This is a genomic window from Fusibacter sp. 3D3, from assembly GCF_001748365.1.
Classification (GTDB): Bacteria; Bacillota; Clostridia; order Peptostreptococcales; family Acidaminobacteraceae; genus Fusibacter_A.
Genome location: NZ_BDHH01000006.1, coordinates 57,672 through 115,342 on the forward strand (window position 1 = coordinate 57,672; position 57,671 = coordinate 115,342).

Annotated in this window: 43 protein-coding genes (2 of these 43 cut by a window edge); 8 read left to right on the top strand and 35 right to left on the bottom strand. The window is 36.9% G+C overall.

The features are described from left to right. A protein-coding gene (locus tag F3D3_RS08710; RefSeq protein ID WP_069873071.1) for an AAA family ATPase crosses the window boundary here: on the bottom strand, positions 1-1,838 show its 5' portion. Its footprint begins 760 nt before the window's first position; only the first 1,838 of its 2,598 coding nucleotides appear in the window; its start codon is at positions 1,836-1,838; its stop codon lies off the left edge, out of view. Further along, positions 1,835-3,067 carry a metallophosphoesterase gene (locus F3D3_RS08715; protein ID WP_069873073.1) on the bottom strand — a complete coding sequence of 411 codons (1,233 nt, stop codon included), beginning with the start codon at positions 3,065-3,067 and terminating at the stop codon, positions 1,835-1,837. Before F3D3_RS08715 ends, F3D3_RS08710 begins: the two co-directional genes overlap by 4 nt. A 212-nt stretch (positions 3,068-3,279) precedes the next feature. Between F3D3_RS08715 and F3D3_RS08720 the strand changes: the two genes are divergently transcribed. Both F3D3_RS08720 and F3D3_RS08725 read left to right on the top strand, forming a co-directional pair. Then, entirely contained in the window at positions 3,280-4,743 is a 1,464-nt protein-coding gene (locus tag F3D3_RS08720; RefSeq protein ID WP_069873075.1) for a hypothetical protein, read from the top strand. 46 nt (positions 4,744-4,789) lie between these two features. Then, on the top strand, positions 4,790-5,500 hold the full coding sequence (locus tag F3D3_RS08725) for a tRNA 2-thiocytidine biosynthesis TtcA family protein (protein WP_242877114.1): 711 nt from the start codon (positions 4,790-4,792) through the stop codon (positions 5,498-5,500). A 170-nt stretch (positions 5,501-5,670) separates the two neighbouring features. Here F3D3_RS08725 and F3D3_RS08730 read toward each other — a convergent pair whose 3' ends face one another. The 11 genes from F3D3_RS08730 to F3D3_RS08780 form a co-directional block, all read right to left on the bottom strand. Next, positions 5,671-6,654 (bottom strand): ADP-ribosylglycohydrolase family protein, encoded by a 984-nt coding sequence (locus F3D3_RS08730; RefSeq protein ID WP_069873079.1) that lies wholly within the window; start codon positions 6,652-6,654, stop codon positions 5,671-5,673. A gap of 12 nt (positions 6,655-6,666) precedes the next feature. Further along, positions 6,667-8,763 carry an ADP-ribosylglycohydrolase family protein gene (locus F3D3_RS08735; RefSeq protein WP_175438329.1) on the bottom strand — a complete coding sequence of 699 codons (2,097 nt, stop codon included), beginning with the start codon at positions 8,761-8,763 and terminating at the stop codon, positions 6,667-6,669. A gap of 99 nt (positions 8,764-8,862) precedes the next feature. Continuing rightward, entirely contained in the window at positions 8,863-10,380 is a 1,518-nt protein-coding gene (locus F3D3_RS08740; RefSeq protein WP_069873080.1) for an extracellular solute-binding protein, read from the bottom strand. Positions 10,381-10,425: 45 nt separating this feature from the next. Continuing rightward, complete coding sequence (locus F3D3_RS08745) at positions 10,426-11,313, bottom strand: carbohydrate ABC transporter permease (RefSeq protein ID WP_242877115.1); 888 nt, start codon at positions 11,311-11,313, stop codon at positions 10,426-10,428. Between the two features lies 1 nt (position 11,314). Then, a complete protein-coding gene (locus tag F3D3_RS08750) occupies positions 11,315-12,238 on the bottom strand; it encodes a sugar ABC transporter permease (protein WP_207645360.1) in 924 nt (307 codons plus the stop codon). Between the two features lie 12 nt (positions 12,239-12,250). Further along, the gene (locus tag F3D3_RS08755; RefSeq protein ID WP_069873084.1) at positions 12,251-12,562 is read right to left on the bottom strand and encodes a DUF4387 domain-containing protein; all 312 of its coding nucleotides are present in this window, start codon (positions 12,560-12,562) and stop codon (positions 12,251-12,253) included. A gap of 2 nt (positions 12,563-12,564) precedes the next feature. Next, on the bottom strand, positions 12,565-13,938 hold the full coding sequence (locus tag F3D3_RS08760; RefSeq protein WP_069873086.1) for an acyclic terpene utilization AtuA family protein: 1,374 nt from the start codon (positions 13,936-13,938) through the stop codon (positions 12,565-12,567). Between the two features lies 1 nt (position 13,939). Next, positions 13,940-14,623, bottom strand: a complete 684-nt coding sequence (locus tag F3D3_RS08765; RefSeq protein WP_069873088.1) for a FadR/GntR family transcriptional regulator — start codon at positions 14,621-14,623, stop codon at positions 13,940-13,942. Positions 14,624-15,404: 781 nt separating this feature from the next. After that, positions 15,405-16,475 (bottom strand): flavodoxin family protein, encoded by a 1,071-nt coding sequence (locus F3D3_RS08770; RefSeq protein ID WP_139132055.1) that lies wholly within the window; start codon positions 16,473-16,475, stop codon positions 15,405-15,407. Continuing rightward, a complete protein-coding gene (locus F3D3_RS08775; RefSeq protein ID WP_069873089.1) occupies positions 16,454-17,737 on the bottom strand; it encodes a hypothetical protein in 1,284 nt (427 codons plus the stop codon). The genes F3D3_RS08770 and F3D3_RS08775 overlap by 22 nt, the downstream gene beginning before the upstream one ends. Before the next feature lie 25 nt (positions 17,738-17,762). Continuing rightward, positions 17,763-22,655, bottom strand: a complete 4,893-nt coding sequence (locus F3D3_RS08780) for a hypothetical protein (protein WP_069873092.1) — start codon at positions 22,653-22,655, stop codon at positions 17,763-17,765. A 134-nt stretch (positions 22,656-22,789) separates the two neighbouring features. On the opposite strand from F3D3_RS08780, the gene F3D3_RS08785 reads away from it, so the two are divergent. After that, positions 22,790-23,392 (top strand): hypothetical protein, encoded by a 603-nt coding sequence (locus F3D3_RS08785; RefSeq protein ID WP_069873094.1) that lies wholly within the window; start codon positions 22,790-22,792, stop codon positions 23,390-23,392. A 51-nt stretch (positions 23,393-23,443) separates the two neighbouring features. Beyond that, positions 23,444-23,704, top strand: coding sequence for a hypothetical protein (locus F3D3_RS08790; protein WP_069873096.1), 261 nt, complete (start codon positions 23,444-23,446; stop codon positions 23,702-23,704). A gap of 139 nt (positions 23,705-23,843) precedes the next feature. Here F3D3_RS08790 and F3D3_RS08795 read toward each other — a convergent pair whose 3' ends face one another. From F3D3_RS08795 to F3D3_RS08810, 4 genes are read right to left on the bottom strand one after another with little or no spacing between them, the layout of a single operon-like run. After that, on the bottom strand, positions 23,844-25,088 hold the full coding sequence (locus F3D3_RS08795; protein ID WP_069873098.1) for an efflux RND transporter periplasmic adaptor subunit: 1,245 nt from the start codon (positions 25,086-25,088) through the stop codon (positions 23,844-23,846). 16 nt (positions 25,089-25,104) lie between these two features. Then, a complete protein-coding gene (locus F3D3_RS08800; RefSeq protein WP_069873100.1) occupies positions 25,105-27,462 on the bottom strand; it encodes an ABC transporter permease in 2,358 nt (785 codons plus the stop codon). Beyond that, positions 27,462-28,166, bottom strand: coding sequence for an ABC transporter ATP-binding protein (locus F3D3_RS08805; RefSeq protein ID WP_069873101.1), 705 nt, complete (start codon positions 28,164-28,166; stop codon positions 27,462-27,464). Before F3D3_RS08805 ends, F3D3_RS08800 begins: the two co-directional genes overlap by 1 nt. A 16-nt stretch (positions 28,167-28,182) precedes the next feature. Further along, positions 28,183-29,013: a YihY/virulence factor BrkB family protein gene (locus F3D3_RS08810; protein ID WP_069873103.1), complete on the bottom strand. Its 831-nt coding sequence runs from the start codon at positions 29,011-29,013 to the stop codon at positions 28,183-28,185. Positions 29,014-29,280: 267 nt separating this feature from the next. Here F3D3_RS08810 and hflK point away from each other — a divergent pair, with 267 nt between their 5' ends. Together hflK and hflC are read left to right on the top strand one after the other, a co-directional pair. After that, positions 29,281-30,216: an FtsH protease activity modulator HflK gene (gene hflK, locus F3D3_RS08815; protein WP_069873105.1), complete on the top strand. Its 936-nt coding sequence runs from the start codon at positions 29,281-29,283 to the stop codon at positions 30,214-30,216. A gap of 1 nt (position 30,217) precedes the next feature. After that, positions 30,218-31,258, top strand: coding sequence for a protease modulator HflC (gene hflC, locus F3D3_RS08820; RefSeq protein ID WP_069873107.1), 1,041 nt, complete (start codon positions 30,218-30,220; stop codon positions 31,256-31,258). 103 nt (positions 31,259-31,361) lie between these two features. Here hflC and aroF read toward each other — a convergent pair whose 3' ends face one another. The 3 genes from aroF to F3D3_RS08835 are packed head-to-tail and all read right to left on the bottom strand — an operon-like array spanning position 31,362 to position 34,475. Beyond that, positions 31,362-32,132, bottom strand: coding sequence for a 3-deoxy-7-phosphoheptulonate synthase (gene aroF / locus F3D3_RS08825; protein WP_069873109.1), 771 nt, complete (start codon positions 32,130-32,132; stop codon positions 31,362-31,364). A gap of 29 nt (positions 32,133-32,161) precedes the next feature. Beyond that, on the bottom strand, positions 32,162-32,671 hold the full coding sequence (locus F3D3_RS08830; RefSeq protein WP_069873111.1) for a DUF2179 domain-containing protein: 510 nt from the start codon (positions 32,669-32,671) through the stop codon (positions 32,162-32,164). A 46-nt stretch (positions 32,672-32,717) separates the two neighbouring features. Further along, complete coding sequence (locus tag F3D3_RS08835) at positions 32,718-34,475, bottom strand: ABC transporter ATP-binding protein (protein ID WP_069873113.1); 1,758 nt, start codon at positions 34,473-34,475, stop codon at positions 32,718-32,720. A 178-nt stretch (positions 34,476-34,653) separates the two neighbouring features. On the opposite strand from F3D3_RS08835, the gene F3D3_RS08840 reads away from it, so the two are divergent. Both F3D3_RS08840 and F3D3_RS08845 read left to right on the top strand, forming a co-directional pair. Continuing rightward, positions 34,654-35,277, top strand: a complete 624-nt coding sequence (locus F3D3_RS08840) for a CoA pyrophosphatase (protein WP_069873115.1) — start codon at positions 34,654-34,656, stop codon at positions 35,275-35,277. Positions 35,278-35,628: 351 nt separating this feature from the next. Beyond that, positions 35,629-36,753, top strand: coding sequence for a PilZ domain-containing protein (locus tag F3D3_RS08845; protein ID WP_069873117.1), 1,125 nt, complete (start codon positions 35,629-35,631; stop codon positions 36,751-36,753). A 138-nt stretch (positions 36,754-36,891) separates the two neighbouring features. On the opposite strand, the gene F3D3_RS08850 is transcribed toward F3D3_RS08845, so the two are convergent. The 15 genes from F3D3_RS08850 to trpD form a co-directional block, all read right to left on the bottom strand. After that, entirely contained in the window at positions 36,892-37,827 is a 936-nt protein-coding gene (locus F3D3_RS08850; RefSeq protein WP_069873119.1) for a TIGR01212 family radical SAM protein, read from the bottom strand. 14 nt (positions 37,828-37,841) lie between these two features. Next, entirely contained in the window at positions 37,842-38,237 is a 396-nt protein-coding gene (locus F3D3_RS08855) for a response regulator (RefSeq protein WP_069873120.1), read from the bottom strand. Then, positions 38,234-41,251, bottom strand: a complete 3,018-nt coding sequence (locus F3D3_RS08860; RefSeq protein ID WP_069873122.1) for a PAS domain S-box protein — start codon at positions 41,249-41,251, stop codon at positions 38,234-38,236. Before F3D3_RS08860 ends, F3D3_RS08855 begins: the two co-directional genes overlap by 4 nt. A 196-nt stretch (positions 41,252-41,447) precedes the next feature. Continuing rightward, positions 41,448-42,638 carry a [FeFe] hydrogenase H-cluster maturation GTPase HydF gene (hydF, locus tag F3D3_RS08865; RefSeq protein WP_069873124.1) on the bottom strand — a complete coding sequence of 397 codons (1,191 nt, stop codon included), beginning with the start codon at positions 42,636-42,638 and terminating at the stop codon, positions 41,448-41,450. A 15-nt stretch (positions 42,639-42,653) separates the two neighbouring features. Continuing rightward, positions 42,654-44,066: a [FeFe] hydrogenase H-cluster radical SAM maturase HydG gene (gene hydG / locus F3D3_RS08870; protein WP_069873126.1), complete on the bottom strand. Its 1,413-nt coding sequence runs from the start codon at positions 44,064-44,066 to the stop codon at positions 42,654-42,656. A 26-nt stretch (positions 44,067-44,092) separates the two neighbouring features. Further along, entirely contained in the window at positions 44,093-44,353 is a 261-nt protein-coding gene (locus F3D3_RS08875) for a TM1266 family iron-only hydrogenase system putative regulator (RefSeq protein WP_069873128.1), read from the bottom strand. Between the two features lie 385 nt (positions 44,354-44,738). Continuing rightward, positions 44,739-46,823, bottom strand: a complete 2,085-nt coding sequence (locus F3D3_RS08880) for a GGDEF domain-containing protein (RefSeq protein ID WP_175438330.1) — start codon at positions 46,821-46,823, stop codon at positions 44,739-44,741. A gap of 100 nt (positions 46,824-46,923) precedes the next feature. Next, positions 46,924-49,272 (bottom strand): GGDEF domain-containing phosphodiesterase, encoded by a 2,349-nt coding sequence (locus F3D3_RS08885; protein ID WP_069873132.1) that lies wholly within the window; start codon positions 49,270-49,272, stop codon positions 46,924-46,926. A gap of 95 nt (positions 49,273-49,367) precedes the next feature. Continuing rightward, positions 49,368-51,299 (bottom strand): ribosomal protection-like ABC-F family protein, encoded by a 1,932-nt coding sequence (abc-f, locus tag F3D3_RS08890; protein WP_069873133.1) that lies wholly within the window; start codon positions 51,297-51,299, stop codon positions 49,368-49,370. 265 nt (positions 51,300-51,564) lie between these two features. Continuing rightward, the gene (locus F3D3_RS08895) at positions 51,565-52,374 is read right to left on the bottom strand and encodes a M55 family metallopeptidase (RefSeq protein WP_069873135.1); all 810 of its coding nucleotides are present in this window, start codon (positions 52,372-52,374) and stop codon (positions 51,565-51,567) included. A gap of 1 nt (position 52,375) precedes the next feature. Further along, the gene (locus F3D3_RS08900; RefSeq protein ID WP_069873138.1) at positions 52,376-53,575 is read right to left on the bottom strand and encodes a M20 family metallopeptidase; all 1,200 of its coding nucleotides are present in this window, start codon (positions 53,573-53,575) and stop codon (positions 52,376-52,378) included. Between the two features lie 367 nt (positions 53,576-53,942). Next, positions 53,943-55,109 (bottom strand): alanine racemase, encoded by a 1,167-nt coding sequence (alr, locus tag F3D3_RS08905; RefSeq protein ID WP_175438331.1) that lies wholly within the window; start codon positions 55,107-55,109, stop codon positions 53,943-53,945. Positions 55,110-55,508: 399 nt separating this feature from the next. Further along, positions 55,509-56,261, bottom strand: a complete 753-nt coding sequence (gene trpA, locus F3D3_RS08910; RefSeq protein ID WP_175438332.1) for a tryptophan synthase subunit alpha — start codon at positions 56,259-56,261, stop codon at positions 55,509-55,511. Then, positions 56,248-57,417, bottom strand: coding sequence for a tryptophan synthase subunit beta (gene trpB, locus F3D3_RS08915; protein ID WP_069873141.1), 1,170 nt, complete (start codon positions 57,415-57,417; stop codon positions 56,248-56,250). The genes trpA and trpB overlap by 14 nt, the downstream gene beginning before the upstream one ends. Continuing rightward, positions 57,414-57,671, bottom strand: the final stretch of a protein-coding gene (gene trpD / locus F3D3_RS08920; RefSeq protein ID WP_069873143.1) for an anthranilate phosphoribosyltransferase. The gene runs 2,181 nt beyond the window's last position; the window shows 258 of its 2,439 coding nt (coding positions 2,182-2,439); the start codon falls outside the window, past its right edge; its stop codon occupies positions 57,414-57,416. Before trpD ends, trpB begins: the two co-directional genes overlap by 4 nt.

Sequence of the window (57,671 nt, forward strand, 5' to 3'; positions counted from 1 at the left end):
AGTTCATTGTTATCGTGATAATTTTTAAAACCTTGCTCTAAATTGCCTTGACCCAAATTCAAAAAATTCATTTCGAGTTCAGATAGGCGATCATTTTTAGAACGCCTTTTAGTTGCTATAGATTCTAACTGCTTATTGAGTTCATTGAGTTCATGTCTTATGAGTTCTTGTTGTTTAGCTTTCTCCATCAATTTATCAAGTTTTAGGCTAATCATATGCACGGAAAGTTTAATATTTGGCACATGATCTAATACCACAAACGACAAAGCGTCTTTCAACTCTGCTTCAATTTGTCCCACTTCTTTTTTTAACGCCTTAATATGCAACTCAATTTGAGTGCGTTCAAAAATTAAAGCTAAAAGTTGTTCCAGCTTAGATACAAAACCAAGCGATACATCTTGCCAAACATATTCTGGCAAAGGCATGGGTTCAAACAAAGAAGTCAAGTACACTTTAATGTGCTCAAATTCATGGACTGTACCACTGACATTTCTATTGGTCATAAAACGATTCAATGTAAATCCCAACAGTGTCGTTCCCAAAAATCCAAGCATCCTTAGGCTTGGTAGAGCAAATGCGAATATCAACAGACCTACACCGATGACAATCAACAAATAATCCATTAATCGCTTTTTATCATGCGTTTGAAGAATCGGCCTTTTAGAAATCTCCATATACTTGTATAATTCTGTTTTAATTTCAAGCGGATTGAGCTTTATAAGCCGTGCTTCAAAGTTAAGTTCATAGGGTAAATCAAACATCATTTGGAACTGATAATGAATCAAATCGCTTTTTTTACTGAGCTCTGTGGTTAGAATTTGAAGTTGTCCTTCCAATTGTTCTAATTTTATGAGCTGACTTTTAGCGTAATGGACATGATCCCCATTTTCCAAGATTGCTAACGATTCCTCTGTGAGCACAATCTCAGACTTCTCCAACTGCTTTTTTTCATTTTCAAGTGCTAAAATTTCATCATCGAATTCAATGACATCTTTTTTTAACATGGTGCACAAATTATAAGCATTCTCATCAATGACTTTATACCATTCATAATTGATAAGTTGTGTCTTCAAAAATTGAATCTTTTCAATTTTTTCTTTGATGGGAATCAAACTTTGAACTGCCTTATACTCGCGTTCGATCTCTTTTTTTTGGAGTGTCGCACGCTGTATTTTATCCACATAATCTTCAATCTGTGTATTTAATTTTGAAATTTCATTATAGCGTGCATCAAGCTCAACGCGTTGTTTCATAAGCGCTCTAATTTCAGCCTGTTTTTGATTAATTAAAGGATTTCCTCTCTTATCTCTTCGCCAAATGCGGTTGATCTCACCCTCAAGTTCAGCTAAAATATCACTTGTTTTTCTAAGGTAATCCATCCCGTAATTAAAAATTAAATTTTCCTGAATGCTTTCCCACGTTTCATCTTCAAGATTTGAAAGATGATCTGAAGTAAAATGAAAAACAGATGCATATAAAGACTCACTAACGCCAGAAGTCATTTTAAGAGCATCATTTCTACTGGTTTCAATTAGATTTCTGGACAAGTTGGTGAGCGTCGTCTTTGGAGAACTCATAAGGCGCCTATTAATCAAATACGACTCAGCCTCAGTTTCAAACCAGACAGAAAAATCCAAATCATTGGTATCCCAATTGACATAGGGATGACGTTCCTTGGACTGTGGTGAAATACCATATAAAAGCGTTAATAAACTATTGAAAATGGTAGACTTTCCTGTCTCATTCTCGCCATAAATCAGATTTAAGCCTTCGTTTAAGCACACGACTTGATTTTTAAGTTTTCCATAGGCTTTATAATGTATTTTTTTTATAATCATATTTTGCCTCTTACAAAACAATCTATTAAATCCTCTTCAGTGACTTCCAAGATGCGCCTAATTTCAGCTATTTTTTCTGTGTAAGTCATCGTTGCCTTAAAAATTGGAAGTTCCAAAAGACGTTCTAACAATTCCTTGTTTTCATTTAAATGTTTTGAGATGCTAATCGCCTCAGACAAAACAGTCTTTTCATTTAACAGAAACTGTTTATCCACTAAAGTGCTCACTGAAAGTGGTTTTAAATCTACACTTAAAAGTCCAATTTTGCGTTTAATCACTGAGCTGAGATAATCCAAATTTTCAGTTTCTTTTAAACCATGTGCCAAAGATGTCCTGCCCTCAAGGTTTACTCTCAAGATCAAGCGATTAGAACTTCTATCAATATCCGAGATCTGTTCTGAAACAAATGTCAAAAGTGCGGTTTCAAGCTCGGATAAAGTTGTCAGTGCCTCTGTGAGTTCAAAATCAAATGCTTCCCACTGAATTTCATTAAAAACCTTTGGCGTTACTCTAATGTCATCATGCATAAGTTCAACGAGAAGCCCTCCCTTATCGCCGATTTCTTTATAATTAAGGCCTTGAAGATTGCCCGAATAAGCAATCCGATTAGACAGCAATTGCTGTATGTGAATATGTCCTAGAGCAAAGTAGTCGTATTTTAGGGATTCTATATCTTCAAGCGAAGCTGCCATATATTGTTCTTTTAACCCCACAGAAAAAGCAGATGGCACACTGGAATGACCTATTCCCAGCCATATGTGATCATTGATTTTCCGTGGAAATTGTTTAATCAAATTGCGTTTTTCGTTTTTAGATTTATGACCGCATCCAACGACTTCAAGAATATCCCCTGATGGCATTGTCAACTGAAGATGCTTAGGTTCATCACTATCAAAATAGTGAAAAAAAGGTTCTTCATCGAATTTTTTCAAGAAAAGGGTTGTATTCATGGGATCGTGATTCCCAGTTGCATAGAACAAATGTTTTTCCGCATAAAATAACTTTTCAAACAAAGCTAAAATGGTTTGCTCAAGTTTGAAGGGTATTTTATCATTGTCTAGAAAATCGCCCGCCAAAATAAGACCATCCAGATCTTCTTCAATGACATACCCAATGGCCCTTTCAAAAGATTTTACAAGACCTTCTTTAAGTTGCTCTCTGACAACATTTTCCTTGCTCGCAAATCCTGTATTTAAATGTATATCCGCAATATGAAGCAATCGAATCATTTTAGATCACTCACTTTCTTTCTATACTAAGATTATAATTCAATTCCTGCGAACAAGCCATAAGATTTAGCCTTCTTAAGAATATTTAGTGCTTTTTTATCATTTTTGCACTACATCTTGAGTATTTCTTCTTTTTTTATTGAAATGTTGTTGTTGTATGCCCCCATTATATTATATAATAAACTTGAGTTTACAATATTGGAGGCAAACCCATGAATCTATCGAATTTTAGAGTAGAAAAATTGATTCAAGAGGATTCATTCCAGCGATTTTCCACAGGCTATCTAGACGATGAGTCTGCTGAAATAAATCTTATCTCTATCAAAAATCCTGCAAGCATTTTAACCACTACGCGCTTATTAATTGCAGATCATTTATATAATGTGATCCATGTTTTTGAAGATCAAAACGAGCTCCACATCGTATTAAAGCAACCGCCGGGCATTCCGCTAGAATCGTATCTCTCTGAGCCAGAAGCATTGTATGATCATCGTATTTATCTTGGCCTTAGCTTACTCAAATCACTCAATAAATACGATACATTTTCAAATTCTATTAAATACCAGCTCCTTCAGGATAATCAACTTTTGATTCATGATGGGGTCATCTGTTTCAGAGAATTAATTGATTATACCACCATTACACATCACAGTTTTAAAGATGTCATCTTCAGAAGTGCTCGATTATTGGAGAGACTCGTCAAGCCTGAAACGGAGATTCATCAACAATTTATAGATAATCTCTTAATTGGAAATCATCATTATTACTCTATATCAGATCTATTGCAAGATTATAAGAATCTCTTTATCTATGAAAAATCTGAAACCCTTACTAAAATTGCTTATGAATACCATCTTGTTCTGTCGCAAAATGATCAAGGGCGTTCTCTCTCAAAGTCTTCTGAGACCACTTATGAAATACCTGAAATACAGACCGTATCTGATTTGAATTCGGACATAACGCCACCAAAAGCATCAGTTGATGTAAGCACCCCTTTTGATGTGCTCTCCGCCAAAGAAGATCCCTTTGCTGAAAGCGAACTTCTTAGAAGCGAACTTTCAAAATTGCTCTTTGCAGAAGAAATCATACTCACAACAGATACGCGAACACTTCATCCCATGGATGATATGGATGCTACTTTTGCTGAAATCAGACGTGCTCATAAGAGTACCTCACCTCAAGAAAGTCTAAAACAGACCTCTAAACTCCCTGTTTGGGATGATGAACAGACGAATATAGAAAGCGATACACTCTTAGAAAATATCTTTACTGAAGATGATTTGGAACCTAGAAATTGGAAAAAACTTATACTTCCAATTGCAGTAGCCTTAGCACTTTTATTGATGCTCTTTTTTGCCAATAAATTATTTTTTAGCAGTAATGCTGATCTGAAAGCAAGTTACAAAATTGACGTTTTAAAAGATAACCGCGTGGCCTTTGTCAATACCAGCTCAAACCTAAAAAATATGGATCTCTGTGAATGGACTGTTTATTATGATAATCAGCTCATAGAAACCTACGAATCAGAAAATTTCTATCCCGTCTTTGATACCGAAGGTAAATATGATGTTGTCCTTCGTGTTATGGATAAAGAAGGCAATTGGAGTAAAGCGTATAAAGAGGAATATGTATATTCATTGGATTCTGAAAGCAATTCAAACGCCAGTGGCAATTAAATATAATCAATGAGGTCAATTGAAAATGAAAAGTTTATCCGGTTTTATGAGAAAAACAATAGAAACCTATGGTTTAATCACTGAAGGGGATCGTGTGGCAGTGGGTTTATCCGGCGGGAAAGATAGTATGGCATTGCTGCTCCTTTTAAAAAGATACCAATGCTATAGTCCCTTTAAATTTCATTTGGAAGCACTCACAGTGGATATGGGATTCAACAATTTCGACTTAGAGGCCGCAAAATCCTTTTGCCTTAAAATAGAGGTGCCCTATACCATCATAAAGACGGATATTGCCAAGGTCGTCTTTGAAATTCGTGATGAAAAAAATCCCTGTGCACTTTGTGCAAATATGAGACGCGGCGCACTTGCTCAAGCTATGAATGAAAAAAATCTCAACCTTTTGGCATTGGGACACCATGCAGACGATGCGCTATCAACACTGTTTTTAAATATGCTCTATTCAGGAAAAATGAATACATTGGAATATAAATCTTATCTTTCGCGAACAAATATCCATGTGATCAGACCTTTTTTAGATGCATCTGAAGCACAAATTGTGGGCACTATCCACTCAGAGCACATTCCTGTATTAAAGAGTCCGTGCCCTATGGACAAGCACACTAAACGAGAAGATGTTGCTATAATGCTAAAAGATCTCTATAGAGAAGTACCTAACAGCCGTAAAAATCTTTTGACGGCTATGCGCAATGAAGATCAATGCAATTTATTTGTAACGCAAGCACTCATTAAGAAATAAGCTCAGTTTTGAACTGTCAATGACATTCACATTCACAGTTCTGCCTCATCCATAAAACAAAAAATAGAAGCTCTGTTAAAAACTTTTTTAAGAATAAAGCGACAATATGTACTCAATCGCCTCTATCCGTTTTTAACACAGCTCCCTTTTAAGATCTTTAAAATGCCCTTTTAAATGAGTTCCGCTAACGATTCGCCAATCTGAACAAGATCGACACCCTTCGTAAACGTCAGACAAGTTCCCGAAGGAAATCTCGTTTTTTCAACCCAATGCTCTGGAATGGCTTCCACACCATATTTAGCCCCTAAAATTGCACCCGCTACCGCACCAATGGTATCGGCATCTCTCGCAAAATTACCCGCCAAAATAACACCTGTTTTAAAATCTTTATGTGCCATCTTGAGACACGCAAATGCTGCTGGAATCGCTTCAGCCGTCGTTGCCCAAGTACTTGTTCTAAGTGCATCATGAAGTGGCATCCACGCATCAATAATCGAACCCTCTGCATTTTCCACAATCTCAAAAGCTGTATTCATCGCTGCATAAAGCCATGAATCTTTTGGAATAACCGCCATTGCCGCCGCTATAATCTCATCCATTGTACCATCGACCATCGCCACAGAAACCGCAGCTGCAACCGCTTGAGCACCCCAAATGCCGTCTGCATAATGGCTGATAGAAGCGTCAATTTCAGCCATTTCAGCGGCTTTTTTAGGATTCCCTGCGCAAATGACACCTACAGGTGCAATTCTCATAGCGGAACCATCACTCATATGGAATGTACTGTATTTACCCGACTCTGGAGGTCTTATTCCCCTTCTGAGGTTATTGGCAGCGGAGACTTCACTTGCCCCACCTCTTTTAAACTCATCTTGAACAACGACATCTTCAAACCATGCCTTAACCACATCCTCAGTGGTCAAATTGCCTTTGCAACCGATCAATGTCTTAGCTGTTAGTAGAGCAAATTCTGTATCATCAGTACTCCACGTTGCACCACTATTAAAATCAGTTGTAATGCCATAATTTTCTCTATTGCTTTGCATTCTAGAGGCATCTCCAAAAGAATCCCCAATGGCAAGACCACAAATACAACCAATTGCTTTGCTTTTCGCCAATGCTTTATTTTGTTTTATTTCAGTTATTGAAATCATATTTTATTCTCCTTAAAAAGTTTCCACTTCTAAATCGCCAAATCCACATCTGCCACACTCATAAAGTGCGTATCCTACCATGCCGTATTTCAATGCTTGATCTGCACAAATAAGCTTTTCCTTGCCATCGACTTTGAAGACAAGTTGATCCCCAATTGCACTAAATTCTAGCGTATACTGTTTTTCAAATTGCCACGCATAATCCATATAGGCAAGCACTTCTAATTCATGATTGTGTTTTAAAATAGCAATACCGTCTTTATAAAAGCCTGCATAATAGCCCTTTAACGCGCCTTGAACTCTTAAAGAAATGAAATGCATCTGACCTGTATGAGGTTTGACACTGCCTTTAACGCAAACATCTTGAGCATAATAGTTTCCCGTCATCGCCTCTGCATGATCCAGACACATGGCTTCCATGAGACCATCCTCTATCTGCCATGCGCCATGATTATGGGCAAACGGTGTAATGGATGCCAATTCTTCTGATTGCTTAGAGATGTCAATCGTATAATGCGCTTTACCTGAAACAGAAAATTCATCTATATAAAGACAACCAAAATCTTTGTTCTTTGCGGGTGAGTTCGCTTCAAATAACAGGCCGATCTCATCGAGCATTGCACCTCCTAAGTCTGGAATCACAAATTTTACTTCTTGCCATAATGCATCTTTTAAAACGATGCCGCCGAGCAAAATATCTACTTTGGTTTCAGTATTTCTAACATAAGGATTGATAATGACACTCTCGCCACCAAATTGTTTTAAACTCACCATCATAGAAACCGTTTGTCCTGTATATGCAGTTGGTGAAAATACAGGCATATATCTTTCATCATCAAAATCAGAACGTCTGTAAAAAGGTTTATAATAAATTTTAGAGCTTTGACCTCTCGACATTCTATCAAATAATATTTCTAACGAGCCTTTCCCTTTATAAGCAACCACGTCACTATGTCTTATACTGCAAAATGTTGGATTTGAAACTCTAAAATTATGAGTGGCACCACTGAGTTCAAAATCAAAGTAGATTTCGCCCTCTCTATAGCTCTCTAAAAGTGCTTCTGGTGCTTTTTCTCCTGACTGTTCATAGCCAATAAGTGCGATTTCCTTCACATATGTTGGTATGTCTAAAATATTCAAATAGCCCGAGATGCCCGATAATACCACAGCATCATTAATGGGTTTTCTATAGTGCATGCCCATTGGATCAAGGCCACCCGCAACACCTAAAATCGTGCCAACATTCCCTGCATTGCAGTCCGTATCCCAGCCACACATCGTGGCAATTTCCACAGTTCTATCAAATGTCTTACCATAGAGCATGGACAACACACACACGCCTGCATTTGGAATGATGTGACACACACCTGTGTATTTATCATAGCCCCAATTTTCTTGTAAGAATTTCAAACACAATCTAAAATTTTCTGGATGCACATTGTGAAATTGGATGACCGCATTGACCACCTGAGCATAAGTGGAATCTTCTGGGATTTGAGAAAGTCCTGCTTTTATAATCTCATGTACATCCGAAGTCACATAAGCTTTTGAAATACAAGCTGCAATAAAAGCTGCGCCATATATCCCATTGAAATCATGTGAAACACTGGCAGCGATACTGGCAAACTCAGCTGCTTTTTCAATTTGATTTGGGAAAACGAGACCCCATGTGTCAATAAAAATCTGTCCGCCAATTTGTTCTGACATAACGCGTCCATTTGTGCTTGCCGAGCCAGAAAGAGGTGCCTTAACGCCTCTCTTTAGGTTCAAATAAGCCGTATGTTCAGTACTGACGCCATAGCCACCCCACCAAAACATGCCCACATTTTCGCGTGTGTAATTAAGCCATGCATCTGCAACATCTTGGGGCGTTAATGCCCTTTTTTGATCACGATCTCTGAGAGCTCTTAAAAAGTAAACAGGACCGTTTACATCATCATCTGCCGCAAAATTTTTAAAAGGTTTAACATAGTCTACAATGTCACCATAAAAACGCTCAATTCTGTCACTTGTCCACGCTGTGGGTTCCACAGGTGCACCTAATCTTATACCAATATTCATACCTAAAAATCCCGCATAGGTTTTTTCAAGATAATTTTCAGGGATCATAATTCACCTCTTCGTTATGAAGCGCCTCTCTCTAAAAATTCAAAGAGAGGCACCCCATTTACCATAATCCATTTAGTGTAATAGTTCCATTTGAGGATGTTACTTGAGTTGTTCTTGTAAATAAACACCAATCTCATCGCCACCAGCAGCATTCCATTTTTCAACGAATTCGTCAAAGCTGTCAACGCTTTTTACACCGCGAATAATATCTGTAGAATACTCCGTGTATAATTTGTCCATACCATCTTTAAGCGGTAACAAGTCATTTGGCAACACGACATTGATGTCTCCGTAATAGTATTGATCTGCCGCTGTAAGAGAGTCAATTGCTGGTTTTGTTAAAACGTCACCTGCCACAACCGATGTGTCTAATCCATTCATTGTCGGCCAGAATTTTGCCCACCATTCAGGGAATTTATCGGTGAGTACATATTTACCGTTTGATTCAGTATAATGAACGTCTTTAAGGCCTAATTTATCTAATTTTCGACCTTCAGTACCCGCCATGAAGTCTAAAACCGCCCAAGCTGCATCTTTCACGGTAGAATCTGCATTAATGGCAAATCCACGCGATTCTTTTGTCACATCAATGGATTGATAGGCTTGAGAAATACCTTGAGCAGGTGGCAATACAATGAGTTCTGTTGAATCCCCATTGGTTTGGATCATCTTGTTGTTGTAAACGTTTACAACATCACCAGCAGTTCCTGCCACAAACGCAGCTTTGCCTTCATAAAAAGCCTGTTCCATTGTGTCCCACTGTTTTGTGACATATTCTTTGTCTAGCAAGCCCTCTTTATAAAGTTTTGCATAAAAAGCAAGTTTGTTTTTTTCAGATTCAGTTGCCTTAGCGTATACGAACTTGCCATCCACATTCATAATCGTACTTGTTATACCAAACGCATGATTGAAAACACTGTCCAGTTTTGCAATACCACCGTCCGTAGTCACAGGATATTCAGCAATCCCTTTATCCTTAATTTCTTTGAAAAGTGCATAATATTGATCTGATGTCGGATTTTCTAAAAGTGCTTTTCCACTTTCCAGTTGATTGAACCAATCACTTCTCATTACAGGAATTTGAACTCTTGCTGGTGCTAACCAAAGCAGATATGGATAATTCTTAACTTTTTCAATCTGATGCATTTCCATGATGCTTTTTACATTTTTTGAATTTTCAATATACGCCGTTAAATCCACAAGCATCTCTTCCTGTGCGATTGGCAAATCGCCCCCTTGAAAATAAATAATATCTGGCGTGATCTGTCCTGTTCTGAATGCAATCGGCACAACATCAGCGTATTTTCCAGCGGGTGCTTCGAGTACTTCAAGCTCGATATAATTGCCTTCAAGCGCCATGCCCTTTTCAATTTCCGCCACTAAACTTTGTACATTTTCTTCGGAAGGGACAACATCCTTACATAAGAACGTTACATGAATAGGTGCATCGACCGTGCCAATACCACTAACCTCGGGGGTCACTGCATTTGAATCTGGTGCATTTACAGTTGCAGGTTCTGCTGTAGGTTCTGTTGCCTTCTCATTACTTGATCCACAACCCACGAGTGCTGATGAGATCAAAACTAAAATCAAGAGCATACTAAACAATCTTTTCATCTTAAATCCTCCTTAAATCAAGTCATACTTTTGGATGCATCCGTTTTATTCCTTAACGCCTCCATCCATCGCATCTTTTGCATAATATTTCAAAACGATCGGATAGAGCAATAAAATGGGAATAATGGCTACAATTATTGTAGCGCCTTTTAATGCAGTGTAATCAATTCTTGCAAGATCATTATAGTTAAAGAGATTTTGTTGCCCCACGATAGAGGTTGTATCACCGAGCACAACAAATTGTCTCAGAACTACCTGGAATAAGGTATCGTTCGCTTTTATAAGGTAAATACTTGCTTTAAAGTATTCATTCCATCTCAAAACAGCATAAAACATGGTTATAGTTGCCATTCCTGCTTTTGAAAGCGGAAAAACAATGGAAAACATCATTCGTAAATGTCCTGCACCATCCAACGTTGCGGCCTCAAAAATGGACTCTGGAATTTCTTCAAAGTAACGCATCATAATGACTAAATAGTACACATTCACCGCCGAGACCAAGATCACTGACCATTTACTCCCCATAAGACCTAATTTAGTCACCACAAGATATTCTGGCACCAAACCAGGTTCAAAGAGCATCATAAATATTAAAAAGATCATAATTGCTTTTTTAAAAACCAAGTTGGGTCGTGTGAGTACATAGGCTGCCGAAGTCGTCAACAGGATATTGATCAAAGTCCCAACAACGGTCACAAAGACAGAATTCCAAAATGCCCTCATCAGCTTTGGATGATTGAGCACAATTTTATAATTGATCAAATCAAAATCTTTAGGCAATATCTCAAGCCCACCCATAGTTGCCGAAGCCTCAGGTCCAGATAAAGATCTCGCTAGAATATTGAGGAGTGGCACAATCATCGTAAGCGTGATAGCCCCCAAAACAACCATTAAAAAAATTTGACTAAGAGATAATTTTTTAAATCGCTTCAAGTTACCACACCCCTTTCCCCGTCACTTTTTTGGATATCAAATGTGTTCCAAGTACAAGAAATACCCCCACAACACCTTTAATTAAACTCACTGCCGTAGATAACGAGTACTGTGCATTCTGAATCCCCACTCTATAAATATAAGTATCCAAAATATCCACAACACTCAGAACTGCATCATTTGAGAAGTTAAGGACTTGATCGAATCCCGCATTTAGAAAGAATCCTAAATTCAAAATGAACATCGTCATGATTGGAGTGATTAAAGCGGGTAAAATAATATGCTTGATGATATTGATTCGATTTGCACCATCAATCTCAGCCGCTTCAAAAAGACTTGGTGAAATACCAATAATAGCGGTGTAATAAAATATAGAATCCCAACCAATGCTTCGCCAAGCCTCGGATAGCATCAAAATCCATCTAATTTTCGTTTTATCTGTCATGAAATCAATTGAGGGTAGATTGAAGATATTTAGAATTTGATTTACAGATCCATTTGTAACAGAAAGTGCTGCAATCCAAATGCCAGCTATGACCACCCACGACAGAAAATGGGGCATGTATGAAATCACTTGGACATATTTTCGAAAACCCGAAACTCTTAACTCATTAAGCAAAATTGCAAATAAAACAAAGAATGGAAACAGAATAATAAACTTCATAAAACTGATCATTAACGTGTTTTTCACGATGTCTGAAAATGCAGGCGACTTTACAATCATCGTAAAATATTTTAATCCCGCAAAAGTCCACGGACTTCTTGCCTTGTAATTGTAAAATGCCAAGCGCATCCCTAATATCGGCCATAATCTAAAAATGATAAAATAAGCTAAGGTAGGTGCCAAAATCAAATAGAGCATCCAATCTTTTTTGAGCTGTTTTTTCATTTGGAGGGTTATTAATTTTTGTTTTAACAATTTCATTTTCAACTCCTCTTATGGAATTAATAGGTCCATGAGTGGTGCATGCTGTTGGGCGCCATACACATCTCGATCCCCAACTGTACCAGAAGAAATTTTTCTGCTATAAGTGATTTTTATGCCAAGTGCTTTTTTGAAAAAAACAATATTTGTAATTTCTTCCTCTTCTAATTGGTAAAGTGCAGCAATCGCTTTTGAGGATATGACCCCACTACACGCCACGCGTTTATAGACCTCTACATCTTCAAATAAAATATCTAATGTGATTTCAAACGGACCACTATTTTTACTGCGCAAAACCTTTGCAAGTTCCACCAATTTCGTCATATCTAAGCACTCTCCTTATTGATGTATTCTATTGGAAATAATGCCTTGCTATCCTCTACATCCATAAGATGATACACTGAAAACTCGTAAACCGCTCCGAATTCAATATCACTTGGTGCAAATGGAAAGGCTAAATTACCTGCCGTGGATTTTCGACCTTCATATCCAAAATGCATAAAAGTAGATCTGACAGAACTGCAAATCATTGAAGCCAATTCCTGTGTTCTCGCCACAACTTCAAAGAGAATCCCCAATTCATGGCCTGCCGTATTGTGAGGTTCAAGAGGTCCCATGACACCATTTTTCCCATAATTATAAAAATTGATTTGGTAATGCGCCTTATCGACTTCACCATACTGTTCTGAAACACTTTCACAAACCCATTGCTCCACTTCATCAATCTTTGCGATGAGAATTGGATCTCTTACGCCAGCGATTACAATAGTTCGATAGGCTACTTTTCTAGCCCCTTCAAGCTTAATTCTATAAGGTGATGTGTGGGTTAATTTTGACCCATAAATCTTAACATGTCCTTCTCCAGACTCAATGAATTCACAAGATTCTAGATCCATCATAATACCTGGTCCATGAAGTAAAAAGGGATGATCCTTTTCATAAAACGTATGCGCGGCCACACTGACAGAGGTACATTTTCTCATGGGGTTTGTCGGATAAACTTCAAAATGATCTTTGTAAATAATACCCATCATACAATCTTTCGTCGTTCCGGGTTCGCTACTTAACGCACCACATTCCAGCACTTTTCCAAGATGGTAAGATAAAGCTTCATCAAATCCATAATAGACACCCACCGCTGCAAACGGGGATGGATCATATGCCCTACCACAAACGATGATATCTGCATTTTGTGATAACGCCTCAAGTATGGGCTCAATTCCCATTTGCGCAACCACATCATGCGTTTCATCCAAAATAGACTCTTTTAATTCAGGGACCGTTCTTCCTAAAGGGGACACCTGACCTAGCTTTATTTTTTCCTTTATTAAATCCTTGGGAATATCAGCCCAAACAACGGCTATTTTAGAAGGCTTTAATGACTTTTCTTCTAAAATCTCATCAATAATTTCCAAAGTCCAATTGACATGCACTTTGCCACCACTGCCACCTGCTGAACCAATAATAACGGGGATTTTATGCTCATAGCCTGCAACGAGCATATATTCAAGGTCTTTTTTGCAAGCTTGCCTACTGACGATAGCGGTGTTGGCGCCTAATTTATGAGGACCTGCATCCGTTGAGCCTGCATCAACCACAATAGCATCAGGACTGTCTGCCATGCCCTTCCAAAAAGACTCTTTAGGAAAACCATATCCCAGAATGCCACAAGGTGATAAAATTTTGATATGATCTTTCATGTTATTTTCCTTTCTCACCGATGACTGTTTTATCCACCATTTTCATATGATGTAAAACAGCATTTTTAGCGGCATCTTTATCTCGTTTTGAAATTGCCTGAGCAATTGCAAGATGTTCTTCTGCAATTTGATTTCTTCTCACTTGATCTCTATTGCTCTTCACAGCAATTTCAGAAATGAGATCATAGTAAGTATCAATAAAATTCATGAAGAAAATATTCTTTGATGCCTGCGCCAGTTTATAGTGAAAGTAGTGATCCATGTCATGTTGAACTTCTTCGTTATCAGCAACGCCAAGACCTTCAATAATATCTTCTATCTCTTCGTCACTGGCCCTTTCAATTACTTTCTCTACCATTTTGAGTTCAAGTGTTTCTCTAAAATCTAAGAGATCACTATAAGTGGTCTTCTTGAGAAGCTCATTCACAGAATCATTCATAAGCATACTTTGAATATCATCTTGAATGTATGTACCATCTTTAGGTTTACGTCTGATATAGCCTTGCGCCTGTAACTGAGTCAATGCCTCTCTTAAAATGCCACGACTAACACCAAATTGCTCTGCAAGCAAACCTTCATTTGGTAACTTATCTCCAGATTTCAGATGGCCTTCCCTCATCATCATGATCATTTGATTGACTATTTTATCCGAAAGTCTATCTGTTCTTATTGGTCTAATATCCATCTCTCACATTCCTTCCTTACTGTATTTTTAAGACAATATTAAAGCGTATACTCAGTCCGCTTCGCTACCTTCGTAACCCCTTTGCAATCCTATCGGATTGCATTCAGTGGGCGTTTGGACGCCCACTGAATTAGGAATATGTCCCCCACTTTGAGAAGTGGGGGGACATCTCCTCAAGGGTTATATTGTTCATTTGTCTTATCGTCTATTTGTTTAACAATTCAACAATATCTTAACATGGTTTTTACAATCATTCAACTTCTTTTTTTTGAAAACAGCAAAAAAATAAAAGCACCTCTCCATTTTTCATTCTTTAGAGAAGTGCTTTTAAATAGATTCTTCAATTGTCATTTCTGGCGGTCTCACCCTTTCTTTAAATAACCGTCTAGATTCATTTACAATCTAGAACTCACTATTGCTAATGTTTTAGCTCCAGCTTATTTGTGAATATAAAACGTCCTATAATGCGTTTCCTACTTTTGGCTTTAACGGTCTCTTCCTTCCTTTTTCAAAGCCACCTTTTAACACTCTAAAATCCTTGTGATTTTATACATTGGCTTGATGGTAAGAGGTTAACGTAAGTCTACGTTTTCCATTAAACCCATATCTTCTAATCTTAAAAAGATACTTAAAACTAAAACTTCACATTATCTTCCTGGCGGTCTCACCCTCTCCTCTGAAAACGTTTGATTGACTCACTAACAACAGTTTTTGTCGCTAACAAAATCTAGTTTTGTTACCCTTATTATATCACATTGTACAGAAAAGAAAACATCTTTTTTTAATTTTTTTTAATATTTTCTTCAATTAACGCAATGACTGTGTTTACATAACTTGAAACTTTGTGAGTGATATCAAAAGCACTTTTGATATCACCCGGATCATTTGCGAGCGCCATAATTGAAAATCCCGCTGGCAATCTAAACCCTTTATTGATATTGAGTGCGCCTATCAATTGTCTCGCCACAGAATCACTCCCAGAATTTCCAGAGACAATAACACTCAGTAGATATTTATCCTGAAATCCCATATTTCTATAAAGAGCTGTCAACCTATTAATCACCGCCATTAACTTAGCAGAAATGGCATCGTTGTAATTGGGACAAATCCACACCACAATATCTGCTTTTTCAAGCTTAGGATATAGATCTTCTACGACAAACCCACCATAAAAACAGCTTTTTTCACGTGCATAGTACATACAAGTTTCAAAACTGCAACCATAGCAGTCTGAAATTTTACCCTCTTCCACATGAAGCGTGTCAATACTCAATACGGACTCAGCCTTTTTTTGATTATACAATTCTAATTCATTTGCAATATTGTCCCATAGCATTAAGGTGTTTGAAATTTCTTTATAACCTGCATGCAAAACTAAGACATGAAGTTTATCCTTGTTGAGCGGTTGATAGCTATGAAGCCGTTTCACTAATTGATCAATTTGCTCAAAACAGATCCTTTCAAGCGGCTTTGGATCAATCTTCTGCCAAGTTCTAAAGTTTTGATAACCTTCTGTTATTTCCACAAGGGGATGTCCAATGAACGTGCCACCCAAGTTGTTAATATGATAAATACATTTTTTTGCAAATGTTTTAGTGAAGTGCTCACTATGTGATTTCACAATCAAGGCCACTATTTTGTCCTTAAAAAAAGTGGCATCACCTTTTATCCTTTTTTTCATTTCAGTTCTCAGCATCTGATCCAGTGCTTCATTTTCGCCGATATCATCGAGTTCAATAATCAGTAAACATTTGTGGTTATCCCGTTCATTTTTTAGGCTTACTAAACCTTCACAAAATGTCACAATGGGCTTCATCCTTTTAGAGTAGCTTAAGATTTCAATTCCTGCCATAACGATTCCAACCTTTCATAGGACGCCATAATGCGTTTTCCCAATGGATCATCTAATGTATTCTGTTCGTACTCAATACCTGCAATCGTCTGCCTGTTCAAGGCACCAAAGAAAGTTGTTCCCATACAAGTTGCACTATAATGCCAATTGCCTGATATTGCATCCAATATCGATTTTGCGCCTGATGATATTGCAGGTGCAATATAAGGTTTAAAACCTTCTTCACGTACATCAATATTGGCGTGAATGACGCTCTCTGTGAGTCTAAGAGAAGCTTCATGATCGTATTTTGTAATATGATTTACGCAAATTAAATCTTTGCCATGCGGTCCGAACACGCGCCCATTAGTCGCATATTCAATCCCCAGTTTCTTAGCATAATAAAAACTTCTGCCATGCATAACGCCTAATCCGAACCCTCTGATGCGCTCAACAGACATCCCAAGACCATCGTATTCCCCTTTTTCATTTGTATTAGAGGATTCAAATACACGACGACAAAGCAAATCCACAGGGTCTGAAACCACACAAAAGAGACCTTTAAAGCCTAAACTTCTAGCCATCTTCGCATAGATTTCAATAATTTTAGAATTTTCTTCAAATTGAATCATACGAACGTCCGCTACGATCTCGCCAACCTTGGGCACATATTTTGAGGCACAAAACACAAATACATCGCAGTGAAAAAGATCATCAATATTTAAGGCTTCCACTTTAATCTCAGGATTTACAATAATTTGGTTAAGCTCCATCTCATAACGTCTGCGTTGATGTGCGTTAATATCGTAAACGCCTAGCGTATGAATCAGTTCACCACCTAACAGTTTCAACCCAATTGCAAGTGTGCTGCCTACATCGCCAAGACCCAAAAGGTGTATTCTCTTCTTTCCAGTATCGAGTGCGGTTACCTCAGCAATAAAGCCTTTGAAACCTATAATAATCTGGTCTACCTCTTTTGTGCTCAATTGTTCAATCCAAGTGTTTATATTGAGGCCACTTAAGAGTTCACGATCCGAGAGAATGCGTAATTCCTCTGAGATTTGATTTTTTTGTGGACACATAAGCCATTCCACAGACTCGTATGCTTCCAATGATGTAAAAGAGGGGGTTATTTTAAAATACTGTTTGCCTTTATAGTGCGGCTTATTAAACACTAAAAATGTGCGCTTAAAGTGATTCAAGCTTTCTATTTTAAATCCATTCAAAATCATAATGGGGTCATCTGAAACCAGTTGCTGTTCATCAATTTTATAATAATACATATCTCACTCCTAATTTTGTTTTCTATTACAGATAAAACGATTTAAGTTTTCTAAGTTGCTCCAAATCATCCTTTAAATATTCTGATGGCCTAATATTATTAGAATAAAAAATATGCTTGCCCTTGTCAGGATATCTTGGCGTGTTAAGCACCTCTCCTAAACGATCAATCGTCAACAAACGATCATTTTGGCGTTCATATGCAAGTTCTACCGCACTCATAATATCAATAGAATTGAGCAATGCCACTTCTGAAAGATTATAAATTGAAGCCTTTGAAGCACCAACAATGTAATTGGCTGATGAATAGGGTAATATAAGGTTAACCGAATTGATCAAATTACTTTCGGGAATACTCCCCCTCCAAATCGCATCTCCATCTATAAAAGGGTAGAGCTTACTCTCGTAAAACCATACTTTAATTTTAGGAATAAAATAAGCTGCATCCACATTAATATTCATCCGCTCTGCGACTTCTTTACCACTCCCGGACATAATGCCTACAATAAACTTCTGTATGTCTACCTTTTGTGCTTTAAAGTGTGGCTGAAGCGCTTTAAGCCGATACCCTTTGTTGAGCAAATCATCCACCAAAATGACAGGTCTGTTAAAGGATTTGATCATTTTTATTTGATTGGCAATATCAAGGTAAAAAGGGTATTCCATAATCAGATGCTCTGTTAAATCTGTCGAAAAATATTTTTCTGCATGCAACGTTTTGGTCACTGTATTCGGTAAAATCCATCGTTTAAAAATAGCGCCAAAAGGAACGCACATTGCTTCGCCTACTTGCTTTGGCACAAGCGGTGTGGTCGGCATATTGTTCTCATCACACACTTTTTTAATCAAAGTCTCATAGATCATGGCCCTATCAAAGTTGAGAACAAGATTTCCAGGATAGAGTTCCGTAAACGCCTTTTGAAGTCTCAACCTCGTCTTATTCATCACTTGTATGACTTCTGGAATATGCTTATATGGTTCTTTAAACATGGAGTGAATATCCAAATTGACCGTACAAGGTGAAGACATATCGACCGCATAGACCAATTCGTTTGTTTTAGATGATGAAACGTTGATAAACCCTTGATTTGCAAGAATATCAGAAACATCCCTACTGATTTGATGCCTGATAGATTCCTTGTAGACACAGTACGTGTAATCTCTAGACAATGCATTTGCAAGTGTTTCAGTCAACATTATTTGCTCAAGGTTCTTGAGTTCACAATTCTTCTTCTTTACAATACTATCGATTACGATAATACGCCCTACAGATTCATCTCTAATGTACTTAATAATTGCAGGGTCTTCAAATTCGTTGTGAATATTCGTCGCTCTAAGCCAGTGAAATAAAGAATAAGCCACAATTTCATTATTTTTTTCTAAACTTCTCAAAATGAGCATTCTAAAATTGAGCATACCTGAAATTTCTTTTAACTTTTGATAGGCTTCAGGAAATTCAACGCCTGATATGTTCGCCAGTGACTCGATGACCATCAAATTGGGTTCTTCTATGAGCTCAAGCACTAAAGATTTCGTCGTCATGACACTCTTATACATGGGTTCTCTCTGGTATAAACCCTTTTCATAAATATAATTTTGTGCAAGTGGATCAATCAATGATGAAATATCTCTCTTTTCATCAATATAATCTCTAATGAGTGTTGAACTGATACTTTCATACTCTTTAGGTAAAATTACTCTCACCGTATTCGGATGCAATTTTTTAATTTTTTCATTGAGGTGATCTATTTCTTCTGGTGGCAGTTCCATTCCGCCACGTTCGTAAACCACATGCGGTATTTCAAATATTTTATTCACTTTGCCATTGCTATAAGCAGATGCATTCATGACCACATCACTGCCCACCACTAAATATATTTCGGAATCTGGGAAGAGTGACACCAATTTACCGAGGTCTTCATTATTGGCAATATTAATAGAAATATCTCTCGGAAATGGATATATGTCTATTTCACTTGCGACAGATTTTTTGATAATATTTCTTCGGATCAAATTTGGCTGCGTCCGTTTTGACCAAGAAAACTCATCCACATAAAGCAAAACCTCAAATCCTTTCGCCTTGATATCCATTGCAATTTGCTTATGGCTTAATGTGAAGGGATCAAATGCGCCTGGAAAGAAAGCTATTTTTCTGTTGGGTTTGAGTTCAAGATCTCCATATTCATGTTGAAACTCTGAAACGAACTGATAAATATACTTTAAACAAGCCGAATTGTTGAAAAATATTAAATCCAAATCTTCATCTGTGTTGACCATGAGCGACATGATCTTTTTGATAATCAATTTATAGAGAAATTCTCTTTTTCTAAGACTCAAAAATTCATCCTGAAAAATATCTTTAGCGATGACACTGAAAGCCATTTGATTAACGTGACTCGAAGAATGAACAAATCCAGTAAAGAGGATGCCATACATTCTGAGGACACGTTTATGATGTCCCTCTGATTCCTCTTTAAAGGCATATCTGTAATCTGCATATTTGGTTATTGCTACGCCAACGGTTTTTTCAATCAGAGAGATTAACCCCGCATTCGACGTGCTCATCTTCCTTTCAAAACTCTCCAAAATTTCATCTAACTCTTTAGGTTTTATATGCAGTAAAAGCTTTCCTAAATACGGCGGAATATACTTGGTAAATTCATAACTTTCCATCTCAAGTGCTCTGATCAGTTCTATTGCGATATCATTTTTTTGTTCATAGTTAAGATGCGAAATCAACTCAAGCAACATTCTACCCGCTGTATTCCTCACCGATTCAAGTGCACTAACTTTGAGTAAATTACAAAGATGCATTGCCATATAAAAGCAATTATCATAATCATAAAGCAATGTGTTTCTTATGAGCAATTCAATTTGAAATCTTTTTGCGACATCAAGCGTTGCCGATTTTAAATTACTTAAAAAAATATTTGAAGTATACTGTAGATCACTTAAACAAATCGCCTTCAAATGGTCTATCATCGCTACTTCCAGTTTTAAATGTTCTCCAAGCTTTAACCGAGCATAATTCTCTGCGGGATTATCCATTGTCTTAATCGGTTTTTCAAAAATTTTAAAGACGCCACAGGTTTTAAGCAAATCTAGGTCTGCATAAGGTATAAGTGTATAGATCAGATTAAAGGCCCTCAGTCTCAATTTTAAATCTTCATTGATCAACAGTCTTGAAACAAATTTTAAGACAGTGGCCTTCTGCAATTCATCAAACTCTTTGAAAGGCAATATTCTCGCCGCTTTGATAAGGTAAAATCTAATTTTCTCATCCTTCTCAAAAGCCTTAAAATACTGCACAATTAAGGCAATACTTTTTTCTCGACTGACCTGTACTTTTAAGTGTCTAAAATAAGAATCAATCATATCCCTAAGGCTGTAACTGATATATTTTTTATGTCTATCAATAATTTGATTTTCAGGCAAAAGAAATCGTTCAACAAAAATATCAAATAACCGAACTGTATCCACTTCTGTTTCCACAAAAGTAATGCTTGGTGGCACTTCTTTTCTAATTTCTTCATCGTATGAAGCAATTATAGTCCCCATAAGTTCGGCACATTGTTTTCTAATATCCTCTTCTGGCAAAATCAATTTTTCATATAAAAAGTTGATCATAATTTGTTTTTGTTTCTGAGTTAAATAATTGTAATATTCTTCCAATATAGAAATATACCCTCTTAAACTTGTCATATCTCGACTGTTTCGAACGGGCTCTAGCAGTTTGTTAAGAGAAGCCTCATCCCTAAGACGATAAAGCAGATTAATGTTGTGTTCAATAGAGGAATGAATGACACTTTCAGTAATTTCCTTCCCCTGCATCAATGAAAAATATTTACGCTTATTGACGCAACCTGGTTTTAACAATTGATCTATATCGGGATCTACTTGAATGCCCAAATCTACTAAAAAATGTTCGAAATCAAGCAGTTTACGGTACACTTTTCGATATCGATTTTCCTTAGTCGCATCCACATTATCCAGCTTATCCAAAATGACATCAAAGGATTCTTTCAAATTAAAATACATCATCACGGATTTCCCATTAACGCGTTCCGCTTTTACTCTGAAATCACTATAGATCAAAATGAGCGATTCAATTGGAAGGGCTTCCAATTCTAGGTCCCAAGTGGAATGATTGATGGCCACATTTCTGATGTATACAATATCTCTTTTTTCAAACCACTCACCTGTATAAAAGTAGTGGAAATAAGCAACACGCTTCATTTCTTCGGGTTTACAGCCAAATTTTCCAATATCGTGACCTGCCGCAGCACCTGAGACTCGTCCTAAGTCAATTGGAAATCCTGCATATTTGAGTTGACGTGCTATTCTCATCGCCAAATGGTGTACGCCACAAATATGATCCAGAGTCGTATAGCCAATCACTTCTTGATTGAGTTTCATCATCTCATATACATATTCATTGTTAAAATATTTTCTAAAAGTTAAAAACTCTTTTGACTCTTCAAGATCTATCACTTCTTCATCCGTTAACAGTTCAATCGCGTATCTGCTTTGCCAAGTACCATCATTTGATTTTTTCTGATATTGACTCACAACTTTCAAAACACGTAAGTACAATTCAGCAATTCTATTATAAGATGCGGTCAATTTGATTGTAACTGCATCTGGGAATGAATAATTAAGTGCATAGTTGTAAAAATAGTTGAGCCAATGCTCTGGTGGCGTGCCATAAAAAGAGCGCTCGATTAAGGGTTCCAGCATTTCAAACACTGTTTTGGAATGAAACTGTTCATTTTCGATGATTTCATGGACCATTTGATTAAAGTGATCTCCCAATAAAAATTCATCAATGAGTTTTCTTTCAAAATTGTATTTTTTTAAAAAAGATCGATTTAATATTTCTTTTTCAATTTCTTCAATAAATTGCTCCATTTTATTAATCATATCATTCCCCCACAAGGTCCGTATTAATTCTATTATCCCATATTATGCCTAGCATTACAATTGAGAGTTAAAGTCTAGACTCTAAAGAAATGCCTTCACGATGCCGATATTACTGGTAGAGGAGGTGATCTCTCATGGCTAGAATCTTAAAAGTCAATCAAGTTTATAATCCTAAAAATCTTTCTGTCAGTAAAATTAAATCCACCTATAAACCCACCAGTATCACTATGCTTAGACCAAAGGCAGAAGCACATAACACTCCGCATAAAAGTTCCAACAATGAAAGTGTTCTCATTGATTATTTTTATGAAAAAATGCACAACTTAAAGGCTTCTTATCAGCGATTTTCAGATCAGAATTTCGCCAAACAATACTACAAATTACATAAACAAGAAGTTTTGCTGGGTGGACAGGACCTCGTAAAAGCAATCAATCAACTCTTAAAAGATTCAAAAGAAATGGATGCAATCCACGGGACACATTTTCATTTTTTGGTTAACGCCCATCTCCACGACTACGAAAAAGAACTCACGTATGTTGGCATTTATGCAAATGACGATATCGTTCATTTTGATCGCAGCCGCTTTATAGAAATATTTTGTTCCGATGTCTCTTCACTGAATTTTCTATACATGCCAAACGGTTTTGTGGATCAATTGATCAAAATCAATTATAAGTTATTAGGAATCGGGAAAAATGATGAACATGAAGGTCAAATCATAGATTATCACGGTTAAATTTAGTATAATAAACCGAGAAGATAAACACGATAAAAAAAGGGGATAATTATGGGTAAAAAAACGTCATTTGACATGTTCGCCATCAAAGAACGTCTTAATCAAGCAAAATATGAAGCAGATAAAGCAAATGGGTTTAAAGTGACAACAGGAGAGAAAGTCGTTCATGTCATCGTCGCTTTAATCGCTTTCTCAATTTTGGCATCATTAACGATTTCGTACCAATTGACACCTATGCTACACTACAGCATTATGACACTCCTACTGATTCTTCTAGTGGGGCGTATCTACCTTGTTTTGAAAAAAAAATAGCGATATTTGCAGAAAAAGGGCTATTGCGCGTCTAAATTTTTAGATTTGCAACAGCCCCATTTTCTAAAGTTTCCATTTTGATGTTTTAATTCTTCTTGATAAACAATTTTGTATCGTGATACTCCATTTTAGATTCATACTACTGCTTAGAATTTTTGCTGATAATCACCTTTTTATCTGGCATCAGCCCCTCTAATTTATAATTTTTTATGATCACTTCATCTGGATTAATCCCTGACTCCACAGCGATCTCCGAATCACTATCTACACCAGTCTCAATTTTAAGTTGTATCGCTCTGCCCTCTCTTATTGCATATACATATGAAGCATCTTCTATCTTGAAAATAGACGTTTTGGGAATTGAAAGTGCCGCTTTTTTAAATTCAGAGATAAACTTCACTTTCACTTCATATCCTGATTTGACGTTTTTTGTGAGTTCTTCAGATTGAATCAGCACTTTGATTCTCTGCTCTATTAATCCAAGTGATGATATTTTTTCTTCTGCAGATTTTGCAATAAATTTAATTTGTCCTCTAAACTCGTTTTCAATGCCATTTTCTTTGAGAATGAGCACGACTTCATCTTCAAGTTTCAAATTAGAAATGTCGTCCGTTAAAACATAGGTTTCAATACTGTAATTAGAGGGATCAATAATTTTACCTACGGGCGCTTGTTGCGACACAAATTCGCCCAATTTTGCATCAAACTCTGTTAAGAGTCCATCCGAACTGGCAACTACATTACAATCATTAACTTGGATCTCAAGCGTATCATATTGCGATTGCAATGCATTTAGTGTTCCAGTTGAATTCGTTGTATTTTTGTATTGAGCATTTAAATTGTTTAAGTTGCTCGCCATCTGCTTATATGTCGATTCTGCTGTTTCATAAGTTTGCTTACTCGTTTTCCAATCATTTTCACTTAAAGAACCTTGTTCATAAAGTGCCGTCATTTGATCGTATATATGCTTTGCAAAATCTCTTTGTGCTTTAGTTTCGCCAACTTGAATAGATTGGCTATTGATTTGGTTTTTAAGGAGAGAAAGCGAACTGTTTTTTTCTTCATCATAGGCTTTCATTTGAGCGGATATCGTATCCATTTGTTTCACAATACTCTCGGAATCTAATTTTAAGATGAGATCCCCTTTTTTCACTTCATCGCCGTTTTTTTTGTAAAGCGCAATGACTTGTGCCGTCGTTTTAGGTGTGATTATAACTTCATTTTCAGAGACAACTTTACCCGTTTCTTCAACATAATCATATAAATCTTTCGCTTCAACTTTGAATACATCCACTTCAAGCGGTTTAACTTTTGAATAAACAATACTGACAATACTCACAACCATTATAACCCCAATAATTATATTTCTAACCGACTTCTTCATGATAGCCTCCCGCATATTATTCTCTTTCTTTAAGCACTTCAACAATATCAAGTTTTTTGATCTTTCGTTTGACATTTATTTGAGATAAAAATATAAACAGCATTGTCCCAAATACTGAAAGGACAAAAGCATTATCCCCAATAATAGGTGGAAATGAATAGACATCCGTCTGATATGAAGCGGCCATGCCTTGCATCATCGCATATGACACAGGAATGCCGATCAACACTGATACAAATCCCAATAGCCATTGCTCAAAGGACACAATTTGTAAAACTTCATCTACACTCATACCGAGCACTCTTAGAGAAGCAAGTTCTCTCTGTCTTTCTGAAAGTGAGATCACACTGGAATTATAAACAATCGCAAAGCCAACAATAACAGAAATAATAGCCATTATATAGTTCATAAAACCATAGCTGTCCATCAAATCCATAAATTTTTTTAATGTTTGGGCTTGAATTTCTACGACACCAACATAAGGTGATTTGTCGAGTTCTTTTCTAATAGAGTCCTGCTTGGCCTCATCAATATTAAGATAAGCCGTCGTTGCAAGATTATTGAGTCCTGTTTTTGCCTCTAAATAGGCAATGTTGGCATAGCCATTTGAACCGATATACTGTGGAATAATCCCCACCATCTCCATTAATATATAATCCTCTGATATTGGACTTTCAATTCTTAAAATATGCCCTATTTTCACATGTAACTGAGAGGCTAGATTTTCAGATAAATAAAGGCCCTCTTGGCTCAAATCGACCTCGTTTTTATCATTATCTAAAACTTTGTAGAGCTGAGTCTCTTCAGATAATCCGATAATCACGGTCGTTTTTTCGTATGGGCCATTCTTGATCTGTACGGGCAGTTCAATCAAAGGCTCCGCATATTCAACACCATCGATATTATAAAGTTGATTAATCATTTGATCTGCTGGCTGTACATTTAAAAAACTCACTTTCATCTCATACAACTGCACTTCATTAAATTGATCAAACATCATCGTATCTACAAGATCATTATACGACCATGCCACAACCAGTATGCTAAAGGCAAATATAAGACCTAATACGGTAAAAGCGCTTCGCCCTTTACTCCGGCTGATATTTCTAACAGCCATACGCCCTTGCATGGTTAAACTCTCCCAGATGATTTTAATATGTTCTATATGACTTCGTTTAACCGATTTTGGCGATTCAGCGCTCATGGCCATTGATGGGGTCAACTTCAATATTTTCTTGGAACCCTGTATGCCTGCAAAAGTACTAAAAACAAGTGATATGAGCATCCCATAAGCTGCATATTTATAAGTATATTCATTTTTTAAAGTTGGAAAAGTAAAAAAGGTTTTGTACATTTCTGTAAAAGATATGGAAAGTTGAGTGCCTAATAGCCCTCCCGCGATACCTCCTAGAGCACCAATAGTTGTGGCATAACCCAAATAGTGAAACATGATTTGAAAGTTGCTATAGCCCATCGCCTTGAGAATACCGATCTGTCCTCTCTGCATCTCTGTAAGTCTCTTGAGCATTATATAAAGTATAAAACTTGAGATGCTCAAAAAAAGGATGGGCATGCTTTGGGCTGAGCTGACCAGCTGATCCAATTCACTTGAAAGCATAAAATTGCTCGTTTGATTTTTGAGTTCGTAAAGACTGATTAAACCATGACGCTTCAGTTTAGATTCAAGAACAGGCTTCACATCATCATATAGGGTGCCTTCTTCAAGATCAAAGCTGATATAATTCACCTGCCCCGTCTTCGAAAGCAACTTTTCAAGTAGATCTTCTGAAACATATGCTATGTCAAAAGTCTTGGGGTCGGGATAAAAATCGGCTTGATTTCGCGTGACATAAACATACTCAGGGCTTTGTACAACGCCTGCCACTGTGAATGTATACAGCTTGCCACTGATGATGAGATCCAGCTTGTCATTGATTTCAAGCGCATTTGCCTCATAAAATTTTTGACCGATCCAGATGAGAAAATCCTCTTCTGTCAAAGCGTAACCATCACTTAAGTAAACATCATTCAAACGATCTGATTCGTTGATATCATAAGAATTAACGCGTAAATAAACGCTTTGAATTTCATCTGCCACTTTAACTCTCAAATCTTGCTTAATGACGCCATCCGCTTTTAAAACACCTGGTATCTGCTCAAACGCCCTCAATTGACTCTGAGGATACGATTGTACTTGAGCAAATGCATCGGCCATGCGATATTGACTATAGAAACTCTCTTTAGCATTGAGCAAATTTTCCATAACAATTGACATGGAAGAATACGTCATAAGACCCATAGCCATAACAACGATACAGGCCACATAAGCAAGCTTGTTTTCGAGCATATCTCTTACCATCTTGCGTATGAGCATTACCAAGTCACCTCCTCTGGTGAAAGTGGTTTTTCGTTGACGACGACTTTTTCGATTTGACCGTCTTTAATATAGAATACACGATCGCCAATTTTACCAATTCCAGCATTATGCGTAATAATGACCACTGTTTTTTTATAGGTTTTATTAAATTTTTTAAGCAGATTCAACACCGATAACCCTGTTGAAAAATCCAGCGCACCAGTGGGTTCATCACATAGAAGTATGTCTGGATTTTTAGCGATGGCTCTGGCAATCGCCACACGTTGTTGCTGTCCCCCAGACAGTTGCGATGGAAAATGATCTGAACGATCCAACAAGTCGACTTCATTTAATACCATATCGATATCAAGAGGCTCTTTACTGAGCTCAACGGATAATTTCACATTTTCAAATGCAGTCAAATTCGGAATGAGATTGTAAAATTGAAATACAAAGCCAATCGCATTGCGTCTATATTGCGTCAGCACTTTATCTGTTGCATTGTGAAGCGCTTTACCTCTAAAGAATATTTCGCCCTCTGTAGCTTGGTCCATGCCCCCTATCATATTGAGCATTGTACTTTTACCACTACCACTCGGGCCCAAAACCACGACGAATTCACCATCATAAATCTCAAAATTCACACTTCTCAGTGCCTTTACAGTGACTTCACCCATTTGATAGGTCTTACTCAAGTTTTTCGCAACGAGCACGGCTTCCATAGTCAACCCCCCTTGTTTATACATTTTCTTTTATAATAGCATTGATTTCAGCGCCCATAATAATGATAATGCCCCAAATATAGAGCCACACCATAAAGGCAATCACCGCTGATAATGACCCGTAAAGAATAGAATAATTCGTTAATTTAGCAACCACTTCTGAGAAAATTAAATTTGCGACTATGGTGCCAACGATTGCAAAAACAGCCCCTTTATAAGTTTCCTTAAAGCTCATCTTTTGACTGGGTAAAAACATGTAGATTGATCCAAACACGAGCATATAAATACCCATAAGCAATAAATTCCTAAAAAAGCCTATTGATCTTAAAAACTCTAGATTGATGTTAAATTTGAAAATTTGGCTTATAAAAAGAATTGTTTTTCCGCTTATCGTTGGAATTATCAAAGATAAAACAATAATAAGCGTAAACATCAGGGTATAGAACATGCCATAAAATTTAGTGATAAGAAAGCTGCGTGTTTCGACAATATCAAGAGATGAATTCAGCGCCCGCTGTAAAGCGTTGACTGCCCTTGAAGCCGAATAGAGCGTCATCAAACCCGAAATCGACAAGAGCGCATTGCCCTTCATTTCTATAGACTGCTTTATGAAATCAGTGATCAGGACACTGATATCATTGGGTAAAAACTGCTGCAAGGCATAAAGGGCATCATTATAGTTGATATTCAACTTAGAGATAATCGTAAAAATAAATATGACCAAGGGAAATATTGAAAGCATAAAAAAATAAGCCATTTGAGCACAAAATGCTGTAATATGATGTTTTCTATACCGTATACTCATTTCCTCTGCATAATATAAGAATCTTTCCTTAGTCATTCGCATAATAGGTTTCCTCCCTTATTTTAAATTGTACCCCACACGCGTTCAATTATCAATTTTATCCCATCCTTTTTAATAAATTGATAATACTTTTTTAATACCCTCTATACGAATTACTTTGCGCTTTTAATGAAAAGTTAAGTTGTATTTTAGCTACTCACAGGGTATCATTAGTGTATAGGCATTATTAATTCAACTTTTTCTTAGATTTTAACGGTCTATAATACATGTGTTGAAGACTTAGTAAGCCAATTTATAAGGAGGAAAAACATGAAATCAGCAAAATTCATTTTTTTAATCCCAATTCTATTGATCGTTGTATTGACTTTACTTAACAGCTACTATTTGCTTGACAATGCTGAAGAAGCTGTTGTTGAGCGGTTGGGTAAACTTGCAAAGGTTGAAACAGAAGCCGGATTACATTTTAAAATTCCATTTATCGATACGATTCACAGTTACAACACTAACGAGGTGATCAGTTTACAGTATGGCTATTTGCCTGTAAGTGGTCCAACAACTTCCACCGCTGCAACGTATCAAGATAATGAAAACGAAGCGATTGTACTCACAAAAGGGTCTTACTTGGTGAACGTCGGTGCTATTATTCAGTACAGAATAACGGATCCTGCGGCGTATTATTACAATGTGGATGACCAAGAGGGCACCATCCGTTTGGCATTTGAAAGCGCTCTAAGACGTAACGTTCAAAACCAAGATCTTGATAATGCTTTAATCAACAAAGACAGCATTTCAAGTGAAATTTTACCAGATATGACACGAAAGCTTAACAACTATGGTCTTGGCATCAGTATTTCTGCGGTTAAACTCACTGACGTTTTACTACCAGAAGATGTTCAACCTGCCTATGATGATGTCAACATTGCAAGTAATGAAAAAGATTCTAACAAAAGTCAAGCTGAGAAGTATTCAAATGAAAAATTGCCTAAAGCAAGAGCAGACGCTTATCAGCTTATCCAAGAAGCTGAAGCTTATAAAGCAGAAAAAATAGCTCAAGCAAAAGGCGATGTTGAAAATTTTAGTCAAGTTTATGAAAAATACAAAGTTTCTCAAGAAATCACTAAAACACGTCTTTACATTGAAACAATGGAAACCATCTTAAGCAATGTCAAGGAAAAATACATTGTTGACCTCAATGATGACAATGTTTTAAAATTCTTACCTCTTGAAACGAAAGGAGGCAACTGATATGGATATCCATCAAGGCGAACCCAAACAAGAATCTATGAATGACGACCGAAAAAAATTCGAACAAAAATTTCAGCAAAATAGCCAAGACATGAAAAACCAAATTAAGAAAAACATGCGATTTGTAGGTTTTATCATCCTTTTCATTATTGCAATTTCCCTACTCTCAAATTGTTTCTACATCGTCAAAGAAAATGAACTTGCAACCGTTAGAGAATTTGGAGACATAAAAACGATTGTCGTCGATGCTGGTAATACAAATGCTCAACTCCAAAATGATTTGGATTCACGCTTTAAAAATGTAAAAATAGTGAATCAAAAAGGGCTTCATTTTAAAGTACCTTTCATTACAACTGTAGAAAAGGATACGAGCAAGTTATTAACTTATATTTCAAATTCAGCTCAAATTAATACAAAAGATAAAATCAAATACCAAATCAATATGTATGCACAATGGGAAATTACACATCCTGGTCTCTTTAGATCCGCACTTGGCACTGTCAATGGCGCCAATCAAAAAATTGACGAAGTGGCGTATGCTGTTGTCATTGAAAAAGTCAACAGCCTCACAAGCCTAGAGTTCTTAACGGATAAAGATGCTTTGAACGAGGTCCTTGACGTAGCCATTACTGACCTCAATAGCAAACTCGCAAGTCAAGGCATCTTTATCAAAGATATGGATGTATACAGAACAATATTGCCAATTTCCAATATTGAGTCCACTTATAAAAAGATGATTGCTGAACGTGAAGCCATTGCTCAACAAATCAGATCTGAAGGTCTGGAACTATATCAAAATACAGTTGCAGATACAGATCGTAACGTTGCTGAAATCAAAGCTTCTGCTATTGAAGAGTCCGAAAAGATTCGTGGTGAGGCCGATGCAACGGCTCTGGAAGTTTATGCTGTAGGCTTCAGTAAAGATCCTGTTTTCTACGAGTATTGGAGAACGCTCATCTCTTATGAGAAGACCATTGATGAGAATTCAGTGATCTATCTCAATAGTGATAACGAATACCTCAAGTATTTTAAAAACAACTGATCATAACTTAGGATCAGCCGAAATGAGATATAATATGAAAAATGAAACTGACCCATTGGATCAGTTTCATTTTTTTGTCTTAATTTAATTTTTTTGTCTTAATTTAATAGGTATTACAAGCCCTTATAATCTTCTCGAGCAACCCGATATCTATAGTCTGCTCTTTATCCGAGACCGCTTCATCAGGATTTATATGCGCTTCAATCAGCAGACCATCTGCACCAGATGCGATCGCCGTTTTACTCATAATTTCAATTAAATCTCTTCTACCCGTACCATGACTCGGGTCCACAATTACAGGCAATCCCGTTTCACGCTTCATAATGGGCACCGCTGCTAAATCCAATGTGTTTCTTGTATACGTTTCAAAGGTTCTAATCCCTCTTTCGCAGAGAATAATCTGATCATTCCCCGCTTTTAAAATATGTTCAGCAGCCATAATCCATTCTTTAATCGTTGCACTCATGCCTCTTTTTAGTAAAATAGGCTTTTTCGTTTCTCCAACAGCTCTAAGTAAAGCGTAATTGTACATATTTCTTGAACCAATTTGAATCAGATCAACCTGCTCTACAAAAATATCTAAATAGCGCTCATCCATTAATTCCGTAACGATAGGTAAACCCGTAAGCGCCTTTGCCTCTAATAAGTAATCCAAGCCTTTAAGCCCTAATCCCTGAAAATCATAAGGATTCGTTCTCGGTTTAAATACACCACCACGAAGCATTTGGGCACCTGCTTGTTTCACTGCTTTAGCAATTTCGATAATTTGTTCACGACTTTCCACAGAACAAGGCCCTGCAATAACGATTGGCGTCCCTAAGCCAAATGTAAAATCAGATACTGTCACAGTACGCTCTTTTCTTAACAATCTCATGAAGCATTCCTTTCTTAACCCAGTAAGATTTATTTTCTAAGCATGCCAAATCCACCGTAGATCGGCTTTTTATCAGACACTGTGATCACCGAATTCTCTTGGGTTTCCTTGATTAAGGCTACGCATTTTCTCACCTTTTTACGAGAAATATACATGAGTAATATATCTCGTGAATGGCTTTTGCCTTCACCATGCATCACTGTAACTGCAAATCCTTGATCTCGCAAAGTAGCGGCTAATACTGGACCATGTTCCGACTTAACGATGGCTTGCACCTCAGCCGAACCAATTCCAATTTGTTCTTCAACCATACTGCCAATATAATTGCCTAAGGCAAAGCCAAGCGCATAAGCCACAATCTTTAAAGGATCCGCCATGATATTGGTTAAAACAGTACTCACTAGAACTAACCAAAGTGAAACTTCAAAAAAACCAATGAACGCTCCAATTTTCCGTTCGCCTTTTGTAATCAGTACAATTCTCACCGTTGCCATGGATACTTCAACAATTTTTGCAAGTACAATTGCGATATAAATCATATGAACACTCCTCATTTTGTTTGTCTAAAAACAGTTTATCAACTTATTATGCATTTGTAAAAGCATTTGAAATTTCATCTGGTATATAACCTTTAAATTGTGCTTTGTAAAGTCTTGCATATAAACCATCACTTTGAATGAGCTCATTGTGGCTCCCTCTTTCTGCGATTCCTGTTTCTGCCATTACTAAAATTTCATCCGCGTTTTTAATGGTAGATAATCGATGTGCTATGATAATGGTCGTTCTGTCTTTTGCCAAGATTTCGATGGAATTTTGAATGGCAAGTTCATTTTCATTATCAAGTGCTGATGTGGCTTCATCAAGGACTAAAATCGGTGGATTTTTAAGAAAAACACGCGCAATGGCAATTCTTTGTTTTTGTCCACCAGAGAGCTTCACACCTCTCTCGCCTACCATTGTGTCATAGTCCTCATCTAAGCTCATAACAAATTCATGAATATTGGCTTTTATTGCCGCCTCGGTAATCTCTTCAAAAGTAGCATCTGGCTTGCCATATGAAATGTTATCTTTGATTGTCCCATAGAACATGAAAACATCTTGTTGAACAACACCTATATTTTCTCTCAATGATTTTAGCGTAATTGACCTTATGTCTTGATCATCTATGGAAATGCGACCTTCTGTCACATCATAGAATCGTGGGATAAGCATGGATACAGTGGTTTTCCCAACGCCTGATGGGCCCACTAACGCAATCGTTTTGCCCACTTCAATCTCTAGGTTAAAGTGATTTAGAACAGCCTCACTGTTATCTTCATATTTAAAACTCACGTCCTCCAGTGAAATTTTGCCCTTCACCGCTTCAAGTGCACACGCCTCTTCAGAGTCTATGATCCCAGGTGATACATTCATGATTTCAGTAAACCGCTCAAATCCTGCCATTCCAGATTGAAATTGCTGGGTCAACTGTATCAACGCCCTTATCGGTTTTGTAAAGAAGGCTATATAAAGCAGAAACGCCACCAAATCTCCATAATTGATAAACCCTTTGAACACAAATATGCCCCCTACAACCATTGACGATAAACTCATCATGTTTAAAAAGAATTGATTGCCCGCTGTATAAGCCCCTATTGCTTTAAAAGCATCTTGCCTAGAATTCAAATGTGCGTAATTGGTTTTATGAAACTTTTCGATCTCAAAGGCTTCGTTTGCAAAAGATTTTGAAAGTCTTATCCCCGACAGACTACTCTCTAGTTGCGCATTGATATCCGCCGTCTTTTGTCTTACACTTCTAAAGGTTTTCATCATAGATTTTCTCATTAAAATTGAGAACAACACCGTCATGAGCACAAAAGAAAAAACAATCATTGTAAGTCCAAAATGGATTTGAATCAATACTATAAAACTACCAATGAGCATTACTAATGATATAAATAAGTCTTCTGGTCCATGATGGGCCAGTTCGGTTACTTCGTTTAAATCTCCAGTGAGTCTATTCATAAGTTGTCCCGTTTTATTATTATCAAAAAAAGAAAATTCTAAAGTCTGAAGATGTTTAAATAAATCGCGTCTCATATCAAATTCAATTCTAGAACCGACAACATGTCCATAGTAGCCCACAAAGTAATCTCCACCAATTTTTAGAATATATAGGATTACTATAATCATGGAAAAAATAAGGATACTTTTCATATCTTGATTCGGTATAAAATCATTGATAACAGCACGAGAAAACATTGGAAAGATGAGATCCACGATCGTCATGAGAAATGCGATAATCAAATCGAGTGCAAAAAGAAACCGATGCGGTTTGTAATACTTAATAAAATTACGAATCATGCTTTCAACCCCTTTCGGAAATGTGGTATAGTGAAAGAAAGAAATTTGAAATATATCTGCCACGAATTCTATTATAAAGGAATGGTTTTCATTTTACATTACATTATGATGACAATTCTAAATAGAGTTAGAGTCTCAATAGGTTTTTTATTATTTGAAAACGAGGTCTTTTAATTTTATGAAACAATATCCTGAAATTCATACAAAGCTCCAAAATATTAACCCCAACACGTCTGGTGTCCAGCGTGCCGCTTCTATACTCATTCCCTTAATTGAACGAGATGATGAAATTCATATTTTATTCGAGAAGAGAGCACTTCACCTAAGCAGTCAACCTGGTGAGATTTGCTTCCCAGGTGGTAAAATTGAATTACTTGAAAGGTCTTGTGAAACCGCCATTAGAGAAACCTGTGAAGAATTAAATCTAGCCGATGGTGAAGTCACACTTATTGGGCAAATCGACTCCATTCTCACGAGTTTTGATATGATTATCCACTGCTATGTTGGCAAGATTTCACGCCCTTTTGAAGCAATTCAATTCTCTAAATTTGAAGTCGATGAAATCTTTACAATTCCATTATCTAAATTAAGGACATTAACACCTCAAATATACAATATTCAAACTGTAATGCAATTGCCAGAGGATTTTCCATTTTCCAACATCCCCAATGGCAAAGATTACAACTTTAGAAATACGATATATCCTGTTGTTTTTTATCATTATGATCATTACACTATATGGGGACTAACGGCTCGAATGACGCGTAATTTTATCGATACGATCGCCGATATTGATTTGTGATAAAATTGTGGTTATAACATAAAAATGAGCTTTCACTTTGTATTCAGTGAAAGCTCATTAACTGGGTTCGGCACGTTGGGTTTGACTATATTCAGTTTTAGTGTTCTGTTCATTAAATATAAGCATTCCTCCTAACTGATTTGTTATAGCGTTAAAAAAGATATACTTAAGTTTAGTGCTTTTGGTGCCATTTTTTATTTCCTGTAGATCGTTATCTACTATGACGTCCCGACTCCCAATCTATTAAAAACCAAATGGTTTTCTTATTATTATGTTACCCACATGTATTCTATTTCAAACATTTTTTATTATTTTGTGGCTCTATGCTATAATGGAGAAAAGGAGGTTCATATGGATTTAAAAGAATTTTTACTGCCATCTCGTTCCATTGAGGTCGCCATCACTACGGAAGACGAAAACCATAAACCTGCTATATTGAGACTGAAAACAGTCATTGAAACTGGGTATGAAAATGGCTTTTTTAAGATTATCGCGCCTATGCATCACGGTCGCCTTTACAACTTTCGTGAAGATGAACTTCTAACGATTACGTTTACAACACAAAACGATCAAAAAAAAGATGCTTTTGATATAAAGTGTCGCGTCGTCTCAAGAGAACACAAGGGGGCACTATATACCATAACACTCAGATCCACATCAGAACCCCAAAAAGTTCAAAGACGTCAAGCCTTTAGAGTTAATATTTTCAATACTTACACTTTCTTATATAAGGATCAACAACAACAGCTCGTAACCAAGGATATCAGTTCAACAGGTTTGCGAGGCCTTACGACGATGCAGATGTTTAAAGAGGATACTTTTGACATTCAATTTGATGGCAACACTAAAGACCCCACTGAAATTGACCCCGAACTCTATGCTCAAAAGGTTTTCACCATCAAGTGTCGCGTCATTGATTGTATGCCTCAAGTTGAGATAAGGCGTTATATGCAACGCATACAATTTGTGGAAATGACAGCTTCGCAAAGTAAGTATCTGATTCAGTATCTCTATGCTAAACAAGCAGAGATCATCTTTACTGAAGGTAGTGATACGGATCAAAGAGCTCAAATGGATCAATATTTTAATGCACAAAATGAAAATGTACAAGTTGAAGACGCCACCACAAGGCGAATTCAACTCATTTCACTCATCTCACTATTTGTGTTCTTTTTCTCGATTGTCTTCTTACTCTATGCACAGCCAAAACCCGTTTACGGATTAGATCGTTTTTTTGATTATTATAGGGTACAAGCTTGGAATTCTACCTATTACCTTCTAGCACTTTTTTCTAGTATCACTAATATTTTTATTGGGATCTATGGCATTATACTCAATTCGACCAAAATAAAATCTCAAAAGGACCATTTCAACCGACTTTTAATCGTTACTTTGACTTTGAACTTTATTTTCATAATTGTACTTGTTTATCTCTTTACCACAGTGCCTATATTTAGCAGCAACAAAGTTTATTGATTTTTAGAATCAAAATTAATATTAGAGTGTCAAAACTCATTTCGCACGAACCCTATACCCTATGTTGTATCCGTACTTTCCGTAAACACATTATAGGGTATAGGGTTCTCAATTTTGGAATTTTGACACTTTGACCAATCATGCATGGCTATAAATGCCTTGATAAGTCCCCCTGCGTTTAAGTTCTTTATCGATTCCATTCAATACCGCTCTCTTATGCTTTATCCAATTAGGGGCAATTAAGAGCGCTTTAGGCCCATCGCCAGTGACCCTATGTACTACAATTTTGGAATCTAATCTTTCAAGAGCATCACAAACAAGCTGAATATAGGCTTCCTGTGTTAATAATTGAAATTCAGTTTCATAGTAATAGGATTCTAAGTCGCTGCCTTTTAAAACATTTAGCATATGAAACTTTACCCCAAACGGTTTCAATGAAGAGACATAGGCCACTGTGTCGAGCATTTGCGCCCGGTTCTCTCCAGGTAAGCCAAATATCACATGAAGGACTATGTTAATATGCTGCTTCATGAGTTTGCGATATATCGCCTCAAAATGCGTTAAACTATAGTGTCTCCTAATGCGCTCTGCAGTTTCCTCATGCATCGTTTGGAGACCAAGTTCCACCCAAAAGAAGCCTTTTTCACTATAGGTTGCAAAGAGATCAATCACCTCATCTGATATACAGTCAGGCCTCGTTGCCACTGCAAGTCCTAAAATAGATTCGTCTTGAGTCGCTTCTTCATAAAGACTCCTCAATGCATCAATCGATTTATAGGTGTTTGAATAATTTTGAAAATAGCTCATATATTTTGGGTTTTCCCACTTTGATTTAAGGCGCTCTTTTTGAGCAGAAATTTGTGACTTTATGTCCGAATCCGTTCGAATAAATGTGCTCACTGTATCCCCTGTGAATTCTCCTGAACCCAATTCTGAACAAAATAAGCACCCTCTCGTATCCAAACTACCATCTCTATTGGGACAAGTAAAACCACCATCCAAAGACAATTTCACCACTTTGGTTTGGCAAGTTTCTTTAAAGTAATCATTTAATGTGTAATAAGCTTTTTTCAATCGTGCTCCTTTTATTAATCAATGAGTTCCAGTTTTCTAAGTACCTCTACAAATTTATCAATGTCAATCGGTTTTACCGCATAACCTTCAGCCCCTATTTCAAATGCGCTTTTTACTTTTTCGGTTGCATTGAGAGCCGTCGTCATAATGACTTTACATTTTTTGTCTTTTGGAATCTTGCGCTCTTCTTCAAGCACCCTTATGGTCTTTAGAACGTTGACACCATCTACTTCAGGCATCATAATATCAAGACAGATCAAATCATAGTGTTGACCTTCATCAAGTGACATAATAAATACTTCCAGAGCTTCTATGCCATCAACAGTAACATCGCATTCTCCATAATTTGATAAAAACTTATACAAAAAAGTACGACTTACATAATCATCCTCTGCAATCAAAATTCTCATAGTGTCCACCCTTCCATCTCTTCTAATAATTTTAGATAATAGTTTTCAAAAACTTCTATTTCTTCTCTTCTCAAAGCCAGTTCCATTTTGAGCATAAGTCTTTTTAACACTTTATTATGACTAACTGTCTTTTTAAGTGATGCAAGTTGAGTTTCAGCTTCTATTAACTCCCCTTTGTTAATACTATAAATCACTTCGTTTAGCATTTTCTTGAGTTCAATGAGCTCAATTGCGACGTTGTCATTTTCTGAACTTTTTATCCTATTAAGAATATCACGTGCTGAAGTCTCAGATTCTAAATCTAGTTTACCATGCTTCATTATCATTTCAAAGAACAGCTTTACATCAATGGGCTTAGCAAGGTAGTCATCAAACCCCTCATTGATCATTTTTTGACGGTCATCCTTCAAAGCGTATGCTGTCAAAGCAATAATGGGGATCACCCTATTCTCGAGCGCTTGCATTTCTCTAATTTTTTTTGTAGCATCAATGCCATTCATATTTGGCATCTGAATGTCCATAATAACCAAATCATATGCATCAGCATCATACCTCTTGATACATTCTATGCCATCCTCAGCTATATCAACACGATGGCCCTGAAGATTTAACAACTTTTCAACCACTATTTGATTTATCTTATCATCTTCAGCCACAAGAATTTTGAGTTTCTTATTGACAACAGGGATAACAAGCTCTTTCTTTTGAGGATCTTTCACGACTTCTTCTGTCAACATAAAGGGTAGCACAAGTTTAAAAGCGGAGCCTTGGTTAACTTCTGAAACTACAGATAAATTACCTTTCATGAGTTTTGCCATACTCTTTGAAATTGTGAGTCCTAATCCAGTCCCACCGTATTTACGTGTAGCACTTGAATCCGCTTGATTAAAACTTTCAAATATTTTTTCTTGATTGGCTTTTGAAATGCCTATACCGCTGTCAATCACTTCAAAACGAGCTTCAATGAGTTGTTCACTCTTCTCAACATGTGAGACTTTGAGCTTTACAAAACCATTTTCAGTGAATTTAATAGCATTGTAGATCAAATTGTTGAGAATTTGGCCTAGCTTGTGTTCGTCACCAATCACATAATCGGGTATATCATAACTTATTTCTAATATGAACTCAATATTTTTCTCAATCGCTTGAATTTTAAGCGGTTGAACATGTTGTTGTACAAATCTTTTCAGATTAAATATGCGCTCTTCAACAATCATTTTGCCTGCTTCTATTTTAGAAAAATCAAGAACGCTGTTTATAATTTTAAGAAGTGAAATAGCGCTTTCCTTAACCATTTCCAAATTGGCTCTCTGTTGTTTATCCAGTGTACTCATTAGCGTCAATTCAGTCATCCCAATAATCCCATTCATGGGTGTTCTAATCTCATGACTCATATTTGCTAAAAACATGCTCTTTGCCTTGTTCGCCTCATCGGCCAAAAGCTTTGAAGTTTTAAGTTCCTCACGGTATTTAACTTGCTCTGTGGAATCTCTCAAAACAAATACATAAGCAATTTGATCATTAAAATTGATGACATTCCCAACAGTTTGAAGCCATTTCAAGTTTCCCTCTTTAGTTCTAATTCTAAATTCAATTTTATCTCTATTGATAAATTCCAAATTAACGCCATTTTCTATGGTATCGCTTTCCAGATCTTCAACATAGACAAACTTTCTAAAATCTTGATTTAACACTTCATCGATCTCATATCCTGTCAGCAATTTAACAGAAGGAGAAACATAAGTAATTAAATTACGGATATCTATTTGAATAATTGTATCCAACATGCTGTCGGTTAACAATCTTAGGTTGCGTTCACTCTCCACTAAATCCCTTGACATCTTCTTATAATCCGTAATATCTTGAAGCGCAATAATGATATGCAAATTGTTATCTACAATCGCAGGTGATGCATTTAACCGCAAACAGCGGTTATCGTTTTTATTTTCATCTGGATTTTTATACATAATTTCCATACCCCTGACGATCATCTTTTTCTCTAAAACCCGTTTCAGTGTGCGCTCAATGAGACAGTCCTCACAGTTCAAACACACGGGGTTATCTACATCCGTATGGTATGTGCACAAAAAAAGCTGAATAAAATTCTTGTTAATAAGATCTTTCAATGTTAAATCAAAGATTTTAACGATTTCTTGATTGAGTTTGGTAATTCTAAATTGATCGTCGACAATGGCAAGCCCCACAGTCGTATTTTCAAAGATGGCTTCCAATTTGGCTTTTTCATACTCTAAATGCTTTTCAGTTTCTTTCTTCGTCGTAATGTCACTTAACATAATGACATAGTTTGTTGTATTGCCACGGTCATCTCTAACCGCTTGCATTTGCAAACTTTCCCAATAACTTTCCCCACTACTGTTTTTAAGCATAATCTCTGTATTCCATTTTGAACGGTAATCAATATAGAAATTAACCATTTCTTCAAAATCGGATTCTCTCCTAGAAATCAGCAAATCTAAGGCATTTTTGCCCGTAAGAACATCCTCTTTCTCAAAATACTTATTTAAAAAATAAGGATTGCAATACTCAATAGCCCAAGATACGTCCGTTATGATCATAGAATTGTTACTTTGTTCAACCAAGCTTGAAAATTTTAAAAGTTTCTCCTCAGCCCTAAATACTCTGTCCATATCTCTGAAAATAATGACATATCCTGTAATCGTATTTTTCTCATCATAAGATGCGGAAATACTTGCAGATATGTATTTATGAGAATCCTCTTCAAGTTTTAAAAGCGTATCTTTTGGTAGCCCAATGGCCTGCTGGTCTTTTTTTAATGCCTCCAAGGGTAGAAAAATACGCTCGTGCGTCAATCGATTTACAATTTCAAACACTTGATCAATGGGTTCACCTATTAGAGCCTTTTTCTCTCTTTCAAGAATATCACATGCTTTATGATTTACAAACGTAACGGTCTGCATTTCATTTGCAATAAGGATCCCCTCACCGGCTACCTCTAATATTTTTATCAAATCTAAACGATCAATATGATCCATGTTATCACCTTCTTTTTTTAACCTATTCTTCTATCCTATTCTTAACCACTCTCTGGTAATTTAAACAAACATTTCGGCAGTTTAAAATTAATCCGCAATAAAATCACTTAACTTTTACATAAAAACAAAAGAGCTCTATCCAAAAGTTTGAATCTCTTTTGGATAGAGCTCTTTTTAAGGCTGTATCTTCTTTTTTCTATAAGTTCAAAATCTCAACACTTCTCTCTAATATGCCGTTAAAATAAGCAAGTGCCAAGCCATAATTTGTAATATAGACCTTTTGGTTTTCGCACAAATCGATTCTCGTCTGCATACTTTTTCGATTCATCATGCAAGCGCCACAATGAATGATCAGATCAAAAGCATTGGGATTCTCAGGGAAATCATGTCCCATAGAAAATGTGATCTCAACTTGATCTGAAATTTTATTTCGGATCAAGTTGGGAATTTTAACACGACCGATATCCTCATGTGAATGATTATGTGTGCAACTTTCAGAAATTAGAATTTTAGCATTGGGTTTTAATGCTTTAAAGGCATCAACCCCCTCAATCAAACTTTTTATATCCCCCTTTTGACGTGCGAAAAGAATAGAAAAACTGGTCAGCTTAATATGCTCTGGCACAATTTTACTGACTGCTCCAAAAGCTTGAGAATCGGTTACAACGAGGTCCACTTTGGGGAGTTCTTTCAAAGCTACTTCGAGTTCTGTATCTCTTACGACATAACTTTTTATACCGTGATCTAAACAATCTCTAATAAGCTGCACTTGAGGTAGAATAATTCTACCTTTAGGCGCTTCAGAATCAATCGGAACAACCAATACAACGGTACTGCCATAAGGCAAAAGATCGCCCACAATAACAGGTTCTTCTTCAATTTTTGTCAATTGGCTCATCAACTTTTGATTGAGCTCATGAATATCTGTCATCACTTGTGTTGAAACAAAAGTGACATCACCAAAATTCGAACGAATCGCTTGTTTCTGAATCTCATTTAATAAATCCGCTTTATTCACAACACACATAAACGGGATTCCATATTTTTTAAAAGTGCCCGTCATTGCCTTGTATTCTTGAACATCTGGAGCAGCTCCATCCACAAGATAAATCGCAAAATCCGTTCTACTCAGCATTTTTTTAGATTTTTCAACTCTTAAGTCTCCGAGTAAGCCTTCATCATCAAGTCCAGCTGTATCTATAAATACAACTGGCCCAAAAGGTATAAGCTCCATTGCTTTAAATACAGGATCGGTTGTTGTGCCTTCTACTTCAGATACAACTGCAATATCTTGACCTATAATGGCATTGAAAAGGGATGATTTTCCTGCATTCCTATTGCCATAAATGCCTATATGAAAGCGATTTGCATGAGGTGTTTTATTCATTATACCCTCCCTAATTTATAAGAAAATGTCTCTTTTACCTTCAGATAAATCTTTAAGACCTTGTATAACAACTTGTTTGGTTTCAGGTTTTTTGATTTTTTCAACTTCTTTTGCAATAAAATGATCTGCCATTTCTTTAAGCTCCTCATCTCCAAAATCAAGTGCGTATTCCTTTAATGTCATCAATGCATTCGGCTGACATACATGTTGAATCTCGCCCGTCTTTGCAAGTTTCATAAAACGATCCCCAGTCCGTCCCATTCTATAGCAAGAAGTACAATAACTTGGAATAAAACCATCTTTAATCAGACCTTTTATGACTTCCATTGGGGATCTTTCATCCGAAATTGCAAACTGTTTTATATCATGATTGCCTTCTTCTTCCTCTTTATAGCCACCAACACCCGTACACGAACCTGCACTGAGTTGTGATATCCCATGGTAGAGCAATTCATTTCTAATCACTTCGGTTTCTCTGGTGGACAAAATCAAGCCCGTAAAGGGCACTGCAATTCGAAGTATTGCGACGATCTTTTTAAAAGTCGCATCGTCAATTAACGCATTGAAATCTACCATTTCCATGCCTTCAGCTTTTTTGATGCGAGGTACAGAAATTGTATGGAAGCCAACGCCATAATGGTCTTCAAGATGCTTGTTATGCATCATTAGAGCCAATACTTCGAATTTATAATCCGCAAGGCCGAACAAGACGCCTGCACCGACATCGTCCACGCCACCTTGCATTGAACGGTCAAAGGCTGTTAAGTGATATTCATAATCGCCTTTGATACACTTTGGATGCATATCTTCATAAGTGGGTTTATGATACGTTTCTTGGAACAATATATAAGTGCCAATATCCGCTGCTTTCAGCTTTATATAATTTTCAACTGTTGTTGAAGCAATATTCACGTTGATACGTCTAATATTGCTCTTTTCACTTGCCTCACTATAGATCGTCTTCATTGCATTCAATATATAATCAATATCACAATTAACGGGATCTTCACCAGCTTCAAGTGCAATTCTCTTATGCCCCATTTTTTCTAGGATTCGAACTTCAGCTCTGATTTCTTCTTCCGAAAGCTTTCTTCTAGCAAACTTATTTTCACGCTTATAACCACAATATTTACAATTGTTCACACAATAGTCACTCACATATAGCGGTGCAAAAATAACCACTCGATTACCATAGATTTCGCTTTTGATCTTCTCAGCAATTTTGTAGATTTGTGACACATGCTCTTCTGATTCAGCTTGTAGTAAGATCGCAATTTCTTCATAAGTCAAGCCCTTTTTATCTGCAGCTCTTCTAATGACATTTTGAATATCTTCATGAGTTGCATTTTTTGCATTTTCTAAAATTTGACCGATCTGTTCATGATTGATGAAGTTTGCTTCCGTGTAATTATGATCGTTGTACTTCATAAGTTTGCCTCCATTTTCAATGTAAATTATGCATCAACTGACTTTTTCGAAATAGAAGTTTTGACTGAAACATTTTTAAGATTTCCAAGTTTGCCAGTGAGACCATTGATCTCATCCATCTCGCCAATCACTATGATGGTAATCACGGATATACCATACTGATCAAAGGGGATTCCCGTCCTACCTCTGACAATTTCTTTAAACTCCGAAACGATTTCATTAAATCTACTTTGAACGCCTTGTGCATCTTCTAGTATTGCGCTAATAACAGCGACTTTCTTTGTCATTTTTACCTCCCGATATCCTATTTATCATTGTCTGTCAAAACTCCGTTTTCCCCGACACGTCCTCGTCTAACCGCAAAGCGCAGGCTGAACATTCCCGCTCTTTGCTGGACGAAGACTAATGATCACTATAAAAAAACCTTCTCAAAGAGAAGGTCTATCACAACAAAAGGTTTCACAAGTTCTCGTTCAACCCTTGGTCGAGCGAAAAATAATGAAATTGATCATGATGGATTACTTCCTTTCAGATTAGATACTCTGCTCTGTTAGGTCGGTAAAAATTGTTAGACAAAACTCACAAGCTATTGCAAATGCTCACGAATTTTGAATCTGTTTGTTAATATCTTATCAATCATTTTTAAAACTGTCAAGTCCTTATATTCATGATTTAAAATTTTATAATCTGCACTTGATTTCTGCCCACACGTTTTGAGCCATATAAAGCAATATCCGCATTTTTGAGCAGTAAGTCTTCATTGGTATCGTCATTATAATGTTCAAATATAGCCACACCAATACTTATGGTCACTCTCTTATCAATACCAGCTTCCTTATGGGGTATATTGAGCTCATTGACACCCTTTAAAATCTGATGCGCAAGGCCTTTTACATTTTCATAGTTTGCATTTGGCAAGATCACAAGGAACTCATCACCTCCAAATCTATAGATATAAGGTGTCGCCGTTGAGGATTCTCTAAAAATAATACTTGAAATCAATTTGATGACTACATCGCCTTCTAAATGACCATATTTGTCATTGTATTCTTTGAAAAAATCGATATCACACAAAATGGTCGCAATCTCAGATTGCTCTGTCCTAATTGTATTTAATATTTTTTTTACATCTTCATTGAGTGCATTTCGGTTGAGCAAACCGCTAAGACCATCTCTTCTGGAAATCTGTTCAAGTGTCTTATTTAAAGATTTCATTTGCTCACTTTTAAGTGCATTTGTGATTGCAATTGAGATGTAAGAAGAAAAGACCCTTATCATTTCAAGCTCATAATGATCAAACCCATTCTGTTCATATTTTTGCAGAGAAAAGACACCAATAACCGCGTTATCATTGATCAGCGGGACATAAAACACAGTTTCATAAGGGACGGTGATTCCTGGAAAATTCACATCTAAAGCTTCAAAGTCATCCAACTTTAATTGCGTATTCAGACCGGTGTAGATCTCTTTCCCATTTCTTATGGTCCACGCAGCAAGACTGCTTTTATTGGAAACATTAATATCATAAGTTAAGGTTATTTCCCCTGCATGATACATGGTTCGTCTTGTTATTAATGCGTTCTCCTTGTCGTGTAAACCAATCACGATGGCATCACAAGCAACAAAACTTTTAAGTTTTTGAATAATGAGTTTTATTAAAGCCTCATAATCTTGTTCTTTTGAAATATCTTTTGAAACTTCATGTATAAACCTCATATTCTCGAAAAGTTTTTCGTTATTTGCTCTTATTTTTTCATTCAACTCAATTTCAGTTTTTTCAGTTAATTGGTAGATACTTGCCTCATAAAGGTTGCGCATCATTTTTTCATCATAGTGCACAAGTTTGCGATAGTTTTCAAATCCAATATCATACAGTTTAAGTTCTTCAGTCAAGTGACAACAAGTCTTCAAAGCTTCTCTTAAAATTTCATGATCCTCTATCTTTTCAGAATTTTCGACGACTTTTTGGCACAGTTCAAATGCTTCTGCCAATCTTCCTGTTCTAGAAAGCTGCTTGACACGTTCGTAGCTGACATCGTTTAAACCCGCAGCATCTTGTTCGGCTTCAAATAATGCTTCGGCTCTATTGAGTTCTTTTTCAGCCTCTGTGTAATGCTCTTGAATTCTAAGGTATTTGCTCCGCACAATATGGTACAACCCCTCAAGGTTCTTTTGGGATTTAAGACACTCCGCCATCATTTCTAAGTACCACGACACCTCTTCCAGTTGTTTTTGATCTAACGACTGATCAATGATGTTATAGGCGACTAAATACTGCGATTTAATGTTGAATTCCTTTCTTGCAAGTTCAAATGCTTCTTTATAGTAATAAATTGCCTTATCTTTCATCCCCATTGAATTGTAAACCGTTGCAATATTGTTGATTAAAGTACTTCTGTAATTGATTTTTTGATCCTTATGCTCTGTTAGTCGTAGCCCTTGGTGATAATAATCAAGGGCTAATGCAAATCTGCCTAATTGGTTGTGAACATTACCCAATATATTAATGATTTTAAGATTTAAATCTTGATCTTCCAAATTATGAGCCAGATTTATTGCTTTTATCGCAGTATCATGAGCCAGATTAATATTGCCAGCAAACAATAATTCTAGTGCATAATTGGCTAAAGTTCTCGCTTTTAAATAATCATCCGTAATTTGATCCAAATCCTGTAAAAGACAGCTCAATGAATTAAGTTTTACTTTATGAGTAATTCGATCCTCATTTTCTACCTCATTATTTATTCGATTACACATATCAACAATAGAATTGTAAGTCAGCGTCAATATTTTTCACCCCCAAAATATTGTATTATTGTAACATATTCTTGTGTATTTGAATAGCATTTTCCTATCACTATTTGTGCTTTGGATTAATGAAACCACCCTCTAATAACAGTTGTGAAATTTCCTTTTTATCAAGGGGTTGACTGAATAAATAGCCTTGAATCATTTCAACATTTAACGTTTTTAAATAATCCAATTGTGGCATTTCCTCAACACCTTCAACGACGATTTCAAAATTCATATGATGTGCCATATCTACAATTGAATCTATCAAGTTATACTCTTGACTTTCAAAATCCATCTCAAGCAAGAAATCTTTATCAATTTTCAATTTATCTATTTCTAAACGCCTAAGATAGTTTAGAGAAGAATATCCTTTTCCAAAGTCATCCAGAGCAATTTTCACTCCCAATGCTTTCGCTTCTAAAATGATGCCATTCGCTAGATTAATGTCCTCAATTAAACAAGTCTCAGTAATCTCGAGACATATTTTCGAAGGATTTACATTTAGAGTGATCATTGTGTCGTGAATATATTTAATAAAATCTGGCGATGTAAACCAAATCGGCGACGTATTTATGGACACAAAAAAGTCCTCTTCAAAAATTTCTTCCCACAGCATGAGCATACGACAACTTTTTTCAAAGACCCATTTATCAATTTCCTCAACGATTCCAAGCTTTTCAGCAATCGCTATAAAAATTTCAGGTGAAACGTGATGTTCATTTTTTCTTTTCCATCTCACCAGCGCTTCAACACCTTTTATTTTAAAAGTGTAGGGATCGACCACGGGTTGATAAACGACAAAGATCTCATTATTTTTAAGTGCCATTTTTAAGTCACTTTCAAGCTGTAATTGTTTTTGGTAAACATCTTTTAGCCTTTGAGAATAGAAAATCACAGTCTGATTTGACTGACTTTGACTGGCAATTTCAATATTGTTAATGAGTTCATCACCACTCCGACCATGCTCTGGGTATCTTGCAGCAACAATTTTAAGTTCAATTTCATTGTTTGGAAGCAACTTTTTCATAGAGTCTTGAAGCTTCTGAATTTGTTTTATGACACCATATTCATCATTTAAAGAAGATAGCGCCGCAAATGTATAATCAGCAGTTCTGTACACTGCCTCAAAGCCAAAGGCAGTCTTTATTTGGGTCATAAACGTGCTCAAGAACATCTGTATATTTTCATTACTTAACTGTTCAACAATTTCTCTGTCATTTTTTAAATGTATGGATACCAAACTAATGTGGTCACTTTCATCAGCCGTACTCAACAGCGTATTTAAATCTTTTTCTAGCAAATAGATATTCCCAACCCCAGTAATTGTATCAAAATACCCCATTTCTGCTATAAAATTTTCTCTTTCATTCAAGAGTAACTTTAATGATTTGTATGCATTCATGATCGTATCAATTTCAGAAATACCGGTTTCCTCAATGTTAAAATGATTGTGATCCGACTTGTTTTCGATAATCTGATTATTTAGGACTGTTATTTTATGAATCAGACCTTTGTAGATCAACTTGTAATAGATCAAAAATGTCAGCAATATTAATAGGCCTATAATCAACACGATATAGAGCAGCATCTTATCTCGCATTTTTGAAAGTTTGAAATTTTCATACGTGATGGTTCGGAGTAACAAAGGATGTTCTAACCACATTTTTTGATCTAAAGTCGCCAGTTCAAACACATCCATAGCATCAGCACGCTTAATCACAATCCGATTGCCCACTTCTAAAGCTGAAATACCGCTCTGTTCTTTCACCTGCTCAAGTTCATCGGGGCTTAAAAAAGTCACTTTGAATTGTGTATCAATATCTATATATTCACTACTATCATTTAAAAGATATGGATACAACGACTCATAAACGGCTACTGGGTAATGCCTCAACATCACTTGTATCAAATCATGCACTTGAATGATATGTATCTCTGTTTTCTCAAAATATTGTTGTGAAACTATTTTGATTTTATGATCTACAGGATTTACATAATATCCAAATGTGTTTGAAATGGTCTCCATGGATAAATGATCAAGATTTTGTTCGAGTAACATCACAATTGACTTTGCTTCTTTTAAAGTCCCTGTTGATTCAATAAGCTCAAGTTCTTTGTCAAACAGATAAAGTTGTTCCGCTGATAGGGTTTCTTTAAGAACACCAAGTCTATATTTTGTTAAATCTATATCCATATTTTCTTCTATCGTATTCCACTTTTGTATTTCACCACTGGCAAGCGTGAGTATGATATTTAATCTGTCGAAAGTGTGGTCAATATAGGCCATATCTCTTTCAAACAGCGCCTCTTCAATTGCAGATACGAACAAGGTCTGCCCCCTCATATTAAGAGCTGCCCCTAGAATGGAAACAAGTAATAATAATACGACCATCTTAAAAAGAATAGACTTCATCTTAACCACTCCTAAAAAAAGCAATGCCAAATCTTGACATTGCTTTTTATACCCACTATCTCAAAAAATAATGATTAAATACGATATGAATTCTTTTATGCCGAATAATTTTCCCATTTTTCAAGAATTATCAAATACTCTGTTTCCAGAGTTTCTTTTTGATCAAGCAGATCTTGTACACGTTGGTAATCATCAGAATAGGTCGTCATATCCTGTTCAATTGCCGCCAATTGAATTTCAATAGCCGCGAGCTCTTGTTCTAACTTATTAATCATGAATACATTTTTCTTTTTATTGATATTCTCATTCACAGATAAAGCATCTTCCGCTTCTTGTTTTGCTTCTAATCCTGATTTGCCTTTTTCCTCAGCCTTGTTTCTGATACACTCAACTTCATGGATCGATTTTGATTTTAGTAACTGTACACTTTTCTCCACTTTATACTGCTCATAATCACCATCAATAAGTGTTAATTTCTGATCTTTTAGCCACCAAATCTTATGCGCAAATTTATTGATAAAATGTCTATCGTGTGATACAAAGACAAGCGTTCCTGTATACTCTTCAATAGCATCTTCAACCCACTCCCTTGACTTTAAGTCCAAATGATTCGTAGGTTCATCCAGTAATAAAAAATTGACTTTGAGTTGCATCATTTCACAAAGTTTTAATCTTGTTTTTTCGCCACCCGATAATGCACCGATCTTTTTAAATACCATTTCTTGCTGAAATTTATAGCTTGCCAAAACAGCTCTTCCTTGACCTTCATTAAGGGCAAGTGCGTCCATAATGAACTCTAAAACGGTCATATTCGGGTTATCAAAGATTATTTCCTGCGGCAAGTAGGCCACATTGACACTTGGCGCAAATTCAAAGGCGCCTGAGTCCAAATTGAGTTGATTCATGATCAATTTGAGAAGTGTCGATTTTCCAGAACCATTATCTCCTAAAATAGCGATTTGGTCTTTATAAAATACTTTGGCAGTGACGTGCTCTAGTATTTTTTGATCCCCAAAGGACTTGCATACACTCTCTAATTTTAGCATCTCTTTACTTCTCAATGCTGAACCCGTAAACTGATTTTTGATTGCATTTTCTTTAAGGGGTTTCTCAATTTTAGGCATTCTTTCAATTCGCTTTTCTATGGCAAACGCTTGCCTATGCAATTTGGGATTGTCCGCCTGAGTCGCCCATTGGTGCAATCTTTTCGCCGCCGCTTCAAGCTGTTTTAACTTTTTCTGATTTTGTTCAAATTGATTTAATTGCTGTTCAAATCTCATTTCCTTTTCAGAAGCATAGAAGGTATAGCCCCCGCCATAAAGCTCTGCTTTACCCTCTTGAATCTCAATAATGCGCGTTACCGTTTGATCGAGAAAATAGCGATCATGTGAAATAATTAAGACAATCCCCTTAAAGGTCATTAAGAAAGACTCTAACCATTCTATGGTATCTAGATCTAAATGATTCGTAGGTTCGTCTAGCAATAATACATTAACATCTTGCAGTAAAATTTTAGCCAAGTTAACCCGCGTTTTTTCGCCGCCACTTAAGAGCATATAGTATTTATCTTGCATTTCCTTCGAAATATTAAGTGTATCACAGATTTGATCAATCTGATCTTCAACCAGATAGCCGTTGCCATGCTCAAACGCAATTTGAAGCTTCCCATATTTTTCTATCAGAGCTTCCTCTTTTGCTGTCAATAATTGCTGCTCCAAAACCTTCATCTCTCTTTGGATATCAAAGAGTTTATCAAAAGCGGATTCCAAATAAGTTCTGACGCTCAGTGTTGGCTTTGTATCCGGGATCTGTTCTAGTAAGCCAATTTTTGCTTGTTTTGAAATAAAAATTTGCCCCGATTCCCAGTTTTCAGTTCCTAATAGCAATTTAAAAATTGTTGTTTTTCCTGAACCATTTGCACCTAGAATGCCAACGACTTCCGATTCATGTACATCAAATGTCAATTTATCTAAAACTTGGTTTGCACCATAATATTTTTCTATTTCACTAAATCCAATTTTAATCATTTTATTCTCCTCGTTTTGTGTGAGGTTTTATGGGCTAATGAAAGACATAAAAAAACCCGCGTAAGTATATACACGGGTTAAACTCTAACTTCGCGACGCCTTACTTACATAAAAACCTCAATTTTAGACAGACTTCCCCTACATTGTGTTCAAAATATGCTGAAATATTCGCAACATAGTGTTCCAATCTATCCAATTGATTTCTGTTTTCACATAAGAACATATAACGCCTCCAAAAATACTATAGCATAACTTCTATGCGACTTCAACATGCAAAGAAAAACATTCTGAGAAACTCATAGTAATCTGCCGTTGAATATCTAATCGTACACGCATCCACAAGCTCTACACCTTTATACTGAGAAGCTCTATAAGCAAGTCCAGCATTTGCAAAATTGATCTCAAAAGTCATTTGATCCGGTAAGGCAAGCTCACATGCGTTTGGTGACAATTTATATTTTTTAAGTGCGACTCTAATGCCATCTTCAATGGCAACCAGAGCATTGTTTCCAGTCATGGTGATACAAGAACTCCCCTTGCATGATTTGACTGCGATGGTTGTAATCTCTGGGATCAACTGCTTAGCTTCTTCACATATGGCTTGATCTCCAGTGATCGCAATGACTGGAACTTTATAATAAGCCGCGGTATAAGCATTCATCATAAATTCACTCATAAGAAGACCGTTCATCTTAAGCCACTTCATACTTGTAGAATTCATGGTATGCGCGAGCGGACTTCCATCGGAATAAGCGCCTGCATGGTAACCCGTAAAAACCACAGCATCATAACCGTCATCAACCCCCGACATCATGATTAAGGGATCTCTTGTCCACGCTCTGTGTACTAAAACGCCACTTGGCAATTCAGAAATATTGATATTGCGACCGGTGTCATGAGCATCTTTTACGAGTACCTTCTCGCTTCCCAGTTCAATAGCCGTTTCACAGACAACCTGTACTTCCTTAGTCATTTGATTTTTAGCCCATTCATAAGATCTATGGCTCGCATCCACCTCATCCCAACTGACAACCCCAGCAATGCCTTCCATGTCCGAACTCACATAAAGTTTCATCTTACACCTCCTGTTTTAATAGGGATAAACTCATTTCACACTGTAAAAAAACCCCTAACGCAAGACACGATTCATCTATGTCAAATGTATCTGTGTGTAGCGCTGAAATAAGGTTTTTACTTTTATTGCCACATCCCAAATGATAGAAAGCGCCCTGCGCGCGATCCAGAAAAAACGAAAAGTCTTCTACGCCTAATGATGGCGCTTCTTTTTCAAAAACATTTTTTTCACCTAAATATTGATTTGCTATTTTTTTAATCTGCTTTGTAACGGTTACATCATTTATTAGAGCCTGATAACCTTCGCTAAAGGTAACCACTGCATCGCCATCATTTGAACGCGCTATTGCTTCTGAGACTCTTATGATCTTATCCTTCAAAGTCTTTCTAAGCGTTTCATCCGTAGTTCTCATCATGCCCGACATGATCACTTCATCGCATATGATATTGTCTTTTACACCGCCGTTAATTTGATTGATCGAGACGACGGCTTGATCAAGTGGCGATAGTTGTCGACTCATAAGATTTGAAATTGCCATCTGTATTTGGGCAGATATATTGATAGCATCTACCCCTTTTTCTGGATATGCCCCATGAGCCGCTTTCCCCTTGACGGTAATTTGAAGGCCATCAGATGCGGCATTGAGCTTCCCTTCACGCGTTTCGATCTGACCAACTTCTAAATATGGCATCACATGTAATCCCAAGACATAGTCCACTTTAGGGGTATCCATACAACCGGCCTCAACCATCCTTTTGGCACCGCCAATGGTTTCTTCAGCCGGCTGAAAAAAGCCTTTTACAGTACCAGACCAGCTGTTTTGATGCGCTTTCAAGTATTTTAGAGTGCCCAGCAGTATTGTCGTATGCGCATCGTGTCCACAAGCATGCATGATCCCCTGCCGCTTGGATTGATAGACAGATGCCGTCAATTCATTTATAGGCAATGCATCTATATCTGCTCTAATGCCAACAACACATGAGCCCTCTGGCGATATCCCCCCTTCTAAAATCGCTACCACACCCGTCTGTGCATATCTTTTATGCGCAATGCCCATTTCGTCTAACAACGCTTCAATCAACTCTTGAGTTGCCCATTCTTGTTCACTCAGTTCAGGGTTTATATGAATTTTACGTCTGGTTTCAATCAACCAAGATTCAAATTTTTTAATTTCTAAAAATGACTGTTGTTCTCTATACATGTCCCCTCCCATTTATAAGGCATAACGCCTACTCAGTCCGCTTCGCTACCTTCGTAACCCTTGCGCAATCCTTGCGGATTGCCATATTCTAGCTTTCATACTCAGTCCGCTTCGCTACCTTCGTAACCCTTGCGCAATCCTTGCGGATTGCCATATTCTAGCTTTCATACTCAGTCCGCTTCGCTACCTTCGTAACCCTTGCGCAATCCTTGCGGATTGCCATATTCTAGCTTCCATACTCAGTCCGCTTCGCTACCTTCGTAACCCTTGCGCAATCCTTGCGGATTGCATTCATCTGGCGTTTAAACGCCAGATGAATCGGGTATATGTCCCCCACTTTAAAAAGTGGGGGACATATACCCAAGGGTTATAATAAATAATCCACAATTTTACAAATTTTATCCTCTTTGAAAAAGACTCTTGGTACTCTCATTGAAATTCGACTGAGTATTTCATTTCTATTGGTCTTTGCCTGTGAGGCCAATAGCACTAAGGGGAGTGCTTTAGAATCAAATAAGATTACCTCACTTCCCACTTCGCAATCTGATATGTGAGTAACGTCCACCATACATTGATCCATGCACATGAGCCCTACAATCGGCGCTTTCATGCCACTTACTATAAAATAGCCCTGATTGGAAAGCATTCTTGGAAGTCCATCCGCATAACCCACTGGTAAAGTTGCTATTTTCCGTTTTTCATTTACAATGTAAGTAGAATCGTAACTTACACCTTCGCCCGCTTCAATCCACTTAATGGCTGATATATTGGTCTTAAAATTCATAATGGGCGATAATTCAAAAGGCGTCGGTCTGCTGCAATACCCATATAAGAGCGCACCCATTCTCACAAGATCATATTGTCTTTCAGGATATGCAATTGTACCAATACTATCGCAGACATGCTTTAAGGGGATTTCTATACCGATCGCTTGTAATGCGCTTATCACATCATCAAACTTACGAAATTGAATAGCATCCGAATCTCGATCTGTAAGGGCTAGGTGCGTAAATAATCCCTCAACATAAATCGCTGGCATTTGTACCATTTTTTGAATATCCTCAACCATCAAACGATGATCTTTATAACCTAAACGGTTAAAGCCAGTATCCATTTTAACATGAACCTTTGCAGTAGTCTTTAAATCCAATGCCAGTGCATTGAGTCTGTTCGCATCTTCTAAAGAAAAGAGAGTAAGCGTAATGTTCGCCTTTATCGCCAGTTCAAAATCGCTTTGAGTGGTGGCACCCATCACCATAATGGGCACTGAAGGGTGGCTTTTTTCTTTTTCAAAATATTTTCGGATACTCAACGCTTCCCTTAAGCTGGCAACCATAAGGTAATCACAACCAAGCATCACAAGTTCATCGGAAATCGTATGAAGGTCATGGCCATAGGCATTCGCCTTAACCACACCTGCGATCTTCACCTTTGGGTCGATATTTTTTTTAAGTTCAGTGAAATTTCTTTTTAACAAATCCAGATTGATTTCAACTCTAGTCCCTAAGAAATTCTGTATATCCTTTTTAATCACCTGTGCCTCCTCAAAAATAAGCCTTACTTACTTTTCAAGCAATTCCAGTGCCATTTTATTCTAATCATACCGCTTGTAAATCCATGTCTTCATAATTTCATCCTCCGAATAATTCCTATCATTGAGATTATGCATCCTATTTATGGGATGGCATTTACTTCCCTTTTTTAACCTTTTTTTCATCGTAACAGTTTCAGCACTTTATTACAATCATTAATAGTGGTTAGAGTGTCAAATCCAAAAGTTGAGCAACCTTCTAGCATATGATGTCGTTTACGAAAAGTATGCGATACAGCATAGGGTAGAGGGTTCGTGCGAAACTGGATTTGATACTCTAACCCTAAATCTTTTGAAAAAAAAAAGGAAACCCATTTTGGATTTCCCACACACACTATTTTTTTATAAAAAACCTATAATCGCTTTAATCTCATCCATTTTGCCTGCTTCTCTCAAGTCTATAAATCGGCTGGCAATAACAACACCATCTACTACCTTATTGAATTCAAGAACATCTTCGCGGCTTTTAATTCCAAAACCTGCTACCACAGGCGTTTTAGTATATTTTTTAATCTTATGACTCATAAGAGTTACTTCTTTTAAATCAGGCCTTTGAGTGCCCGTAATGCCTTTAACGGCAACCAAGTATATGAAGCCCTCACTCTCTTTTACAATCTGTTCAACACGTCTCTCGCTCGTTGTAAGCGCAATCAATGGAATAATATGCATTTCATAAAGCTCGGCAACTAATTTAAATTCAGCGGATTCTTCGTGTGGCAAATCTGGAATAATGAGCCCCTGCACGCCAGATTCAGAAAGTAACTTACAGGCTTTTTCAAAACCAAATTGGTAAATGGGATTGAGATAGGTCATCACCACCATCGGTATATCCGTCTCTGCTTTAATGATCTTTGCGAAACGGATGACATCCTTAAAAGTTGTCTTTGCTTTCAGCGCCCTGAGACCTGCATTAAGGATCGTTTCTCCATCTGCTGCAGGGTCAGAAAAGGGCATTCCAAGTTCTAGCAAATCTATGCCACTCTTTATCAAAAATCTAGCATAATCCAAGCTGGCTTCAAATCCACCATCGCCCACCATAACATAGGACACAAGTGCCTTTTTATTATTCTCAAATGCGGTATTAATTTTTCTCATCATAATACTCCTTTATGGTTTCGACATCTTTATCACCTCTACCCGATAAATTGATGACAATTGTTTCCGAGCTACTCATTTGTGGCGCCAATTTTAAGCCATATGCCACTGCATGCGCACTTTCGAGTGCAGGTATAATGCCCTCGTTTTTACATAATATATCAAAGGCTTCTAAAGCTTCTGCATCACTTATTGGATGATATTTCACTCGGCCAATATCATTGAGATAACTATGCTCCGGACCAATTCCAGGATAATCCAATCCCGCTGAAATAGAGTAAGCCTCTTCTATTTGACCCGCTTCATCTTGTAGCAAATAGGTTTTCGTCCCATGTAGGATGCCGATCTTGCCGCCATTTATGGAACAAGCATGTGCTCCAGAATGAAGTCCTTTTCCAGATGCCTCAATCCCATAAAGTTTTACATCTTTTAAATCAATAAAGGGTTCAAACATGCCAATGGCATTACTGCCACCCCCTACACAAGCAATAATAGCCGTTGGATTTTTGCCCTCATGCTCAAAATGTTGAGCCAAGGTTTCTCTGCCGATAATCTTTTGAAAATATTTTACAATTTCTGGATAAGGCGCAGGGCCAATTGCAGAACCTATAATATAATGCGTATCTTCAATATTTGCCGCCCAATATTTGAGTGCTTCATTCGTCGCATCTTTTAGAACTCGGCTCCCAGATTTAACAGGAACCACTTCCGTTCCCAACAATTCCATCTTAAACACATTTAATTTCTGTCGTCTCATATCTTCTTCGCCCATAAAAACTTTACACTGTAAACCCAATAGTGCAGATGCCGTTGCAGTTGCCACACCATGCTGACCAGCGCCAGTCTCTGCAATTACTTTTTCCTTGCCCATACTCTTGGCAATCAACGCTTGACCTATGGCATTATTGATTTTATGAGCACCCGTATGATTTAAATCTTCTCTTTTTAGATAAATTTTAGCACCGCCACATTTCTTGCTGAGATTTTCAGCGTAATAGAGCGGATTTTCTCGCCCAACGTACTGCTTCATATAATAGTTAAATGACTCGATAAACGCTTGATCACTTCTGAGTCTTGTGAAGGTCTCTTCAAGTTCGATCACCGCCTCCATCAATATTTCTGAAATATATTGTCCACCATACTCACCATACTTCATAACTTACGCCTCCTATTTATAAGCTTACATTCATCTGCGCTATAACATTGTTTTACAAATGAATGCATCAATGCTTTATTCTTTTTACCCTCTTGCTCAACCCCTGAGCTGACATCCACTGCAAAAGGATGATAACCACGGATTAACTCAGCAACATTATCTGAAGTAAGACCACCCGCGATAATAAGGGGTTTGCTTGACTTAATTTGTTTCAAAATTTCCCAATCAAAAGTCTTGCCGGATCCTGGCACCAT

Excerpts from the sequence above, each read along its gene's own strand:
- F3D3_RS08725 (WP_242877114.1), top strand. The coding sequence starts at position 4,790 with ATGAGAAAAACAATAGAAACCTATGGTTTAATCACTGAAGGGGATCGT.
- F3D3_RS08845 (WP_069873117.1), top strand. The coding sequence starts at position 35,629 with ATGGATTTAAAAGAATTTTTACTGCCATCTCGTTCCATTGAGGTCGCC.
- F3D3_RS08785 (WP_069873094.1), top strand. The coding sequence starts at position 22,790 with ATGGCTAGAATCTTAAAAGTCAATCAAGTTTATAATCCTAAAAATCTT.
- F3D3_RS08720 (WP_069873075.1), top strand. The coding sequence starts at position 3,280 with ATGAATCTATCGAATTTTAGAGTAGAAAAATTGATTCAAGAGGATTCA.
- F3D3_RS08885 (WP_069873132.1), bottom strand. The coding sequence starts at position 49,272 with ATGAAGTCTATTCTTTTTAAGATGGTCGTATTATTATTACTTGTTTCC.
- F3D3_RS08805 (WP_069873101.1), bottom strand. The coding sequence starts at position 28,166 with ATGGAAGCCGTGCTCGTTGCGAAAAACTTGAGTAAGACCTATCAAATG.
- F3D3_RS08775 (WP_069873089.1), bottom strand. The coding sequence starts at position 17,737 with ATGTATTATTATAAAATTGATGAACAGCAACTGGTTTCAGATGACCCC.
- F3D3_RS08770 (WP_139132055.1), bottom strand. The coding sequence starts at position 16,475 with ATGGCAGGAATTGAAATCTTAAGCTACTCTAAAAGGATGAAGCCCATT.
- F3D3_RS08835 (WP_069873113.1), bottom strand. The coding sequence starts at position 34,475 with ATGATTCGTAATTTTATTAAGTATTACAAACCGCATCGGTTTCTTTTT.
- F3D3_RS08790 (WP_069873096.1), top strand. The coding sequence starts at position 23,444 with ATGGGTAAAAAAACGTCATTTGACATGTTCGCCATCAAAGAACGTCTT.
- F3D3_RS08900 (WP_069873138.1), bottom strand. The coding sequence starts at position 53,575 with ATGTATAGAGAACAACAGTCATTTTTAGAAATTAAAAAATTTGAATCT.
- F3D3_RS08875 (WP_069873128.1), bottom strand. The coding sequence starts at position 44,353 with ATGACAAAGAAAGTCGCTGTTATTAGCGCAATACTAGAAGATGCACAA.
- trpA (WP_175438332.1), bottom strand. The coding sequence starts at position 56,261 with ATGAGAAAAATTAATACCGCATTTGAGAATAATAAAAAGGCACTTGTG.
- F3D3_RS08855 (WP_069873120.1), bottom strand. The coding sequence starts at position 38,237 with ATGAGAATTTTGATTGCAGAGGATGATTATGTAAGTCGTACTTTTTTG.
- F3D3_RS08780 (WP_069873092.1), bottom strand. The coding sequence starts at position 22,655 with ATGATTAATAAAATGGAGCAATTTATTGAAGAAATTGAAAAAGAAATA.
- abc-f (WP_069873133.1), bottom strand. The coding sequence starts at position 51,299 with ATGATTAAAATTGGATTTAGTGAAATAGAAAAATATTATGGTGCAAAC.
- trpB (WP_069873141.1), bottom strand. The coding sequence starts at position 57,417 with ATGAAGTATGGTGAGTATGGTGGACAATATATTTCAGAAATATTGATG.
- F3D3_RS08880 (WP_175438330.1), bottom strand. The coding sequence starts at position 46,823 with ATGTGTAATCGAATAAATAATGAGGTAGAAAATGAGGATCGAATTACT.
- hydF (WP_069873124.1), bottom strand. The coding sequence starts at position 42,638 with ATGAATAAAACACCTCATGCAAATCGCTTTCATATAGGCATTTATGGC.
- hflC (WP_069873107.1), top strand. The coding sequence starts at position 30,218 with ATGGATATCCATCAAGGCGAACCCAAACAAGAATCTATGAATGACGAC.
- F3D3_RS08830 (WP_069873111.1), bottom strand. The coding sequence starts at position 32,671 with ATGATTTATATCGCAATTGTACTTGCAAAAATTGTTGAAGTATCCATG.
- hflK (WP_069873105.1), top strand. The coding sequence starts at position 29,281 with ATGAAATCAGCAAAATTCATTTTTTTAATCCCAATTCTATTGATCGTT.
- F3D3_RS08860 (WP_069873122.1), bottom strand. The coding sequence starts at position 41,251 with ATGGATCATATTGATCGTTTAGATTTGATAAAAATATTAGAGGTAGCC.
- F3D3_RS08810 (WP_069873103.1), bottom strand. The coding sequence starts at position 29,013 with ATGCGAATGACTAAGGAAAGATTCTTATATTATGCAGAGGAAATGAGT.
- F3D3_RS08735 (WP_175438329.1), bottom strand. The coding sequence starts at position 8,763 with ATGATCCCTGAAAATTATCTTGAAAAAACCTATGCGGGATTTTTAGGT.
- F3D3_RS08765 (WP_069873088.1), bottom strand. The coding sequence starts at position 14,623 with ATGGATATTAGACCAATAAGAACAGATAGACTTTCGGATAAAATAGTC.
- hydG (WP_069873126.1), bottom strand. The coding sequence starts at position 44,066 with ATGAAGTACAACGATCATAATTACACGGAAGCAAACTTCATCAATCAT.
- F3D3_RS08840 (WP_069873115.1), top strand. The coding sequence starts at position 34,654 with ATGAAACAATATCCTGAAATTCATACAAAGCTCCAAAATATTAACCCC.
- aroF (WP_069873109.1), bottom strand. The coding sequence starts at position 32,132 with ATGAGATTGTTAAGAAAAGAGCGTACTGTGACAGTATCTGATTTTACA.
- F3D3_RS08730 (WP_069873079.1), bottom strand. The coding sequence starts at position 6,654 with ATGATTTCAATAACTGAAATAAAACAAAATAAAGCATTGGCGAAAAGC.
- F3D3_RS08750 (WP_207645360.1), bottom strand. The coding sequence starts at position 12,238 with ATGAAATTGTTAAAACAAAAATTAATAACCCTCCAAATGAAAAAACAG.
- F3D3_RS08895 (WP_069873135.1), bottom strand. The coding sequence starts at position 52,374 with ATGAAACTTTATGTGAGTTCGGACATGGAAGGCATTGCTGGGGTTGTC.
- F3D3_RS08795 (WP_069873098.1), bottom strand. The coding sequence starts at position 25,088 with ATGAAGAAGTCGGTTAGAAATATAATTATTGGGGTTATAATGGTTGTG.
- F3D3_RS08715 (WP_069873073.1), bottom strand. The coding sequence starts at position 3,067 with ATGATTCGATTGCTTCATATTGCGGATATACATTTAAATACAGGATTT.
- F3D3_RS08740 (WP_069873080.1), bottom strand. The coding sequence starts at position 10,380 with ATGAAAAGATTGTTTAGTATGCTCTTGATTTTAGTTTTGATCTCATCA.
- F3D3_RS08800 (WP_069873100.1), bottom strand. The coding sequence starts at position 27,462 with ATGCTCATACGCAAGATGGTAAGAGATATGCTCGAAAACAAGCTTGCT.
- F3D3_RS08755 (WP_069873084.1), bottom strand. The coding sequence starts at position 12,562 with ATGACGAAATTGGTGGAACTTGCAAAGGTTTTGCGCAGTAAAAATAGT.
- F3D3_RS08760 (WP_069873086.1), bottom strand. The coding sequence starts at position 13,938 with ATGAAAGATCATATCAAAATTTTATCACCTTGTGGCATTCTGGGATAT.